Consider the following 56,477-nt stretch of genomic DNA (forward strand, 5'->3'; position numbering starts at 1 on the left):
GGCGGCTATGGCGGCTGGGGTGCGACGCAGCGCGAGGGCGCGCCGCTGCAGCGCGCGGCGGCCGCGGCGATGTGCGGGTGCGCGAGTGCCTGCGGCATGCACGGCCATGCGCATGCGAGCGCGTGGGGCCGTGAGCTGCCTACGTCGGACGCGAAGGGCTTCTGGGGCGCGTTCGGTTGTTCGTGCTGGGCCGTCTGACATGACGACCCTGACCGGCCGGTGCAGCCCCGGGTGGATTCGCGCGCTCCTGTCGCAGGGGTGGGTCGGCTCGCTGGTGCGGCTCGCGCTCGTTTCCGCGTTCCTCATCGGCGGGGTGAACAAGGCGATGCACTTCGGCGATGCGGTCGCGGAGCAGGCGCATTTCGGCCTGCACCCGCCGGCGCTGTGGGCGGCGCTGGCGATTGCGATCGAGATCGGCGGCTCGCTGTGCGTGGTGTTTCGCCGCTTCACGTGGCTCGGCGCGGGCAGCCTCGGCATGTTGACGCTCGTCGCGATGCTCGTGGCGAACGATTTCTGGAATCGCTCCGGCGCCGAACATTTCATGGCGCTGAACAGCTTTTTTGAACACCTGGGCTTGATTGCGGCACTCGTGCTCGCGACCATCGTCGACGATGCGCGGCAACCGGCCGACGACGGCCGCGTGTGACCGGGATTGCCCGAGCCGATCCATCCTCTGATCAAACAACAAGGACATCCGTTATGAAAACCCTTCGTTCCGCGCTGCTGGCGCTGACGATCGCCTGCGGTCTCGTCGCCGCGCCCGTCGCGTTCGCGAAACCGCCGGTGCAGCCTGCGGTTGCGCCGACGCTGGCCGTCGGTCCGCAGTACGACACCACGCACGTATGCGTCGCGCCGGAAGATTTCGACCGCTTTACCGACAGCTTCGTCGCGACGTTCGGCGGCACGAAGTCGAAGCAGGGCGTGTTCCAGGTCACGCCGACGCCGAGCCAGACGATGTCGCAACTCATGCTCACGCCGGTCGGCACGGTTTCGGTGTTCGGCTTCAAGACGCCGATCCCGTATCCGTTCTGCGCGGAGCGCACCGGCTATCTTGTGACCGACATGGACGTGGCCGTGAAGTCGGCGCGCGAGCACGGCGCCGACGTGATCGTCGACACGTTCCCCGACCCGATCGGCCGCGACGCGATCATTGCGTGGGCGGGCGGCGTGAACATGCAGCTCTACTGGCATACCCAGGCACCGCACTACGACGCGTTGCAGACCATCCCCGAGAATCGCGTCTACGTGTCGCCGCAAAGCGTACGCAAGTTCGTGCACGACTTCGTCAAGTTCTCGAAGGGCAAGGTGGTGTCCGACAACCTGAAGGCGCCGGGCGTCGAGATCGGTCGCCCGAACGACACGTACCGCCGCATCCGCATCGAATCGGGCTTCGGCAAGATGACCGTGCTCGTGACGGATGGCAGCCTGCCGTACCCGTTCGGGCGGGAGATGACCGGCTACGAAGTGCCCGATCTCGCCGCGACGCTGAAGCAGGCGCAGGCGGCCGGCGTGACCGTGCTCGTGCCGCCGTTCGCATCCGACGGCCGCGACGCGGCGCTCGTGCAGTTCCCGGGCGGCTACGTCGCCGAGATCCACGCGAGCGCGGCGCGATGAAGCACGAGGACACGATCCTTGCCGCGGTGGCCGGCTTCGTCGACACGCTGAGCTTCGTCGCGCTGTTCGGGCTGTTCACCGCACACGTGACGGGCAACTTCGTGCTGATCGGCGCGGGCATCGCGAGCTTCGGCCAGGGCGTGGTGCTGAAGCTCAGCGTGTTTCCCGCGTTCGTGTGCGGTGTCGTCGCGGCGAGCCTGATCGCGCGGTCGATGTCCGGGCGGCCCGACTGGCAACGCACACGCGCGCTGCACACGGTCCAGGGCGTGCTGCTGCTCGGCTTCTGCGCGGCTGGCCTGTGGGCGACGCCCGTCACGCAATCCGACAGCCTGCCAGTGCTCGTGGCCGGCATCGTCGGCACGTTCGCAATGGGTGTGCAGAACGCGCATCCGCGCGTGATTGCGCGCGCGGGCGGCGTGCCGAATACCGTGATGACGGGCAACGTCACGCAAGCGATTCTCGACGTCGTCGATCTGCTGTCGGCCGGCACCGCGGACAGCGTCCGAGCGGCGGCACGCGCGCGCTTCGGCAAGATGCTGCCGGCGATCGTCGCGTTCGCGCTCGGCGCGGCCGGCGGTGCGCTCGGGTTCCGTTACGTCGGCTTTGCGGCGCTGCTCGCGCCTGTCTGCGCGCTGGCGACGCTTGCGCTGGGTGCGGCCCAAGCGGCCAGCCCCGCCACGCCGGAGCGCGCATGATCGGGCCGGGGCCGGGCAGACAACGGACGCATCACGCCCGCCGCTTCGAGCGTGCCGCCCGCCTGTCGATCGTCGCGGGGCTGTTGTTCGCAGGCGCCGACGCGGTGTTCGCTGAGACAGCGGCGGCATCAACGTCGACGGCGGCGCAAGCACCGGTGCCGGCTTCGACTGCGTCATCGGTTTCCACATCGGCAACGACACCCGCGGCCACCACCGCGGCGACCTGCACGGCCAAGCGGCCGACGGTGCTGTTCAACCGCTGGCAGGAAGACTGGTCGGTGCTGGCGAATCCATGCGTGCCGCGCGCGCCGCTCGACGGGCTGAAATACATTCCGCTCGGCAATGATCCGGTCTCCTATCTGTCGCTCGGCGTGAACCTGCGCGAGCGGCTGGAGACCAACGACGCGCCGTTGTTCGGCATTGGCTCCGGGCAGTCGGACACGTACCTGATCCAGCGTGTCGAAGTCCATGCCGATGCGCACCTGGGCCAGCACTGGCAGTTCTTCGCGCAATTGCAGGACGCGCGCGCATTCGGCAAGAACACGGTGTCGCCGGTCGACCGGAACCCGCTCGATCTCGAGCAGGCGTTCGCGACCTACACGGGCGCGCTCGGCGGCGGCGCGCTCAAGGTCCGCGTCGGCCGGCAGGAGATGGCGTTCGACTTGCAGCGCTTCATCGCCGCGCGCGACGGCCCGAACGTGCGGCAGGCGTTCGATGCGGTCTGGGCCGATTACGAATACGGGAAGTGGCGCTTCATCGGCTATGCGACGCAGCCGGTACAGAACCGCAACGCATCCGATTTCGACGACGTGTCCAATCGCGATCTCACGTTCAGCGGCGTGCGCTTCGAGCGGCAGTCGGTCGGGCCGGGCGACCTGTCCGGCTACTGGTCGCGGTACAACCGCAAAAACGCGCGCTTTCTCGATGCGAGCGGCCCCGAGCATCGCGACGTGTGGGATGTGCGCTACACGGGCACGCAGGGCCGTTTCGACTGGGATCTCGAGACGATGCTGCAGACCGGCACGGTCGGCAATAACACGATCGGCGCGTGGGCCGTCGGCTCGATCGCCGGCTACCGGCTCGACGCGCCGTGGTCGCCGCGCATCGGGCTGCAGGTCGACGCGGCATCGGGCGACCGGCATCCGCACGACGGCCGCGTCGGCACCTTCAATCCGCTGTTTCCGAACGGCTATTACTTCACGCTGGCAGGCTTCACGGGCTACTCGAACCTGATCCACGTGAAGCCGTCCGTGACGCTGAAGCCGTCGGCGAACCTGTCGCTGCTCGGCGCGCTCGGCTTCCAGTGGCGCGAGACGACCGGCGACGCCGTCTATCAGCAGGCGAGCGTCGCGGTGCCTGGCACAGCGGGCAAGGGCGGCCTGTGGACGGGGATGTACGTGCAGCTGCGCGCGGACTGGACGATCGCGGCGAACCTGATCGGCGCGGTCGAGGCCGTGCACTTCCAGGTTGGCGACGCGATCCGGCAGGCGGGCGGGCACAATGCGGACTACGTCGGCGTCGAGCTGAAGTATGGGTGGTAGCGCGCACGGCGCATGAAAAAGGGCGACCCCGCGTGAGCAGGGTCGCCCTTCGTTCGTCCGGGCCGGCAGCGCGGCCGGCCCGTTCGCAGTGATGCGATTACAGGTTCGGCGACAGCGCGAGCGCGTTCGTCAGATCGCCCATCGGCTGTGCGCCGTTCGCCTTCAGCGCGTCGTCGCGCTGCTGCAGGCCCGCGAGGCGCGGCAGCGAGAAGCGGCGCGTGATGAAGCGCAGGATCGAACCCGTGTCGTACTGCGTATGATCGACGAAGCCCTTCTTCGCGAACGGCGACACGATCAGCGCCGGAATGCGGGTGCCCGGGCCCCAGCGGTCGGCATTCGGCGGCGTCGCATGATCCCAGAAGCCGCCGTTTTCGTCGTACGTCACGACCACGACCATGTTCTTCCATTGCGGGCTGGCCTGCAGGTGCGCGATCACGTCGGCGATGTGCTGGTCGCCGGACGTCACGTCCGTGTAGCCCGGGTGCTCGTTCAGGTTGCCTTGCGGCTTGTAGAACGCGACTTGCGGCAGTGCGCCCGCATCGATCGCCTTGATGAACTCGGCGCCGTTCGCGCCGCCGTCGAGCAGGTGCTGCGCGCGGCTCGCGGTGCCCGGCGCCTGGTTCGCGAAGTAGTTGAACGGCTGGTGGTGCGGCTGGAAGTTCGGCGTCGACAGATCGGCGCCGTAGATCACGTTCGACGTGCCGTTCTGGCTCGCCTGCAGCGCCTGACCCCACGCGCCGGAATACCACGCCCACGACACGCCCGCGCTGGTCATCAGGTCGCCGATGTTGGCCGCCGTCTGCGGCGGCATCGTCGACGGATTGGCGGGGTCGGCGAGCAGCGGGTCGCCGCCCGAGGCCGCCTTGTTGCCGCTCGGCTGATACGCCGGCTGCATCGTGTTGATGCCGTAGAAGTCAGGCGTGAGCGCGCCGTCGTTGACGAACTTCGGCGGCCCGCTCAGCGCGGAGGCAGGCGAGTTGGCCGCGACCGCCAGCGACTTGCCGTCGGCATTCAGCACGGCGATCTTGCCGGCCGCCGGGCTCTTGTCGGCGTTCGGGTAGTACGGCGCGCACGCGCAGACCAGATACTGGTGGTTCAGGAACGAACCGCCGAACGCGCCCATGAAGAAGTTGTCGGCGAGCACGTACTGCTGCGCGATCTTCCACAGCGGCAGCTTCGACGGGTCCGGCGTGTAGTGGCCCATCGTCAGGCCGCCCGCGTCGGTCCATGCGGCGTACATGTCGTTCTTGCCGCCGTTGATCTGCATCTGGTCCTGGTAGAAGCGGTGCACGATGTCGCGCGTCGCGATGCTCATCGACTGGTTGAAACCCTTCGGGTCGTCGATCGCGAACGGCGCGTTCGGCAGGTTCGCCGTCATGGCCTCGGTCACCGCCGGCGTGATGCCGGTCGCGGTCAGGCCGCCCCAGATCTTCGGCAGCGTCGCCATCGTCGAGCCGTCGCGATCCTTTTGCACCGAGTTCGCGGCCGTCGCGTTCTGCAGACCGTTCGCGCCCGGGAAGTTGCCGTACAGGTTGTCGAAGCTGCGGTTTTCGGCGTAGATCACGACGACGTTCTTGACGGCCGACAGGCCCTGCTGCGTGACGTCGTCGCCGCCGCAGGCGGTCAGGCTGAGCGCGGCCGCAAGGGCGATCGGCGCGTAGCGAATCCAGGCGTGCTTCTTCATGCGATGTTCTCTCTCATTCGTCGTTGGTCGCGTGTGGGAACCGGGTGGCGGAAGGGCCGGCGCACGAACCTCGCGGTACCGCCCGGCTGCGCGCATTATCTGGAACCGATTTGACAGACGGGTGTAGGGGCGCTTTCAATTGACTGTCGGTCTAACGTCATCCAAGCGTCACGGAACTGACATAAGCTCCGGCCGATTGCCCACCGCTACAAGAAGAACGACGATGCACAGCCTTCTGAAATCCTTCGCGTCCGCGCGAACGCTGATCCCCGCCGCGGCCACGCTGGCACTTGTGGGCGGACTCGCGGCGCTCGCCGGTTGCGATGCGCAGCCCGGCACGAATGCGTCGGCCGCGTCCGTCGTGCCGGCGGCACAGGCCGCTTCGGCCGCTCCGGCGGTCGCGCCGGCCGGCCAGCCGCAAACGCGCGCGCAGGTGTTCGAGGGCGTGAAGCAGATGACGGCGCTCGGCAAGCAGCTGTTCTTCGACCCGTCGCTGTCGGGGTCCGGCAAGCTCGCTTGCGCGTCGTGCCATAGCGCCGAGCATGCGTTCGGGCCGCCGAACGCGCTGTCGGTGCAGCTCGGCGGCGACGACATGCACCGTACCGGCTTTCGCGCGGTGCCGTCGCTGAAGTACCTGCGCGGCATCCCTCCGTTCAGCGAGCACTTCCACGATTCGCCGGACGAAGGCGATGAAAGCATCGACGCGGGTCCGACCGGCGGCCTGACCTGGGACGGTCGCGTCGACACACGGGATGCGCAGGCGCGCATCCCGCTCACGTCGCCGTTCGAGATGAGCAGCTCGCCCGCGCGGGTGGCGAAGGCGGTTCGCGCCGCACCGTATGTCGACGCGTTTCGCAACGCGTTCGGCGATCAGGTGCTCGGCGACGATCAGGCGACGTTCGGCGCTGTGCTGCGCGCGCTCGACGCGTTCCAGCAGCAGCCGGCGCTGTTCGATCCGTACACGAGCAAATACGACGCGTATCTGGCCGGCCGAGCGCAGCTCACGCCCGCGGAGCTGCACGGCCTGCAGCTGTTCAACGACGAGAAGAAGGGCAACTGCGCGAGCTGCCACGTGAGCCAGCGCACGCTCGAAGGCGGCCCGCCGCAGTTCAGCGATTTCGGGCTGATCGCGATCGCGGTGCCGCGCAACCGTGCGCTGCCCGTCAATCGCGACCCGCGTTTTTACGATCTCGGCGCGTGCGGCCCCGAGCGCACCGACCTGAAGGGCCGCGACGAATTCTGCGGGCTGTTCCGCACGCCGTCGCTGCGCAACGTCGCGCTGCGCAAGACGTTCTTCCACAACGGCGTGTATCACTCGCTCGAGGACGTGATGCGCTTCTACGTCGAGCGCGACATCCATCCGGAGAAGTTCTATCCGGTCGTGCACGGCAAGGTGCAGGTGTACGACGATTTGCCGAAGCGCTATTGGCCGAACATCAACCGCGAGCCGCCGTTCGACCGCAAGCGCGGCGACGCGCCCGCGCTGAACGCGGCCGAGATCAAGGACGTGATCGCGTTCCTGGGCACGCTGACTGACGGATATCAACCGGCGGCCGTGTCGGCCGCGCGCTAGAACGCGGACCTTACAGCATGCATGCTATGCTCGCTCGCTGACAGGCGTGGCGCGTGCCGGAGCGCCGGCCGCCGGATGGCCGGCCCCCGGTTCCCCGGCCGCGCGCCGCGCCGTTCGATCGAACATCCAAGGAGAACAACACATGTCGATGCGTGCATCCCTTTCCATCGTTACGCGCGTGCTGGCCGGCGCTGCGTGCGCAGCCGCGATGCTGCCCGCCCATGCGCAGAACAACCTGAACTTCCTGAACGACACGCCGATCAGCTATTTCAGCAAGACCGACCGCGCGTCGCTCTCGAAGGCCGTCGCGCAGGTGCGCGACGAAGGCAAGGACGGCGAGACCACGACGTGGCAGAGCAACGGCCGCGGCACGCAGATCGACGCGAAGCTCACGCCGTCGACGTCCGAAACCGACGGCAAGACCTGCCGCGAAATCGCGACCGAAATCACCGCGAAGGGCCAGACGATGACGCTCAAGCCGGTCTACTGCAAGACGGCCGCGGGCAAGTGGCAACTGCAGAAACGCTGAGCACGGTGCGATGAAGCGCAGCGGTGCGGCGCGCACGGTATCGTGCGGCGTCGTGATTCTCGACGGGGCCGGCCGCGTATTCCTCGCGCATGCGACGGATACCACGCACTGGGACATCCCGAAGGGGCAGGGCGAGCCCGGCGAGTCGCCGGCCGACGCGGCCCTGCGGGAACTACGCGAGGAAACCGGCATCGAGTTCGCGCCGGCGCGCCTGGTCGATCTCGGCCGCTTCGCGTACCGTCACGACAAGGACCTGCACCTGTTCGCGGTGCAGGTCGCCGACGACGAGATCGATCCCGCGCACTGCACGTGCACGTCGCTGTTCCCGAGCCGTCGCGACGGCTCGCTGATTCCCGAGATGGACGCGTATCGCTGGACGGCGCCCGGCGACGTCGATACGTATGCGAGCCGCAGCCTCGCGCGGCTGTTTCGCACGAAGCTGCTGCTCGCGGAGCTGCATCGGCGTTTGACGGGCGCGTGAGCGCCGCGGCTTCGATGTCGTCGATGGCACGAATGGCGCGCACGCAATAAAAAACCGACCGCGAGGGTCGGTTTTTTTCATCATCGCGCGACGTCGGCTCGAAGCCTCACGCCGCGCGCCCCGCAGACCGTCAGGCCGGCTTGCCCCAGCTGTCGCGCAGCCCGACGATCCGGTTGAACACGGGCTTGCCCGGTTTCGAATCGACCCGGTCGGCGACGAAATAGCCGTGACGCTCGAACTGCAGGCGCGTTTCCGGCGCGACGTCGCCGTTGCCCGGCTCGACGTAAGCCTGCACGACCTTCTTCGAATCGGGGTTCAGCGCCTCGAGGAAGTTCGCGCCGCCGGCGTCCGGGTGCGGCTCCTTGAACAGCCGGTCGTAGATCCGCACTTCGGCCGGCTGCGCATGCTTCGCGCTGACCCAGTGGATGTTGCCCTTGACCTTGTAGGTGTTCGCGCCTTCCGTGCCCGACTTGCTGTCCGGGAAGTAGTTGCAGTGCACGGCCGTCACGTTGCCGTCGGCGTCCTTGTCGAAGCCCGTGCACTCGATCACATAGCCGTAGCGCAGGCGCACCTTGTTGCCCGGGAACAGGCGGAAATAGCCCTTCGGCGGGTTCTCGACGAAGTCCTCGCGTTCGATCCACAGCTCGCGCGAAATCGGGAACGTGCGCACGCCGCGCTCCGGATGATGCGGATGCACGGGGGCCGTGCACGCTTCCTCGAGGTCTTCCGGATAGTTGTCGATCACGAGCTTCAGCGGATCGAGCACGGCGACCGTGCGCGGCGCCTTGTCGTCGAGATCGTCGCGCAGCGCGCCTTCGAACACGCTCATGTCGATCCACGAATCGACCTTCGTCACGCCGATCCGCTCGCAGAACAGGTGGATGCTCTCCGGCGTGAAGCCGCGGCGGCGGATCCCGACGATCGTCGGCATGCGCGGATCGTCCCAGCCTTCGACGTGACCTTCGGTGACGAGCTGCAGCAGCTTGCGCTTGCTGGTGATCGCGTACGTGAGGTTCAGGCGCGAGAATTCGATCTGTTGCGGCAGCGGACGCGTGAACATGCCGGCATCCGCGAGTTCGTTCAGCACCCAGTCGTACAGCGGGCGGTGATCCTCGAACTCGAGCGTGCACAGCGAGTGCGTGATGCCCTCGAGCGCATCCGAGATGCAGTGCGTGTAGTCGTACATCGGATACACGCACCATGCGTCGCCGGTGCGGTAGTGGTGCGCGTAGCGGATCCGGTAGATCACCGGGTCGCGCATGTTCATGTTCGGCGACGCCATGTCGATCTTCGCGCGCAGCACGTGCTCGCCTTCCTTGAACTCGCCGGCCTTCATCCGGCGGAACAGGTCGAGGTTTTCCTCGGGCGAACGGTCGCGGTACGGCGACGGCTTGCCGCCGTCGGTCAGCGAGCCGCGGTTCGCGCGCATTTCGTCGGCGCTCTGGCTATCGACGTACGCCTTGCCGCGCTGGATCAGCAGCTCGGCGAATTCGTACAGCTTGTCGTAGTAATCGCTCGCGAAATACTGGTGGTCGACCGCATCCTTGCGCCAGTCGAAGCCGAGCCAGCGCACCGCGTCGACGATCGAGTCGACGTACTCGACGCTTTCCTTTTCCGGGTTCGTGTCGTCGAAGCGCAGGTGGCACACGCCGCCGTAGTCGCGCGCGACGCTGAAGTTCAGGCAGATGCTCTTCGCATGGCCGATGTGCAGATAGCCGTTCGGCTCGGGCGGGAAGCGCGTTTCGACGCGGCCGCCCCATTTGCCGGTGCGGTTGTCGTCGTCGATGATGTTGCGGATGAAGTTGGAAGCCGCGGGGGCGTCGTTACGTTCGGTGCTCATGCGGTTGGCGTCAGGTTGTGTCGGCGCGTCGCGCCGGTTTAATCTGTAATTCTACCTGAGCGGGGTCCGTCCCGCGCGGGTTGCGGCGCTGCAAGGGCCGGTTGGCGCTGCGTCCCGCAATATCTCGATATTGTGTCCGCTGTAACACGACGTAAATCGCATTGCCCGGCGCGTTCGGCTTTTCCTATGATGGCTTCACCGATTCAATGCCGCCAGCGGCCTTTTGCGTGGCGGGAGGAAGCCAATAATCCATGATGAAGAAGACCACTTTTCTCGTTCGTACCGCGCTAATCGTCGCGGCCCTGTCGCAACTCGGCGCATGCGCGATGACGCATACGCAACGCAACGCCGGTATCGGCGCGGCCGCGGGCGGCGCGCTCGGCTACCTGATCACGGGCGGCCCGGTCGGCACGGTTGCCGGCGCCGCGGCAGGCGGCCTGGTCGGCGCCGGCGTGCGCTGATCGACGCCGGCGCGCATGCGCGCCGGCCGGTCGTGACGGCGTTCGCCATGCGTCACGACCTCGCACATCCCTTCCGCGATTCGACAGGCAACATCAGGGAGGAGCGGGTGTGCGACACTGCGTCGACGTCACATAACGACTTCATGCGTCGACGAATCCTCCATGAGCGATTTTCCCGTTTTCGTGCTGCCGGGCTACGGCAACTCCGGTCCGTCCCACTGGCAAAGCCGCTGGGAGCGCGCCGACGCGCGTTTCGTGCGCATCGCGATGCCCGACTGGGACCATGCGTTCCGCAACGGCTGGTGTCTCGCGCTCGATCGCGCGATCGAGGCCGCGCCGGGCCCGCTGATGATCGCCGCGCACAGCCTCGGCACGCTGACCACCGCGTGGTGGGCGACCCGCTACGCGCGGCCGGCCGCGCTCGCGAAGGTGCGCGGCGCGCTGCTCGTCGCGCTGCCCGATCCGGCCGGGCCCGGGTTTCCGGTCGACGCGCACGGCTTCGGGCCGGTGCCGCACGAACGGCTGCCGTTTCCGACCTGCGTGGCCGCGAGCAGCGACGATTCGTACGGCTCGCTCGCGTTCGCGCGCGGCTGCGCGCATGCGTGGGGCAGCGCGTTCCATGACCTCGGCCCGCGCGGCCACCTCAACGCGGACAGCGGGCTCGGCGACTGGCCCGACGCCCGCGGCTGGCTCGACGCGCTCGCGCGCTAGCCCCCGATTCACTGGCCATCGATGACCGGTCGCACGCCGCCGCGCCGCCGAAGGCGCCGCGACGCGCATTCCCGCGGGCTCAGATCGCCTGCTTCGCCTTCAACGCGGCAATCCGTTCGTCGTCGTAGCCGAGCATGTCGCGCAGCACCGCTTCGGTCTGCGCGCCGAGCAGCGGCGGGGCCGTGCGCGCATCCGGCGGCGTCGCGCTCATCCGGATCGGGTTGCGCACGAGCTTCACGTCCGCGCCGCACGGATGCGGCAGCGACACCTGCATCCCGCGTGCGACCACCTGTTCGTTGTCGAACACTTCGTCGAGTTCGTTGATCGGCCCGCACGGCACGCCGGCCGCTTCCAGCGTGCCGATCCAGTCGGCCTTGCCGCGTGTCTTCACCATCTGCGCGAGGATCGGCACCAGCGTGTCGCGATGGCGCACGCGCGACGGGTTGGTCGCGAACCGTTCGTCGTCGGCCAGCTCGGCGCGGCCGCCGGCCTCGACGAACTTGCGGAACTGCCCGTCGTTGCCGACCGCGACGATGATCCAGCCGTCGCTCGTCTGGAATGTTTGATACGGCACGATGTTCGGGTGTGCGTTGCCCCAGCGTACCGGCGGCTTGCCGCTCGCGAGGAAGTTGGTGTTCATGTTCGCGAGCAGCGCGACCTGCACGTCGAGCAGCGCCATGTCGATGTACTGGCCTTCGCCCGTGCGGTCGCGGTGCGCGAGCGCGGCGAGCACCGCGATCGTCGAATAGAGGCCCGTCGCGAGATCGGCGATCGCGACGCCGGCCTTCTGCGGGCCGCCGCCCGGCTCGCTGTCGCGCTCGCCGGTGATGCTCATGAAGCCGCCGATGCCCTGGACGATGAAGTCGTAGCCCGCGCGATGCGCGTACGGGCCGGTCTGGCCGAAGCCCGTGACCGAGCAGTAGACGAGATCGGGCTTCACCGCGCGCAGCGATTCGTAGTCGAGCCCGTATTTCGCGAGCTGCCCGACCTTGTAGTTCTCGAGCACGACGTCGCTTTGCGCGGCGAGCTCGCGCACGATCTGCTGGCCTTCCGGCGTCGCGATGTCGACCGTGACCGAGCGTTTGTTGCGGTTCGCCGCGAGGTAGTAGGCGGCCTCGGCGGTGTCGGCGCCGGCCGCGTCCTTCAGGTACGGCGGCCCCCAGTGGCGCGTGTCGTCGCCGGCGCCGGGGCGCTCGACCTTGATCACGTCCGCGCCGAAATCGGCAAGGGTTTGCGCGCACCATGGGCCCGCGAGCACGCGGGTGAGGTCCAGCACGCGGATATGGCTCAGGGCACCCATCGTCGAATCGTCTCCTTTCATGGCTCGCCTTCGGGCAAGGCGGATCGGCATGCCGACCATCTTAAGGCGAATCGGCCGCGCGGGTGGCCCGGGCCGGTCGTCCGGCACGGCGGGCCGCTGCGTCTTGGCGACCGATCGGTATCGTATAATCGATCGTTTACGATATTTGCCCGCCGTGCGTCCGCGAGGACGGCCGGCGTTTGAAGCCGTCTCAGCCAGACATTCCCCGCACGCCATGAAAGCTGCCGAAATCCGCGAGAAATTCCTCAAATTCTTCGAATCGAAGGGCCACACGATCGTCCGCTCGTCGAGCCTCGTGCCCGGTAACGACCCCACGCTGATGTTCACGAACTCGGGCATGGTCCAGTTCAAGGACGTGTTCCTCGGCACGGACCCGCGTCCGTACTCGCGCGCCACGACGGCGCAGCGCAGCGTGCGCGCGGGCGGCAAGCACAACGACCTCGAGAACGTCGGCTACACGGCGCGCCACCACACGTTCTTCGAGATGCTCGGCAACTTCTCGTTCGGCGACTACTTCAAGCACGACGCGATCCGCTTCGCATGGGAGCTGCTGACCACGGTCTACCAGCTGCCGAAGGAAAAGCTGTGGGTCACCGTCTACCAGGAAGACGACGAAGCCTACGACATCTGGGCGAAGGAAGTCGGCGTGCCGACCGAGCGGATCATCCGGATCGGCGACAACAAGGGCGCGCGCTACGCGTCGGACAACTTCTGGACGATGGGCGACACCGGCCCGTGCGGCCCGTGCACGGAAATCTTCTACGACCACGGCCCGGACGTGTGGGGCGGCCCGCCGGGGTCGCCTGAAGAAGACGGCGACCGCTACATCGAGATCTGGAACCTCGTGTTCATGCAGTTCAACCGCGACGCGCAGGGCAACATGACGCGCCTGCCGAAGCAGTCGGTCGACACCGGCATGGGCCTCGAGCGCCTCGCCGCGGTGCTGCAGCACGTGCACAGCAACTACGAGATCGACCTGTTCCAGAACCTGATCAAGGCCGCCGCGCGCGTGACCGAGATCAGCGACCTCACCAACAACTCGCTGAAGGTGATCGCCGATCACATCCGTGCGTGCTCGTTCCTGATCGTCGACGGCGTGATTCCCGGCAACGAAGGCCGCGGCTACGTGCTGCGCCGGATCGTGCGCCGCGCGATTCGCCACGGCTACAAGCTCGGCCGCAAGGGCTCGTTCTTCCACAAACTCGTGGCCGACCTCGTCGCCGAGATGGGCGCGGCCTATCCGGAGCTGAAGGAAGCCGAGCAGCGCGTGACCGACGTGCTGCGCCAGGAGGAGGAGCGCTTCTTCGAGACGATCGAGCACGGGATGTCGATCCTCGAGGCGGCACTCGCCGACGTCGAAGCGAAGGGCGGCAAGGTGCTCGACGGCGAACTCGCGTTCAAGCTGCACGACACCTACGGCTTCCCGCTCGACCTCACGGCCGACGTGTGCCGCGAGCGCGGGATGACGGTCGACGAGCCGGCATTCGACGACGCGATGGCGCGCCAGCGCGAGCAGGCCCGCGCGGCCGGCAAGTTCAAGGCCACGCAGGGCCTCGAATACACGGGCGCGAAAACCACCTTCCACGGTTACGAGGAAATCGCGTTCGACGACGCGAAGGTCGTCGCGCTGTACGTCGACGGTTCGGCCGTCAACGAGGTGAAGGCCGGCCAGGATGCGGTCGTCGTGCTCGACCACACGCCGTTCTATGCGGAATCGGGCGGCCAGGTTGGCGACCAGGGCGTGCTCGCGAACGCCGCGACGCGCTTCGCGGTGGCCGACACGCTGAAGGTGCAGGCCGACGTGGTCGGCCATCACGGCACGCTGGAGCAGGGCACGCTGAAGATCGGCGACGTGCTGCGCGCGGAAATCGACGCGCACCGCCGCGCCCGCACGCAGCGCAACCACTCGGCCACCCACCTGATGCACAAGGCGCTGCGTGAAGTGCTCGGCGCGCACGTGCAGCAGAAGGGTTCGCTCGTCGATGCGGAGAAAACCCGTTTCGACTTCGCGCACAACGCGCCGATGACCGACGACGAAATTCGTCGCGTCGAGCAGATCGTCAACAACGAAATCCTGGCCAACGCGCCGGGCATCGTGCGCGTGATGCCGTACGACGAAGCGGTGAAGGGCGGCGCGATGGCGCTGTTCGGCGAGAAGTACGGCGACGAAGTGCGCGTGCTCGACCTCGGCTTCTCGCGCGAACTGTGCGGCGGCACGCACGTGCATCGCACCGGCGACATCGGCTTCTTCAAGATCGTCGTCGAAGGCGGTGTCGCGGCCGGCATCCGCCGGGTCGAGGCGATCACCGGCGACAACGCGGTGCGCTTCGTGCAGGATCTCGACGCCCGCATGAACGAAGCGGCGGCCGCGCTGAAGGCGCAGCCGTCGGAACTCACGCAGCGCATCGCGCAGGTGCAGGACCAGGTGAAGTCGCTCGAGAAGGAATTGGGCGCGCTGAAGTCGAAGCTCGCGTCGAGCCAGGGCGACGAGCTCGCGCAGCAGGCCACCGAAGTCGGCGGCGTGTACGTGCTGGCCGCGACGCTCGACGGCGCGGACGCGAAGACGCTGCGCGAAACGGTCGACAAGCTGAAGGACAAGCTGAAGAGCGCGGCGATCGTGCTGGCGGCCGTCGAAGGCGGCAAGGTCAGCCTGATCGCGGGCGTCACGCCGGATGCGAGCAAGAAGGTCAAGGCCGGCGAGCTCGTGAACTTCGTTGCGCAGCAGGTCGGCGGCAAGGGCGGCGGCCGTCCGGACATGGCGCAGGCAGGCGGCACGGACCCGGCGAACCTGCCGGGCGCGCTCGCGGGCGTCAAGGGCTGGGTCGAAGCGCGTCTTTGATCGTCTCGGCCGATGCGATGCGGGCTTGCCGGCCCCATCGCATCGCATGAAAAAAACGACCCGATCGGCGTTGGCCGGTCGGGTCGTTTTGCTTTTGGCCGGCGCTGCCGATTAAGGCCGGGCTCAGACTGGCGCCACCAGCGGCGCCTTGGCTCCATCTCCAGGCTGCCGTGCGGCCGGTTCGCCGAGCGCATCGCGCAGCGCGGCGAGCGCCGCCGACGCATAACCCTGCCGCCATGCGAGCACCGTGTCGATCCCTTCGAGTTCGGCGATCGTATGGGCCGTGACGTTGCCGGTCTCGGGCTGCAGCTCGAGCACCGAGCGCGGCGCGACCGCGACACCCGCGCCGGCCGCCACGCACGCGACGATCGCATGATACGAACCGAGCTCGAGCACGCGCGCGGCTTTCACGCCGTGCGCCGCATACCATTGCTCGACGTATTTCCGGTACGTGCAGCCGCGTTCGAACGCGAGCAGCGTCGGCAGGATCACGTCGCGCGGCGTGCGCACCGGCGGATGGCCGCGCGGCGTCAGCAGCACGAGATCCTCGCGGTAGACCGGCACCGTCTCGAACGTGTCCGGCAGCGTATCCGGTGCGGGCGGACGCGCGAACAGCGCGGCGTCGACCTCGAAGTCGCGCACCCTGTCGATCAGCCAGCCGGTCGTGCCGGTCACGAGTTCCAGCGATACGTCGGGCCACGCATGGTGATAGCGCGCGAGCACGGTCGGCAGCCGGCTCGCGGCCGTGCTCTCCATCGTGCCGAGCCGCAGCCGCCCGCGCGGCGTGTCCTCGCGCACCGCGTCGCGCGCCTCGTCGGCCAGCGCGAGCAGCCGCTCCGCGTACGGCAGCAGCGTGTGCCCGGCCGGCGTCAGCACCAGCCGGCGGCCGTCACGCACGAACAGCGCCGCGCCGAGTTCCTCCTCGAGCTGCTTGATGCGCGTCGTCACGTTCGACTGCACGCGATTGAGCTTCGCTGCCGCGCGCGTCACGCCGTTCTCGCGCACGACGGCCCGGAAAATCGCCAGTGCCGCCAAGTCCATGATTCTCTCCGAGAGATATGTTGATTCTCAATTATTCATTTTTAGAGAACGTTTGGTCAAGCTACGATACAAGCGTTCCGATTTCCGTTCCGGCCGGCGCGCACCGCGCGCGGCCCATGCCGCCATGTCCCGTTCCGATGCGCCGAGTGCCGCTGCCGGCACCCACCCGTCCGATGACGCCGACCGCCGCGCCCGCGCGGCCGCGCTCGCCTGCATGATCGGGCTCGCGGTCGCGCTCGGCGTCGGCCGCTTCGCGTTCACGCCGCTGCTGCCGTTGATGCTCGCCGACGGCTCGATCGGCCTGAAGGCCGGCAGCTGGCTCGCGTCGGCGAATTACGCGGGCTATTTCGTCGGCGCGGTCAGCTGCGCGGCCGTGCGGGTCGCGCCCGCGCGGATGGTGCGCTTCGGGCTCGCGGCCACCGTGCTGCTGACCGCCGCGATGGGCGTCGGCCATCTGCTTTCGGCATGGCTCGTCGTGCGCTTCGTCGCGGGTGTCGTCAGCGCGTGGACGTTCGTGTTCGTGTCGCAATGGGGGCTGCGGCGGCTCACCGAGCTGCACGCGCCCGAGTGGAGCGGGGTGATCTACGCGGGGCCCGGTGTCGGTATCGTGCTGACGGGGCTGATCGGCGGCGCGCTCGCCGGCCATCGCGCGGCGCCCGGCTGGCTCGGCTTCGCGGTGCTGTCCGCGATGCTGTCGGTCGCGATCTGGCGCATCTTCGGCACCACGCCGGCAGTTGCGCCGCCCGCCGCGCCCGCCCGGCCGGCGGCGACGGCCGCCGCACCGCACGACGTCCGACGCCATCGGGCCGACGCCGCGTGGCTCGTCGTGCTGTACGGGATGCCGGGCTTCGGCTACATCATCACCGCGACGTTCCTGCCGGTGATCGCGCGCGCCGCGCTGCCGGCCGGCTCGCCGTGGCCGGACCTGTTCTGGCCGATGTTCGGCGCGGCGCTGATCGTCGGCGCGATCGCCGCCGCGCGGCTGCCCGGCCACTGGGACAATCGGCTGCTGCTCGCCGCCGGCTGCACGACGCAGGCGCTCGGGATCGCGGCGGGCATCGTGTGGCCGAACGCGGCCGGTTTCTCGGTCGGCAGCGCGCTGCTCGGCCTGCCGTTCACGGCGATCACGCTGTTCGCGATGCGCGAGGCGCGGCGGCTGCACGGCGAGCGCGCGGCCGGGCTGATGGGCTATGCGACCGCGTCGTACGGGGTCGGCCAGATTCTCGGTCCGCTCGTCGCCGCGCCGCTGACCGCGCGTTTCGGGTCGTTCTCGCCGGCGCTGTGGGTCGCGGCGGGCGCGTTGCTCGTCGGTGCCGCCGGCTTCGGCGCGATTGCGTCATCGCGTCCGGCGCGCTGACGCCCGGCGCCGATGCACCTGACGACGTCGCATCCCGCAACGCACGGGCAATCGATCGAACGCGCTCTTTGTCGTGACGGGACCGGATTGCGCGACGGCGGTCGGCCATGTGCGGTCCGCTCACTGATAGTCCAGCAGGACCACGGCGTCCGAGCGGACCGACCCGCCCCGGATGACCGGATCGGTCTGCACGTACGAGGCCGTGAACGGCAGCGTGTAGGAGCCAGCCTGTCCGTTGTACGGCGTGGGGCGCGACTGCCCGAGCGGCGCATATTCGGACTGTTGCACGTTGAAGAGTTGAATGCCGACGCCCGATGCAGTCGAATCCGGACGCAATGCGAGGGTTCCGGGCAGACCTGGAATCCGGCCGTTCAACGGCATGAACTGATAGCCGATCTTGTTGAATCCGGCCGGGCAATCGAGGAACTGGAGCATGAACGGCTTCGTTCCCGCGGTGCTGCCGATACCGTTGAAATTGGCCGGAGATACCGTCGGCAATACCACGGTTTGGGACGGAACCATGCAGGTGCCGGCGATGAAGACGGTGTTTGCAGCGAGGTAGACGCTCGTCGGCTCGCTCAGCAAACCGGCTTTGTAGTTGACGATAAAGTACATGTTGAAGATGAACGGCTTCAGGCTGCCGTTCTTCGGCGTGCGGCTGTCGCGAAACAACTGGACTTCGACGCTGTTGCGCACCGTCGTCTTGGTGCTTGCGGTGGCTGGTACGCCATCGTACAGAATGCGCGTCGACAGGCCTGCCACGCGTGTCTCGATGTCCGGCCCGTCACTCATGCCGAGCAGGCTGCCTTTCGGATAGAAAATCGTACTCGTGATTTCGCAGGTATCGCTGCCGCACAGGTCCCGCGGCGTGTAGTAATCGCGCGAGACAACCGTCCCGACGGGCGTCGTCGACGGCACGGCGATGCGTTGGTTGCCGAAGGCGGTAATGGTTGCGGCCCGGGCGTGGCTCGGGGCGAGCGTCATCAGTAAGACGATGGCCGACAGCAGCACAGCGATGCCTGACGGCATTCGCCGCCGCCGTGCCGGTCTGGTGTTTCGAGGCGGCATGATGGAAGTCGTAATGACAAAACGTCTATCGCGGCGGGCGCGCCGCTCAGAGCGAATCGGTATTGTTTGGGCGCTTGCGCGCGGGGGAAATAGGTCAAGTACTAAAATAAGGCGAAATATTTGGGACTAGACCGCTGAATCAACATGCCGGCCGGACCGCGCATTTCGGCCGGCTCCTGCCTGCGGTACGGCGATGGCGCGATGCTGCCGCGCCGCAAGCATGGCTCGGGCCTCGCCCGGATGCGCCGTCTATCGACTCGGACCGAAAGGCGGCCCGACGCGCGGACGAACGTCCGCGCCGATCGATCCGGTCGCTCGCAAACTCGCTAGAATGAGGCCTTTTCCGCGCCGTGCGGGCGGCCGAGGGCGGCCGCCGGGTGCCTGCCAGATCCCCATCGATGACCACCGCCGACTACCGTTTCTGCCCGCGCTGCGCGAGCCCGCTGACCGAGCGCGCCGATCCCGAACACGAGGGCGGCCGCGTCCGCCGTGCGTGCCCGGACGACGCGTGCGGCTACGTGCACTGGAACAACCCGCTGCCGGTGGTGGCCGCGATCGTCGAACTCGACGGCAAGATCCTGCTCGCGCGCAACGCGGCCTGGCCGGACGGGATGTTCGCGCTGATCACCGGCTTCCTCGAGAACGGCGAGACGCCCGAGGACGGCATCGCGCGCGAGGTGTTCGAGGAAACCGCGCTGAAGGCCGAGCAGGTCACGCTCGTCGGCGTCTATGAATTCATCCGCAAGAACGAGCTGATCATCGCGTACCACGTGCGCGCATCGGGCACCGTCGCGCTGTCGCCGGAACTGCTCGAATACCGGCTCGTCGATCCGCCGCGGCTGCGCCCGTGGCGGGCCGGCACCGGCTACGCGCTGGCCGACTGGATGCGCGCGCGCGGCCTCGATTTCGAATTCGTCGATCGAGCGGAGCAGTGACGGCCCGCGCCGCACCCGGCATTTCATCCGCCGCGCCGCGCAGGGTCGCGTCGCGGCACCTCGCCGCTCGCCGGCGTGCCGTTCCGCGCGGCCGCCGCGCGGCGTCCCACTCGTCCTGACCGCCATCGCCATGTCCGACAAGCCGCAACCGCGTCCGCGCGACGCCTATCGCCACTTCCTGCCGATCACGACCCGCTGGATGGACAACGACGTCTACGGGCACGTGAACAACGTCGTCTATTACAGCTACTTCGACACCGTCGTGAACGAATACCTGATCCGCGCGGGCGTGCTCGACGTCGAGCACGGGCAGACGATCGGGCTCGTGGTCGACACGCAATGCAACTACTTCGCGCCGCTCGTGTTTCCGCAGTCGGTCGATGCGGGGCTGCGCGTCGCGAAGCTCGGTACGTCGAGCGTGCGCTACGAGATCGGGCTGTTCGCGGCCGGGGAGCGCTCGCCGGCGGCGCAGGGGCATTTCGTGCACGTGTACGTCGATCGCGGCACGCGCCGCCCGGTGCCGCTGCCGGACGCGCTGCGCGCGGCGCTCGAACCGCTCGCCGGCTGACAGGCGCGCGGTGGTGCACGCGTTCGCGCTCCAGGCGTTCAACGGCCTCAGCTACGGGTTGCTGCTGTTCATGCTGTCGGCCGGCCTGACGCTGATCTTCAGCGTGCAGGGCGTGCTCAACTTCGCGCATGCGAGCTTCTACATGCTCGGCGCGTACGTCGGCTACAGCATCGCGGCCGCTGCGGGTTTCTGGCCCGCGTTCGTGCTCGCGCCGCTCGCCGTCGGGCTGATCGGCGCCGGCTGCGAGCGCTGGCTGCTGCGCCGCGTGCAGGCGCGCGGCGGCCACACGAGCGAACTGCTGCTGACCTTCGGCCTCGCGTACCTGATCGGCGAGGGCGCGAAACTCGTATGGGGCCTCACGCCGCTGCCGGCGCCCGTGCCGGCGCTGTTCGACGGCGCGCCCGTGACCGTATTCGGCCTCGCGCTGCCGCGCTACCGGCTCTTCATGATGGCGATGTCCGCGGCGATGCTGGTCGCGCTCGGCGCGCTGCTGCGCGCGTCGCGCATCGGGCTCGTCGTGCGTGCCGCGCTCACGCACCGCGCGGCCGTCGAAGCGCTCGGCTACGACGTGCCGCGCGTGATGACGGGCCTGTTCGGCGCGGGCACCGCGCTCGCGGCGCTGGCCGGCGTGATCGGCGCGCCGCTCGCGGTGATCGAACCGGCGCTGGCCGAGACGGTCGGGTCGGTGGTGTTCGCAGTCGTCGTGATCGGCGGGCTCGGTTCGCTCGGTGGCGCGTTCGTCGCGTCGCTCGCGGTCGGCTTCGCGCAGACCTTCGCGGCGTCCAGCGACACGTCGCTGCGTGACTTCGCGCACTGGGCGGGCGTCGCGCTGCCCGACAGCGTCGCGGCCGTATCGATCGCGCAGCTCGCACCGCTGGTTCCGTACCTGCTGCTCGTCGCGGTGCTGGTCGCCCGCCCGCGCGGATTGTTCGGCGAGCGTGTCGATGGATAGCCGCGCGCGGGCCGGCGCGCTGCGCTGGGTGCTGTTCGCCGCGTGCGTCGCGCTGCCCGCGTGGCTGTGGCCGCATGGCGCGGTGCTCGGCTATCTCGCGCAGACGGCCGCGCTCGTCGTGCTCGCGCTGTCGTACAACCTGCAGCTCGGCACGACCGGGCTGCTGTCGTTCGGTCACGCCGCGTTCGCGGGCCTCGGCGCGTTCGCCGCCGCGCACTGGTTCAATCGTGTCGGCGGTCCGCTGCCGCTGCTGCCGCTCGTCGGCGGCGTGGCGGGCGCCGGTTTCGGGTTCATCGCCGGGCTGCTCGCGACACGCCGCGCGGGCACCGTGTTCGCGATGATCACGCTCGGTCTCGCCGAATGCGTCGCGGCCGCCGCGTGGAGCGTGCCGGCGTGGTTCGGCGGTCTCGGCGGTGTGCCGATCGACCGCGCGAGCGGCACGCCATGGGGCGGCTGGCAGTTCGGCGCGCCGGCGCAGGCCTACGCGGTGATCGCCGCGTGGTGCATCGTGTCGGCGCTGGCGATGCGCGCGCTGACGCGCACGCCGCTCGCGCGGCTCGCGAACGCGGTGCGCGACAACCCCGCGCGCGTGGCGGCGCTCGGCACCGAGCCGCGCCGCGTGCGGCTCGCGATGGTCACCTGCGCGTCGTTCTTCGCGGGTATCGCCGGCACGCTGACGCTGATCGACGTCGAGATCGCGACGCCCGACAGCCTGTCGATGGCGCGCTCGGCGACCGTGCTGATCGCCGCGGTGATCGGCGGCACCGGCACGTTCTTCGGGCCGGCGGCCGGTGCCGTGGTGCTGACCGCGCTGAGCGTGGTCGTCGCGGGCGTGTCGCGTGCATGGGCGTTGTATCTCGGCGTGCTGTTCGTCGCGGTCGTCGTCGCGGCGCCCGGCGGGATCGCGGGCCTCGCGCAGACGCTCGTGCATGCGTTGCGCCGCGACGCGCCGGCCGCCGAGCGCTGGCGCGTGCTGTGCGGCGTCGGCGCCTGCGTGTTCTGGGGCGTCGCGATCGTCTGCGCGGCCGAGCTCGGCTATGCGTGGCGCTTCGCGCAGGACGACGGCGCCGGCATCGCGTTCGGCGCGTGGGGCATCGATGCCGATGCGCCGGCCGGCTGGGTCGTCGCGTGCTCGGCGGCCGGCATCGGCACGCTGCTGTGGGGCTGGCGCGCGCGGCTGATGCACCCCGGGCACGGCAAGCGGGAGGGCGGGCGATGAACGGCAACGCGATCGCGCTGCACGGTATCGTGCAGCGCTTCGGCGCGCAGACGGTGCTCGACGGTATCGATCTGAGCGTCTGCGCCGGCGAGCGTCACGCGCTGATCGGGCCGAACGGCGCGGGCAAGTCGACGCTGTTCGGCGTGATTGCGGGCGCGACGCGGCCGACGCGCGGGCGCGTCGTGCTGCACGGCGTCGAGCTGCGCGGACGCGGGCCGGTCGTCGCGAGCCGGCTCGGCATCGGCCGCAGTTTCCAGCAGACGAGTGCGTTCGCGCGGCTCTCCGTGTTCGACAACCTGCGCTGCGCGGCGCTGCATGCGCCGGACGAGCGGCGGCGCTGGTGGAACCGGCTGCGCGAATCGGCGTCGGTCGATCGTGCGGCCGCGCGCGTGCTGCACGACGTCGGCCTCGCTGCGCGGCGCGACGCGCCGGCCGGCGAACTCGGCTACGCGGAACAGCGCGCGCTCGACCTCGGCATCGCGCTCGCGAGCGGCGCGCGCACGCTGCTGCTCGACGAACCGACGGCAGGCATGAACCGCGACCAGGCGGCGCGGATGATCGCGCTGATCCGCGCGACGACGCAGGGCCGCACGGTGCTGATGATCGAGCACGACATGGATGCGGTGTTCGGCTTCGCCGAGCGCGTGACGGTGCTGGTGCGCGGCGCGGTGGTCGCGACCGGCGCGCCCGACGCGATCCGCGCGGACCCGGCCGTGCGCGCCGCCTATCTCGGCGACGGCGCATGAGCGCGCTGCTCGACATTCGCGGCCTGCGCGCGTGGTACGGGATGCAGCCCGTGCTCGACGGCGTCGATCTCGCGCTCGCGCCGGGCGAGACGCTCGCGCTGCTCGGCCGCAACGGCTCGGGCCGCTCGACGCTCGCGAAGGCCGTGATGGGGCTCGTGCGCACCGCGGGCTCGGTGCGCATCGCCGGCGCCGAATGCGCGGGCGCCCGCGCGTTCGAGATCGCGCGGCGCGGCGTCGCTTACGTCGCCGAAAGCCGCGACGTGTTTCCGCTGCTGAGCGTGCGCGAGAACCTGCGGCTCGGGCTGCGCGGTGTGCGCGGCGCGGCCGAACGCGCGGCGCTCGACCGGCTGCTCGCGCGCTTTCCGCTGCTGGCCGCACGGATCGACGTGAAGGCCGGGCGGCTGTCGGGCGGCGAGCAGCAGGTGCTCGCGCTGGTGCGTGCGCTTGCCGGCCGCCCGCGCGTGCTGATCGTCGACGAACCGGCCGGAGGGCTCGCACCGCTCGCGGTCGACGAGGTCGGTGCCTGCCTCGCCGCCCTGCGGGCCGACGGCGTCGCGATCCTGCTGATCGAGCAGCGACTGCAGCTCGCGCCGCGGCTCGCGCAGCGCGTCGCGGTGATGGGGCGGGGACGGATCGTCTACGACGGCGCGCTCGACGGGCTCGGCGGCGACGTCGTCAGTGCGTGGCTGAGTGCCGGCTGAGGGCCAAGCGCGCCGATTGTTCGGCAAACCCCGCCAGTCAATTCGTGTCGAGACGCTTTATCGCCGTCGCGCGAACCGCGAATATTGCCAGCAAGGCCGGAGCGCCGCGCACGCGGCAATCGGCTCCCATCCATCGAAAGTCTTCCGACTGAGGAATGAAATCATGAGCAAGCTGACAGGCAAGGTTGCGGTCGTCACGGGCGGGTCCAAGGGAATCGGCGCCGCGATCGCGAAGGCGCTGGCCGCCGAAGGTGCGTCGGTCGTTGTCAATTATGCGAGCAGCAAGGCTGGGGCCGACGCCGTCGTGAGCGCGATCGTCGAGGCGGGCGGCCGCGCGGTCGCGGTGGGCGGCGACGTGTCGAAGGCAGCTGACGCGCAGCGCATCGTCGATGCCGCGATCGAGAACTATGGCCGTCTGGACGTGCTGGTCAACAACTCCGGCGTCTACGAATTCGCGCCGATCGAGACGATCACCGAAGAGCACTATCGCCGGCAGTTCGATACGAACGTGTTCGGCGTGCTGCTGACGACGCAGGCCGCCGTCAAGCATCTCGGCGAAGGCGCGAGCATCATCAACATCAGCTCGGTCGTGACGAGCATCACGCCGCCCGCGAGCGCCGTGTACAGCGGTACCAAGGGCGCCGTCGACGCGATCACCGGCGTGCTCGCGCTCGAGCTCGGCCCGCGCAAGATTCGCGTGAACGCGATCAACCCGGGGATGATCGTGACCGAAGGCACGCACAGCGCGGGCATCATCGGTTCGGATCTCGACAAGCAGGTGCGCAGCGAGACGCCGCTCGGCCGCCTCGGCGAACCGGACGACATCGCGTCGGTCGCCGTGTTCCTCGCGTCGGACGATGCGCGCTGGCTGACCGGCGAGCGCCTCGTCGCGAGCGGCGGGCTGCACTGACGCGCCAGGTCGGCGCGCGCCGCTACGCGATCATCGCGAGCGCGTTCGCGCCGACATGCCAGTGCAGGCTCTCGACGACGAGCGCGTGATCGTGTTCGTCGTCGAGCCCAGCGACCGCCATCGCGCCGACGATTCCACCACCCGCAAGCAGTAACGGCACGCCGCCGCCGTCGAGCGCATAGTCGGCGTCCGACAATCCCTGCGACTGCAACGACCGGCCGGCACGGCGAAAGCGCGCGCCGACCTCGAGCGAGCTGACGCCGAAACGCAATACCGTGTTCTGCCGGCGGCGGATCGCGTCGCTGTCGTGCGCGCGGCTGCCGTCGAGCGCGCAATAGAACAGCGGTGCGGCTTCACCGACGATGCCGACCGCGATCGGCAGCCCGCGCCGCGACGCGAGATTGATCGCGATGTCGCCGAGCCGGCGCGCGGCGTCGGCATCGAAGTGCGTCAGCATCGGCGCCGACGCGGCGTCGCCGAAGGGCGCGGGTGCGAAGCGCGGGAAGGGGATTGCCATGGCAGCTCCGTGTCGTCGCAAGTCCGGCTCGTCCGCGCGCGTGCCGCGTCGCGCGCCGGCCGTCGATCGTTCAGCGCATCAGCGGCATCAGCGAGTCAGCGCTTGGGCGCCGCGTCGAGCATCCATTCGTGCGCGGGATCGTTCCTGAACGCCCATGCGCGGCTCGGCCCGGCCATCACGTTCAGGTAGTACAGGTTGTAGCCGTGCGGCGCGACCACCGGGTGATAGCCGCGCGGCACCATCACCACGTCGTGGTTCTCGACCGCGCACGCTTCGTCGAGGCTGCGATCGTCCGTGTACACGCGCTGGAACGCGAAACCCTGCGGCGGATCGATCCGGTGGTAATAGGTTTCCTCGAGCGACGTTTCGTCGGGCGCCGCGTCGCGATCGTGCTTGTGCGGCGGATAGCTGCTCGAATGGCTCGCGGGCGTGATCACTTCGACGACCAAGAGCCGGTCGGCGGCCGGGTTGTCGCCCATCAGGATGTCGCACACGTAGCGCGTGTTGGTGCCTTGCCCGCGCACCGCGCGACGCATCCGTTCGCCGTCCAGGCGCTGCACGCGCTTGTCGCCGCTCGCATAAGGCGCGGTGCATAGCGCAACCTCCGCGTCGCGCGTCGCGACCAGCGTGACGGTCTTGCCGCCTGGCACGTACAGCGCGTCCGGCGACACTTCTTCGAACACGCTGTCGCGCTTGCCGAGCGCATCGTAGGTTTCACCGTCGACTTGCGCGCGCAGCGTGCCCGTGAGCACGACGACGCACAGTTCGCGCGTGCCGGTGTCGAGCGTTTCGGTGTCGCCGGCCTTCAGGCGCAGCGCGCGAAAGCCGACGTGTTTCCAGCCGGCCGACTCGGGCGTCACGTTGCAGATTTCGCGGCCGGCGGATGCCTTGACCAGCAGGGGAGAAATCGTCATGGAACGGGGCTCCACAATGGGGGGAATAGCGGGGATCACAGCGCTCACGCGCTCAACCGGTCGACGATCGCGCGCAGCGACGCGTAGCCCTTCTTCGCATACTGGTAGCTCGGCGCGACGGCCGGATCCTGCTCGGCCTCGACGACGAGCCAGCCTTCGTAGCCGGCATCCTTCAGCGTGCGCAGCGTCGCTTCGTAGTCGAGCGCGCCGTCGCCCGGCACCGTGAAGGTGCCGTTGATCACGCCGTTCAGGAAGCTCCAGCCGCCGTTGCGCGCCTGCGTGACGACCTGCGGCCGCACGTCCTTGCAGTGCACGTGGACGACGCGCGACACGTGCTTCCTCAGCAGTGCGACTGGATCGGCCGCGCCGCCGAAATACGCGTGACCCGTGTCGAACAGCAGGAACACCTTCGCGGGATCGGTCAGCGCCATCAGGCGGTCGACGTCGTCCGGCGATTCGACGTAGGCGCCCATGTGGTGATGGTAGGCGAGCTTGATCCCGTAGGTATCGAGCAGGTGCGCGCCGAATGCGTCGAGGCGCGCCGCGTAGCGCCGCCAGCTTTCATCGTCGACGAAGCGCGGCCGCTTCGCGACCGGCGTGTCGATGCTGCCCTGGATCGTCCCCGCGCATTCGCCGTACACCACGACCTTCACGTCGTTCACCTGCAGCTTCGTCATGTGCGCGCGGCAGCGCTCGATCTCGGCGGCGACCGCGTCGGCATCGCTCATGCCCCGCTCGACTTCCGCGAGGAAGCCCGAATACCAGCCCGACACGCACACGAGCCCGAATTCGGCGAGCTTCGCCTTCAGCTCGGGGCCCGTCTTCGGAAACTTGTTGCCGAGCTCGAAGCCCGCATAGCCGATCTCGGCGCCTTCCTTCAGCGCCGTCTCGAGCGGCGTCTCGCCGCCGAGCGACGGCAGGTCGTCGTTCATCCACGACAGGGGATTGATACCGATGCGAACGTTCCAGCTCATGACGCGGTTCCTTGGTTCGGTTGTTGTTTTCGCGGGGCGGCCCATGGGAAGAGAAAACGGTTCAGCGCCGCTGCCGGGTTTTTTCGTCGAGATACGCGTGGTGCGCGCGTTCGACACCGGCGCGCGCGGACACCTGCGGCACCGCGACTTCCCACCACGCGCCGCCGTCCGCGGTCGTGCGCTCGTGCGTCGTGTCGATCACGAGCACCTGGCTCGTCGTGGCCGCGCGCGCACGCTTCATCTCGCGGCGCAATTCGCCGACGTCGCGCACGTGCACGGCTTCGGCGCCCATCGCGCGCGCATGCATCGCGAAGTCGATCGTCGAGCGCTCGCCGCCTTCCGGCACGCAGTCGTCGAGCATGTTGTTGAAGCTCGCGCCGCCGCAATTCAGTTGCAGCCGCTCGATGCAGCCGTAGCCGCGGTTGTCGAGGATCACGACGATGAGCTTGCGGCCGAGCATCACGGAGGTCGCGAGTTCCGCGTTGAGCATCATGTACGAGCCGTCGCCGACGATCACGATCACTTCGCGCTCGGGCCGCGCGAGCTTCGCGCCGAGGCCGCCTGCGATCTCGTAGCCCATGCACGAGTACGCATAGTCCATGTGGTAGTTGCCCGGCACGCCGCTGCGCCACAGCTTGTGCAGCTCGGCCGGCAGCGTGCCGGCCGCGCACACGACGAGATCGTCGCGCGCGCTGTCGCGCCCCGCGTCGGCCGCGGAGTCGCGCACCGCGCCGATCACTTCCGCGTCGTACGGCAGCGTGTCGTTCGGCACGCGCGTGGTCAGCTCGGTCACGCGCGCATTCCACGCGGCGGCCTGGTCGCGGTTCGCGGCGGTCCATGCCGCCTCCGCGCGCCAGCCCGCGAGCGCGGCGGACAACTGGCCGAGGCCGGTGCGCGCATCGGCGATCAATTGCCGGCCGCGCTTCTTGCCCGCGTCGAACGGCTGCACGTTCAGGCTCAGCAGCGTGGCATGGCCGAACAGCGCGTGCGAGCCGGTCGTGAAGTCCTGCAGGCGCGTGCCGATCGCGAACACCACGTCGGCCTGCGCGGCCGCGCGGTTCGCGGCGGGCGAGCCCGTCACGCCGATGGCCCCGAGGTTCAGCGGGTGGTCCCACGCGAGGCTGCCCTTGCCGGCCTGCGATTCGGCGACCGGCACGCCGTGCGTGTCGGCGAACGTGCGCAGCGCGTCCCACGCCTGGCTGTACAGCACGCCGCCGCCGGCGACGATCAGCGGCTTCTTCGCGGCCTTCAGCACGTCGAGCGCATCCGCGAGTTCGAGCGCGTCGGCCGGCGGCCGGCGCATCCGGATCACCGGCGGCGCGAAGAAATCCTCCGGCCAGTCGTACGCGAAGGTCTGCACGTCCTGCGGCAGCGCGAGACACACGGGGCCGCACTGCGCGGGATCGGTCATCACCTGGATCGCGCGCGGCAGCGCGACGAGCAGCTGCTCGGGCGACGTGATCCGGTCGAAGTAGCGCGTCACCGGCCGGAAGCAGTCGTTCGCGCTGACGTCGCCCTGTTCGAAATCCTCGACCTGCTGCAGCACCGGGTCGGGCAGCCGCGACACGAACACGTCGCCGGGCAGCAGCAACAGCGGCAGGCGGCCGACGTGCGCGAGCGCGGCGGAGGTCAGCATGTTGGTCGCGCCGGGGCCGATGCTCGACGTCGCGGCCATCATCCGCTGGCGGAAATTCGCCTTCGCGAACGCGACGGCCGCATTCGCCATCCCTTGCTCGTTATGCGCGCGCAACGTCGGCAGCCGGTCCCGTTCGGCGTGGAGCGCCTCGCCGAGCCCGGCGACGTTGCCGTGGCCGAAGATCGCGAACACGCCGCCGCAGTACGGCAGGATCTCGGTACGGCCGTCCGGCTGGACGACTTCGGCGCGCAGGGCGGCCAGGTAGCGCACGAGCGCCTGGCTGACGGTCAGTCTCACGGTGGTGGTCATCGTCTGTCGATAGGAAAGAGTCGGGTGGTCGTCACAGGCGCCGGCATCAGGCCGCGGCGGCGGCGCGCGCGGCGGCACGGCGGCCGAGCCACGCGTCGACCAGCTGCGTGAAATTGCCGGCCACTTCGTCGATCAGCGCCTGGTCGTCGCTGTGGCCGGCGAGCCAGCGCAGCGACGCATCGGCCCACAGCGTGCGCCCGACCATGAAGCCCTTGACGATCGGGTTGGTCGCCGAGCGGAAGCTGTCGACCAGGTACTGCAGCGGCTGGTTCAGCCCGAGGATCACCGCGCCGCGGCAGTGGTGGTCGCGCTCGGCCACGAGCGTCTCGAGCCGCGCCCAGCCGTCGGCACTCAGCGGCGGGAGCTTCCACCATTCGGGCATCACGCCGAGGTTGTAGAAACGCGCGACCGTGCGCAGCACCGCGTCGTCCTCGGTGCCGGCCGGCGTGACCGCGCGTGGCGGAATCATTTCGAGCAGCAGCTCGTTGCCGCTTTCGCGCGTGGCTTCCCACAATTCCAGTACGCGCTGCTCCTGCTCGACGCGCAGGTCGACGTCGTCGTCGGGGTGGTAGTGGACAAGGCACTTCACGACCTGTTCGGTCGGCCAGTGCGTGAGCGACGAGCCGACCGAGCGCGTGTCGTCGAAACGCAGCGGCCGCGAGCCGGGCAGCTCGACCGGGCGGCCGACCCACCAGCCGCGCCCGGTGGCCTGCGCGAGCGCGTCGCGGCCGTATGCGCCGCCGTCGATCAGCACGCCGACGTGGCCTTCGAGATGACGATCGCGCTCGACCTGTTCGACCGCGCGCACGAGCAGGCGCTTGAGCGTCTTGATCCGCGCTTCGTCCGCGCCGGCCTGCACCGCGAGTTCGTAGAACTGGCTGCGATGGTCGAACGCCATCACACACAGTTCGTCCCATTCGCGGCGCGGCACCGTCACGCGATGCAGGTGCGCGAGCGTGCGATCGGCGTCGACCTGCGGGTTGCGGCTGCCGCCGAACCAGTGAGCGAGCTCGGCCGGCGTCGGCATCGCGGCCGAGCACGCGTGGCGCGACACGACGATCGCGCCGCACGCATTCGCGATGCGTGTCGCTTCCGCCCAGTCGCGCCCGCGCAGCAGGCCCGACAGCAGGCCCGACAGGAACGCGTCGCCTGCGCCGAGCACGTTCAGGACGTCGACGCGTTCGCCGTGGAAAGTCGGTGCATCGTCGATGCGCGCGGGGATGTCGCCTTCGATCACGCAGCAGCCGAGCGCGCCGCGCTTGACCACCAGCACCGCGCTACTCGCACGGCGCACGGCCTGAAGCGACGCGATCAGATCGTGCGGCACGCCGCCCGCGATCAGGAATTCCTCCTCGGTGCCGACCAGCAGGTCGAACTCGCCGAGCACCTGCTGCAACTGCCGCGTGACCTGCGCATCCGGCACGTAGCGGTTCTCGCCCGCGCCGCGCGCGGTCAGCCCCCACAGCACCGGCCGGTAATCGATGTCGAGGACGCGCACGACGCCGTGGCGGCGCGCGTAGCCGAGCGCGGTCAGCGACGCTTCGCGGGTGGCCGGCGTCGAAAGATGGGTGCCGGTGATCGCGAGCGCGCGGCAGCCGGCGATGAAGTCCTCGCGGATCTCGTCGGCGCGCACGGCCATGTCCGCGCAGTTCTCGCGCACGAACAGCAGCGGGAACGTGTCGCGGTCCTTCAGCCCGAGCAGCACGAGCGCGGTCAGGCGTTCCGGATCGGTCTGCAGCTGGCTCGTATCGCAACCTTCGCGCTCGAGCGTCTCGCGCACGAAGCGGCCCATCTGCTCGTCGCCGACGCGCGAGATCATCGCGGTCTTCAGCCCGAGCCGGGCGACGCCGAACGCGACGTTGCCCGACGAGCCGCCGAGATACATCTGGAAGCTGCGCGCGTCCTCCAGGCGGCTGCCGTACTGCTGCGCGTAAAGATCCACGGCGACGCGGCCGAGGCAGGCGAGATCGATGGGGCGGTCAGTCGGAAAGTTCAACGGGCTCATATCACGTATCACGCTCGCGGCCGGCGTTCGACCTTGCCGGCAAATTGAGGGGACCGATCCCGCGACGGCTCTGCGTCACGTATGCCGCACGGCACGAGAATGCCTGCCGCAAGGAATCGGGCTACGGAACGGAGTCTAGACTTTTTGGAAATCCAGTTCCCTAGGTGAAATCACGTAGAAATAAATTTCCAAATTGCCGAGGAAGTGATCTACAGTTTCATCCGGATGCTTCGGTCCGTATCGGACGCGATGCCGACGGCGCGCAACGCGCCGCTTTCCGCCCCCGGAGATGAGGAGACAGAGTGATCATGAAGACCAAGCTGATGGCCGCCGCGGCCGCCGCGATCCTGACCATGCCGCTCGCGCATGCCGAGAAGATCGGCGTGACGATGGCATCGTTCGACGACACGTTCCTGACGATCCTGCGCAACAGCATCGGCGACGCGGCGAAGAAGGACGGCGCGACCGTGCAGATCGAGGACGGCGGCAGCGACGTCGGCAAGCAGTTGAGCCAGGTCCAGAACATGATCGCGCAGAAGGTCGACGCGATCATCGTGAATGCGGTCGACACCGACGCGACGCCGAAGATCACGAAGATGGTGAGCGCCGCGAAGATTCCGCTCGTCTACGTGAATCGCAAGCCGGTCGACTTCGACAAGCTGCCGGCCGGCGTCGCGGTGGTCGCGTCCGACGAGAAGCAGTCGGGCACGCTGCAGGCGCGCCAGGTGTGCAAGCTGCTCGGCGGCAAGGGCGACATCCTGGTGCTGATGGGCGAGTTGTCCAACGAGTCGGCACGCGCGCGCACCAAGGACATCGAGGACGTGATCGCGACCAAGGACTGCTCCGGCATGAAGATCGTCGACAAGCGCGAAGGCAAGTGGAGCCGCACGCAAGGCCAGGACATCACGATGAACTGGCTGAGCGCCGGGACGAAGTTCGACGCGATCGTGTCGAACAACGACGAAATGGCGATCGGCGCGATCAACGCGCTGAAGGCCGCGCGCAAGCTGACGCCGAAGACGGTCGTCGCGGGCATCGACGCGACGCCGGACGGGCTCGCGGCGATGAAGAGCGGCGAGCTGAAGGTGTCCGTGTACCAGAACGCGGCCGGGCAGGGCGCGCAGGCCGTCGCGACCGCGCTGAAGCTCGCGAGGAAGCAGCCGGTCGAGCGCTACGTGAACGTGCCGTTCGAGCTCGTGACGCCGGAGAACATGAACCAGTACGCGAAGCACTGACCGGTTTTTCCGCTGAACTGCGCGGGCCCGGCGCGTCCGGGTTCGCGTGTGACTTTCGAGGAACGTCCATGTTTACAGCCAGGATGGCGCGCTCGATGGCCAACGAAAGCGCGCCGGCCGCGTCGTTCGCCGCGCCGGGTTCGTCCGGTGCGCCCGCCGCCGATTGCCTGCTCGAGGTGCGCGGCGTCGGCAAGTCGTTTCCGGGCGTCGTCGCGCTCGACGGCGTGCAGTTCCGCGTGCGCCGCGGCACCGTGCATGCGCTGATGGGCGAGAACGGCGCCGGCAAGTCGACGCTGATGAAGATCATTGCCGGCGTCTACACGCCCGACCAGGGCGAGATCCTGATCAACGGCGAGCCCGTCGTGCTGAGCGGCCCGCTCGACGCGCTCGATCGCGGGATCGCGATGATTCACCAGGAACTCAACCTGATGCCGTACATGACGGTCGCGGAGAACATCTGGATCCGCCGCGAACCGAAGAACCGCTTCGGCCTGATCGATCACGCCGCGCTGCGCCGCCGCACCGCCGCACTGTTCGAGCGGCTGTCGATCGACATCGACCCGGAAGCCGACGTGCGCACGCTGACCGTCGCGAGCCGCCAGATGGTCGAGATCGCGAAGGCCGTGTCGTTCGACTCCGACGTGCTGATCATGGACGAGCCGACCTCCGCGCTGACCGACAAGGAGGTCTCGCACCTGTTCCGGATCATTCGCCAGCTGCGCGAGCAGGGCAAGGGCATCGTCTACATCACGCACAAGATGAACGAGCTGTTCGAGATCGCCGACGAGTTCTCGGTGTTCCGCGACGGCAAGTACATCGGCACGCACGCGTCGACCGACGTCACGCGCGACGACATCATCCGGATGATGGTCGGCCGCGAGATCACGCAGATGTTCCCGAAGGAGGAAGTGCCGATCGGCGATGTCGTGCTGGCCGTGAAGAACCTCGGCGTCGACGGCGTGTTCCGCGACGTCAGCTTCGAACTGCGCGCGGGCGAGATCCTCGGCGTCGCGGGCCTGGTCGGCTCGGGGCGCTCGAACGTCGCGGAGGCGCTGTTCGGCGTCGTGCCGGCGACCTCCGGCGAGATCCGCATCGACGGCAAGCCGGTGCGCATCGCCACGCCCGCGCAGGCGATGAAGCACGGGATGGCGTTTCTCACCGAGGACCGCAAGGACACCGGCTGCTTCCTGAATCTCGACCTGCTCGCGAACATGGAAGCGGCCGTGCTCAGCAACCGCTACGTGAAGTTCAATTTCGTGCGGCAGGCGCAGTTGAAACGCGATTGCGAGGCAATGAGCCGGATGCTGCGCGTGAAGACGCCCGGGCTGCACGAGGAAATCCAGAACCTGTCGGGCGGCAACCAGCAGAAGGTGCTGATCGGCCGCTGGCTGCTGACGCAGCCGCGCATCCTGATCCTCGACGAACCGACGCGCGGGATCGACGTCGGCGCGAAGGCCGAGATCCACCGCCTCGTCAGCGCGCTCGCCGGCAAGGGCGTCGCGGTACTGATGATCTCGTCGGAGATGCCGGAGGTGCTCGGCATGAGCGACCGCGTGATGGTGATGCACGAAGGCCGGATGACCGGCATCGTCGAACGCAAGGACGCCGACCAGGTCCGCATCATGGATCTGGCCTCGCGCTGAGCCGAAACAAGATTGGAGACAAAGCAATGGGCAACCTGAACCCCGTCGCGGACGCGCAGTCCCTGACGATCAAGACGCGGCACGCGAAGTGGCCGCCCGAACTGAGCATTTTCCTGGTGCTGGTGGGCATCAGCCTGTTCTTCGAGGTGATCGGCTGGCTCGTCGTCGGCCAGAGCTTCCTGTTCAACGCGGAGCGGCTCGAGATCATCGTGCTGCAGATGGCCGTGATCGGCATCATCGCGGTCGGCGTGAACCTCGTGATCATCACCAGCGGGATCGACCTGTCGTCGGGCTCGGTCGTCGCCGCGGCGGCCGTCGTGTCGGCCAGCCTCGCGCAGGTGTCCGATTTTCCGCGCGCGGTGTTCCCGCACCTGACCGACCTGCCGGTCATCTGGCCGGTGCTGGCCGGCGTGTGCGTCGGGCTGCTGGTCGGCCTGCTGAACGGCTCGCTGATCGCGCTGACGGGCATCCCGCCGTTCATCGCGACGCTCGGCACGATGGTCGCCGCGCGCGGCTTCGCGAAGTGGTTCACCAACGGAATGCCGGTGTCGATGCTGACCGACCAGTTCGCGGCGATCGGCGCGGGGGCGAACCCGGTGATCATCTTTCTCGTGGTGGCCGCGATCTTCCACGTCGTACTGCGCTACACGCGCTTCGGCAAGTACACGTATGCGATCGGCGCGAACCGCCACGCGGCCGTCGTGTCGGGCATCAACGTGACGCGCCACCTGGTGTTCGTCTATGCGATCGCGGGCCTGTTGAGCGGGATCGCCGGCACCGTGACGGCCGCGCGTGCGATCTCCGGCCAGTCGGGCATGGGTGTGATGTACGAGCTCGACGCGATCGCGGCCGTCGTGATCGGCGGTACGTCGCTGTCGGGCGGCCTCGGGCGCGTGACGGGCACCGTGATCGGTGTGCTGATTCTCGGCGTGATGACGTCGGGCTTCACGTTCATCCGGATCGACGCGTACTACCAGGAGATGGTCAAGGGCGCGATCATCGTCGCGGCCGTGATCGCCGATCAGTACCGCAACAAGAAGTCGCGCCGCTGAGCGGCCGAAACCGATGCCCGGGTCGCCCGTCGCCGGTGGCCCGTCGCCGGTGCCCGTCGCCCGGAATGAAGATGAAGATCGCTCTGGATCCCTACATGATTCGCCACCTGCCGCTCGACCGGTTGCCGCGCGCACGCGCAAGCATCGTCGCGCTACCTGCGCGACACGATCCGGCGCGACGTCGATCGCCATTTCGATCGCGCGGCGGCGCGCTGACTCACGACTGACCGGCGCGGCACCGGCCGCGCCATTGATGAACGACAGACTGGAGATATCCGGATGACCTTGCAAATCGGCGTGATCGGCTGCGGCGCGATCGGCCAGGACCATATCCGCAGGCTGACGCGCACGCTGTCCGGCGCGCGCGTGGTGGCCGTCAACGACATCGATCCGCAGCAGGCGCGCGACGCGGTGACGAAGTACGGGCTCGACGCGGAAATCTACGTCGGCGGCCACGAGGTGGTCGCGGCCGCCGACGTGCAGGCCGTGCTCGTCACGTCGTGGGGGCCGACCCACGAAGCGTTCGTGCTCGACGCGATCGCGCACGGCAAGCCGGTGTTCTGCGAGAAGCCGCTCGCGGTGACGGCGCAAGGCTGCATGCGAATCGTCGAGGCCGAGGTCGCGCACGGCCGCCGGCTCGTGCAGGTCGGCTTCATGCGGCCGTACGACGAAGGGTATCGCGCGCTCAAGCGCGTGATCGACAGCGGCGGGATCGGCGCGCCGCTGATGCTGCATTGCGCGCACCGCAACCAGTCGGTCGGCGAGCGCTACACGACCGACATGGCGATCACCGACACGCTGATCCACGAGCTCGACGTGCTGCGCTGGCTGCTCGGCGAGGACTACACGAGCGCGCAGGTCGTCTACCCGAAGAAGACGCGCCACGCGAGCGCGCATCTCGCCGATCCGCAGATCGTGCTGCTCGAAACCGCGAGCGGCGTGCGCATCGACGTCGAGATCTTCGTCAACTGCCAGTACGGCTACGACATCCAGTGCGAGGTCGTCGGCGAGAACGGCATCGCGAAGCTGCCCGATCCGCCGGCCGTCGGCCTCAAGCATGCGGCGCGGCAATCGGTCGAGATCATGACCGACTGGAAGGAGCGTTTCATCGCGTCGTACGACGTCGAGCTGCAGGCATTCATCGACGGCGTGCGGCAGGGGGCGCTGACCGGCCCGTCCGCGTGGGACGGCTACGCGGCGGCGGTCGCGGCCGACGCGTGCGTGCGCGCGCAGCAGAGCGGGGCGGTCGAGCCGATCGCGATGGCCGAACGCCCGGCGTTCTATCGCGGCTGAGCCGGACAGGAACACGACAATCATGATCGACGGACAGATGCTGCTCGGACATTCGATTCCCTGGGGCATGGTCGGCGGCGGGCTCGGCAGCCAGATCGGCTACAGCCACCGGTCGGCCGCGTTGCGCGACGGCAGCTTCCGGCTGGTCGCCAGCGCGTTCGATATCGATGCCGAGCGCGGCCGGCAGTTCGGCGTGAGGCTCGGCGTCGACGCCGGGCGCTGCTATCCCGACTACCGGACGATGTTCGATGCCGAGGCGCGCCGCGCCGACGGCATCCGCGCGGTGTCGATCGCGACGCCGAACAACACGCACTTCGAGATCTGCCGCGCGGCGCTGAACGCGGGGCTGCATGTGGTCTGCGAGAAGCCGCTGTGCTTCACGACCGCGGAGGCCGAGGCGCTGCAGCGGCTGTCGGTCGAGAAGAACCGCATCGTCGGCGTCGCGTACGGCTATTCGGGCCACCAGATGATCGAGCAGGCGCGCGAGATGATCGCGCGCGGCGATCTCGGCGAGATTCGCATCGTGCAGATGCAGTTCGCGCACGGCTTTCACAGCGACGGCGTCGAGGCCGCCAGCGCGGCCGCGCGCTGGCGCGTCGATCCGACGTTCGCGGGCCCGAGCTACGTGCTCGGCGACATCGGCACGCACCCGCTGTACATCTCGGAGCTGATGGCGCCCGAGCTGAAGATCCGCCGGCTGATGTGCTCGCGGCAGAGCTTCGTGAAGAGCCGCGCGCCGCTCGAGGACAACGCGTTCACGATCATGGAATACGACACGGGCGCGATCGGCTACGTATGGTCGAGCGCGGTGAACGCCGGCTCGATGCACGGGCAGAAGGTGCGTGTGATCGGCGCGAAGGCGAGCGTCGAATGGTGGGACGAGCATCCGAACCAGTTGCGCTACGAAATCCAGGGGCAGCCCGCGCAGGTGCTCGATCGCGGGATGGGCTATCTGCATCCGCACGCATTGAGCGAGGATCGCATCGGCGCCGGGCATCCGGAAGGGCTGTTCGACGCGTGGTCGAACCTGTATGCGCGTTTCGCGTTCGCGATGGACGCCGCCGATCGCGGCGACACGCAAGCATTGAAGAACATCCGCTTTCCGGACGTTCACGCAGGCGTCGAAGGCGTGCGCTGGGTCGAGAACTGCGTGCGCTCCGCCGATGCGGGCGGCATGTGGGTCGACTATCGTTGAGCGATGGCGGCCGATGCGCGGCATCGGCCAGCGGCCAGCGGCCGCCGCCGACGTCGGTAAACGCCTGATCTTTACGGCGCGGCAAGCGCATTGGAAAATGGGTTCCAGTATCGTCGTGGAGCGTGTGCAGGTGATGATCGAGCGCGTGGGAGCGAGCATGCGGCACGGGCCGTGCCGCAAACGTGATTAAATTCGCCCTTCATGCATGTATTCAGGAGAGTCCCGGGCCGCGCCCACAGGCCGCGCGCGCATCGGGGCCGTCAACTTCGCGCCATCCGATGAGCTCATCCGAGAAACCTCCCGCCACCGTCGAGCAGTTCCTGCAGCATCTGACGCAGGAGTACGACGGCCTCAGCAATCGCCTGAAGGTGATTGCGCGTCACGTGGAAACCCATCGCGACCAGCTTGGCCTGGAGGGCATCCAGTCGCTCGCGGAGGCCTGCGGCGTCCAGCCGTCGGCCGTCGTGCGATTCGCGAAGCATTTCGGCTTCTCCGGCTTCTCCGAGATGCAGCGGCTGTTCCGCGAGGGGCTGGCGCAGCAGATCGCGCCGGGCCGCGCGTACAACCTGCGGTTGCGCGACGTGATCGAATCAGGCTCGTCGAGCCTGCAGCCCGAGCAGATCGCCGACGAATTCATCAAGGGCAGCATCGCCGGGATGCAGCAGTTGCGGCAGACGCTCGATCCGCAGGCGCTCGCGCAGGCCGTCGACCTGCTCGCCGACACGCAGGCCATCTGGATCGCCGGCTCGCGCCGCGCGTTTCCGATCGCCGTGTATCTCGACTATGCACTCCAGCACACCGACAAGCGCATCGGCCTGTTCAGCGCGCTCGGCAGCATGCATCTCGGCCAGATCCGCTCGGTGCGCGAGGGCGACGTGATGATCGTGATCTCGTTCATGCCCTATGCGGACGAGACGGTGCAGGTCGCGCAGCAGGCCGTGCAGCGCGGCGCGCGCCTGATCGCGATCACCGACAGCCGGATGAGCCCGCTCGCGCGGGAGGCCGAGGTGACGCTGATGGTGCAGGACAGCGCGACGTTCGGGTTCCGTGCGCTGACCGCGACGATGGGCCTCGCGCAGAGCCTGTTCGTTGCGCTCGCGTACCGCCTGGAACTGTCGTACCTGCCGACCGCCGACGGCGCGCACGGCACGAAGGCCGGCTGACCATGTGCTTGCCCGCCGCCCGCGGGAATGCCCGGCGGGCGGCGCATCCGTCCGCTTACTTCGCGGTCGGCATCGCGAACTCGGCGCCCTTGCCGATGCTCGACGACCAGCGCTGCATCACCGACTTCTGGCGCGTGTAGAAGCGCACGCCTTCCTCGCCGTACGCATGCATGTCGCCGAACAGGCTCTTCTTCCAGCCGCCGAAGCCGTGCCATGCCATCGGCACCGGAATCGGCACGTTGATGCCGACCATGCCGACCTGGATGCGCCGCGCGAATTCGCGGGCGATTCCGCCGTCGCTCGTGTAGCAGGCGACGCCGTTGCCGAACTCGTGCGCGTTGATCAGGTCGACGGCTGCGCCGAAGTCCTTCACGCGCACGCAGCCGAGCACCGGCCCGAAGATTTCTTCCCGGTAGATCCGCATGTCGGGCGTCACGTGATCGAACAGCGTGCCGCCGGTGAAGAAGCCTGCCTCGCGGCCCGGCACGCGCAGCCCGCGGCCGTCGACCACCAGTTGCGCGCCTTCGCTGACGCCTTGCTCGATATAGCCTTCGATCCGCTTGAGCGCTTCGCCGGTGACGATCGGGCCCATCTCGACTTCCGGCTGCATCCCGTCGCCGATCACCAGCTTGCGCGCGCGCTCGGCGACTGCCGGCACGATCCGGTCGGCCACGTCGCCGACCAGCACCGCGATGCTGATCGCCATGCAGCGTTCGCCGGCCGAGCCGTACGCGGCGCCGATCAGCGCATCGACCGCCTGCTCGAGGTTCGCGTCCGGCATCACGACGAGGTGGTTCTTCGCGCCGCCGAGCGCCTGCACGCGCTTGCCCGACTGCACCGCGCGCTGCTGCACGTAGGCCGCGATCGGCGTCGAGCCGACGAAGCTGACGGCCTGCACGTCCGGATGGTCGAGCAGCGCGTCGACCGCGCCCTTGTCGCCCTGCACGACGTTGAACACGCCGGCGGGGAGGCCGGCCTGCGTGAGCAGGTCGGCGATGAACAGCGCCGCCGACGGGTCGCGCTCGCTCGGCTTCAGCACGAACGTGTTGCCCGTCGCGAGCGCGACCGGGAACATCCAGCACGGCACCATGCACGGGAAGTTGAACGGCGTGATGCCCGCGACGACGCCGAGTGGCTGACGCATCGTCCAGTTGTCGATGCCGGTGCTGACCTGGTCGGTGAAGTCGCCCTTCAGCAACTGCGGCACGCCGCACGCGAATTCGATGATGTCGATGCCGCGCGCGACTTCGCCCTGCGCGTCGGAGAACACCTTGCCGTGTTCGGCCGTGATGATCGCCGCGAGTGTGTCGCGATGCTCGTTCATCAGTTGCAGGAAGCGGTGCAGCACGCGTGCGCGGCGGATCGGCGGCGTCTCGGCCCAGGCCGGGAACGCGGCATGGGCCGACGCGACGGCGCGCTGCACTTCGTCGCCGTCGGCGAGCGCGACGCGGCGCACCGCGCGGCCCAACGCCGGGTTGAGGACGTCCTGGAAGCGGCCGCTGCGGCCGGCAACGGGCGCGCCGTCGATGTAATGGCCGACGTCGGCGTCGGACGTGTAGGCGGGAACCGGGTTCATCGTGTCTCCTGGGGATGGGGCGAACGGAGCCTAGTCTAGGCAAAGCGGCGGGGCGGGAGAAGGCCGCGCAGCTTGATTCACTGTTCAGAATTCTGAATAATCAGTGGATGAATCAGCAAAATGTCCAGGCGCTCTGGCCGCATATCCATTCGCTGACGGTGCTCGCCGCGGCCGGCAGTTTCACGGCCGCCGCGCAGCGGCTCGGCATCAGCAAGGCCGCGATGAGCCAGCGCATCGCCGATCTCGAGAAGGCGGCCGGCGTGCCGCTCGTGCGGCGCACCACCCGCAGCGTGCGGCTCACCGACGCGGGGCAGACGCTGGTCGACAGCACGCGCGACGCGTTCGAGTCGATCGGCCAGCATTTCGCGCGCGTGAAGGATCTGGCCGGCGAACCGCGCGGGCTGCTGCGCGTGACGACGCCCGTCGCGCTCGGGCGCCAGCAGGTGGTGCCGCACCTGCCCGAGTTCCTGCGACAGCATCCGGGTGTGCACATCGAGCTCGACCTGTCCGACCGGCTGCATTCGCTGACGCAGGAGGGCTTCGATCTCGCGATCCGCCATACGACGACCGCGCCGCAGACCCACGTCGCGTGGAAGCTGTGCGACACGCGCTCGCTGCTGGTCGCGAGCCGCGACTACCTCGATGCGCGCGGCGCGCCGCGTCACCCGAGCGAACTCGTCGATCACAGCTGCCTGTGCTACCTGCGCGACAACGAGCCGGCCGCCTGGAGCTTCGAGCCGGACGGCCGGCGCCGCCAGCGCGTGAGCGTGCCGGTGCGCGGCAGCTTCGCGGCCAACAACAGCGAGGCGATGCGCGAGGCCGCGCTCGGCGGGCTCGGCATTGCGCTGCTGCCGGATTTCAGCGCGCAGCGCGATCTCGACGCGGGCCGGCTCGTCGCGCTGCTCGACGGCTGGCGGCCGTCGGGCGCGTTCGGCGACCATATCTTCGCGATCCGGCCGTACAGCCCGGTCGTGCCGAGCGCGGTGCGCGCGCTGGTGCGGCACCTGCGCGAGCGGCTCGCTGGCGGTTTTTCGGGCGCCTGAGCGGAGAGCGGCGAGCGGCGAGCGGCGGGCGCGGGCGCGTCGCTGCGCAGCGCAGGCCAGCGCAGGCCTGCGCAGGACCGGATCGGGGCGGACCGGGGCGCACGGGCAGGCCCGGCCGCGCTGCGGTAAAATCGCCGCTTCCTCCCGCGCCCGTGTGGCGCGTCATTCGAAGGTCGACAGCCGATGCAGATTCACAAGGAAGTGGACGCGCGCGGGCTTAATTGCCCGTTGCCGATCCTGCGCGCCAAGAAAGCGCTCGCCGATATGGAGAGCGGGCAGATCCTCAAGGTGCTCGCGACCGATCCCGGCTCGCAGCGCGATTTCGCCGCGTTCGCGAAGCAGACGGGCAACGAGATCGTCGAAGTGACGAACCAGGACAAGACCTTCGTATTCCTGATGCGCCGCCGCTGACGGCCCGCATCACGCGCCTCTCGCGGCACCGGCCGGGCAGCGCCCGTTGGGCCAAAAACCGCCACCGCCTCTGACAATTCTTAAACCTCGTCGCACGACCGGCTGCGTATACTGACCCGGCCGGTCGTCCGTCTCGGATGGATGCGCCGGTCACGGTACGTCATACGAGGCGCGGGGGCCATGCCTGACGCTACCGTCGTACAAACGGGGAGAGGACATGTCCTTCAGACCAGGGACCATTCGAAGTCCGTCCGCGGCGGAATGCATCGTGCCCGCACGCGTGGCGGGGTTGAGCCGGATCGAGCTCGACCCGCAACAGGATCGCCACGCGCGTGCCGCGCTGGAGGCCTATGCCGATTCGGCGGCGGCCGAGATGCCGTGGCTGGCCGAGTCGCTCGACGGACGGCTGCGCGACGCCGCGCAGGACGACGGCGCGGGCCTCACGTATTGCGGTGCGACGGTCGAACGCGTGTTCGATCTCGCGCACGCGTGGGCGGCGAGCCAGCCCGACTATGCGGCGCCGGCGTGGGAGCGCGTGCGCGGCCAGCTGGAGCGATTGTTGCGGCAGCCGCAGCAGCCGTCGCTCGCGCGGCGGCGTGTGCGGACCGACGATTTCGCCGAGCCGATGGCCGGCCTGGCGGGCGCCGACTAGGCGCGCGATTGCGCGACCGGGAAGGATTATTCGAATAAAGGACCGTAGTCCGCGCAATTTCTTGGCGAATTTCATACTACTATGATGAAATCGCCGGTTCGTCCGTGCCCCGTTTTTGAGATAGTTGGCCGGGGCGCCGTGTCACGCAGGGTGCGCGAGCGGCAAACGACGGCTCGCCGGCCGGTGTCGGAAGCCGCGCCCGTGTGCGGCGCGGCGGGGTGAGCGCGGGAGCTGAACTGGACGAATCGATTTCGATTTGCGGGGTGCTATGAGAATTGCTGTACTGGATGACGATCCGGCCCAGACGGATTTCGTCAGTCAAACGCTGACGGCCGCGGGCCACACGTGCTATGCGTTCAAGGAAGGCAAGGCCCTGAAGAAGCGTCTGCAGCGCGAGACGTTCGATCTGCTCGTGCTCGACTGGAATGTGCCCGACATGTCCGGCGAGGAAGTGCTGAAGTGGGTCCGTGCGAACCAGTCCGAGCACAGCCTGCCGATCATCTTCATGACGAGCCGCGACGACGAGGCGGGGATCACCCAGATCCTCAACGCAGGCGCCGACGATTACGTGGTCAAGCCCGTGTCGGGCCCGATCCTGCGCGCGCGCATCGGCTCGCTGCTGCGCCGCGCGTATCCGGTCAATCCGGAGGCGACCGTTCGCGAGTTCGACCAGTTCCGCTTCGACGTGAACCTGAAGCAGGCCTATGTCGGCGACAAGGCCGTGAGCCTCACGCAGAAGGAATTCGAGCTCGCGCTGCTGCTGTTCCAGCATCTCGACCGGCCGCTGTCGCGCGCGCACATTCTCGATCTCGTGTGGAAGCAGGCGACCGACATTCCGTCGCGCACGATGGACACGCACATCTCGATGCTGCGCTCGAAGCTCGGCCTGCGGCCCGAAAACGGCTATCGCCTCGCGCCGATCTACGGGTACGGCTACCGGCTCGAGCGGGTCGGCCAGGGAGAACCGGAGTGATCGCGCGAATCACGCAGCGCCCGCCGAGCCTGCGCGCGGCGGCACTGCGCGCGGCGTGCGCAGTCGCGCTTGCGTGCGCGGCACAGCAGGCCGCCGCGCGGCCGCCGGCTGCCGCGGGCAAGACGATCGTCTACCGCACGCAAGCCGGCGACACGCTGTACGACGTCGCCGCGCGCTACCTGCAGGGCCCGGACGACTGGCAGCTGCTGCAGCAGATCAACGGCGTGCCCGCCCCGAAGCGCCTGCAGCCCGGCATCGCGCTGAAGCTGCCGGTCGCGCGGCTGCGCAAGGAAAAGCTGACCGCGCGCGTCGTCGCGGTGCAGGGTGCGGCCGAGCGTACGTCCGGCGACGCCTACGCGCCGCTCGCGAACGATGCGACGCTCAACGAGGGCGACCGCGTGCGCACCGGCGCGAACGGTTTCGTGACGATCGAGCTCACTGACGGCACGCACATGAGCCTGCCGCCCGACAGCCAGCTCGACCTGAAGACGCTGCGCCGCACCGTGCTGACCGGCACGCTCGATCGCGAGTTCGCGCTCACGCGCGGCTCGGTCGACAGCGAAGTCACGCATCTGAAGAAACGCGACGACCGCTTCCAGATCCGCTCGCCGTCGGTCGTGGCCGGCGTGCGCGGCACGCGCTTTCGCGTGAACTACGACGCCGCCGGCAACGCGGCGACGCGCATCGAAGTGCTCGACGGCACCGTCGGCGTCGCGGGCAAGCGGCGACCGGCCGCCCCGACGCTCGTGCATGCGAACTTCGGCAGCGTCGCGACGTCGTCCGGCGGGATCGGCGCACCCGTCCAGCTGCTGCCCGCACCGGCGCTCACGCATCCGGACAAGGTACAGGACGAGCCCGACGTCGCGTTCGTCATCGCGCCGCTCGCCGACGCGCACGCATACCACCTGCAACTCGCGCACGACGCGGGAATGCTCGACCTGTTCCGCGAAACCCGCACCGGTACGCCGAGTGCGGTGTTTCGCGACGTGCCGAACGGCACCTATTTCGTGCGGGTCGCCGCGATCGGCACCAACGGCCTCGAAGGCATGCCGCGCACCTATGCGTTCGAGCGCCGCCAGATGGGGCTCGACGCGAGCGCGTCGCCCGGCGCCGGCGGCTACGAGTTCCGCTGGTCGCCGAACGGCTCGGGCAAGGATGCACGCTACCGGTTCGTGCTGTCGCGCTCGAAGGACCTGAGCGCGCCGGTCGTCGACCAGGTCGGCCTGCACGCGCGCAACATCACCGTCGCGCACCTGCCGCCCGGCGACTACTACTGGGCGGTGACCGTCGAGGAGTTCGAAGGCGGCAAGTTCTACCAGAAGACGAGTCCGGTCAGCGCGTTCACGTTGTCGCGCTGATCCGCGGCAGATGAAAACCGACTCCGTTTCCCCACGGCGGCGCCTCGGTCGCCGCTTCCTGATCGAGTGGATCGCGATCGGCTGCCTCGGGATCGCGGTGATCCTCGCGTGCGCGCTCGGCCGGCTGTCGTCGAGCGTCGACGGGCTGATCTACGACCGGCTGCTGATGCTGCGCAGCCTGCCGCTGTCGCCCGACATCGTCGTCGTCGACATCGACAACCAGAGCGTGTCCGCGCTCGGCCGCTGGCCGTGGCCGCGCAGCGTGCATGCGCGGCTGCTCGACACGCTGGCGCGTGCGCAGCCGGCCGCCGTCGTCTACGACGTGCTGTTTACCGAGCAGTCGCCCGAGGATCGCGCGTTCGCGGACGCGATGGCCCATGTGCCGACCTTCCTCGCCGTGCTGCTGAGCCCCGAGCAGGCGGACGGCACGCGCATCGTCGATCCGCCGGTGGCCGAGTTGGCAGCCCGCGCGACGGGGCTCGGCCACATCAATCTCGAAGTCGATCCCGACGGCATCGTGCGCAGCGTCGCGCTGTTCCAAAGCGACGGACGCGTGCGCTGGCCGCAACTGATGGTGCCCGTCTACCGCGCGATCGAGGGCGGCCGGCTGCATCCGGTCGGCGGGGCGCCCGGCGCGCATGCGCACGACCTGTCGCGCGACGTGACAGGCGAGGGCCGCTATCTGATCCCGTTCAGCCGCAGCACACCCGCGTATCCGACGCTGTCGTTCGACGACGTGCTCGAAGGGCGCGTGAAACCCGATGCGCTGCGCGGCAAGATCGTCGTCGTCGGCGTGACCGCTTCGGGCCTCTACGACCGCTTCGCGACACCGGTGTCGGGCGAGTTCGGCCCGCTTGCCGGCGTATACATCCATGCGAACGTGCTCGACATGCTGGCGACCGGCAGCGCGATCCTGCCCGTGTCTCGCGCTGGCCTGTTCGCCGCGTCGCTGCTGCCGCTCGCGGTGCTGCTGGCCGGTTTCCTGATGCTGTCGCCGTGGCGCGGCCTGCTGCTGACGCTGAGCCTGGCCGCGGCGGCCGTCGTCGCGAGCGTGGCATTGCTGTTCGAGGCGCGCGTGTGGCTGTCGCCCGCGCCCGCGATCTTCGGGCTGATCGCCGTGTACCCGATCTGGAACTGGCGGCGCCTCGAAATGACGATGTCGTACCTGCGCCGCGAGCTGCAGCGGCTGGCCGACGAGCCGCACCTGCTGCCCGAGGCGCCGCGTACGCGCAGCGTCGGCGGCGACGTGCTCGAACGTCAGATGGCGCTGATGGCGCAGGCCGCGCAGCGCGTGCAGGACATGAAGCGCTTCGTGTGGGACAGCCTCGACAGCATGCCGGAGCCGATCTTCGTCACCGACCTGGCCGGCACCGTGCTGATCGCGAACCATGCGGCGAAGCGCTACGGGTCGCGGCTCGCGCTGCCGTTGCCGGAAGGGCGGCCGCTGCGCGCCGCGCTCGGCGAGCTGACCTTCATGAAGACCGTCGACGGCAACGTCGAACACGACGTCGCGATCCGCGAACACTGGCCGGCCGCGCTCGACCCGACGCTCGAGGCCGAACACGACGCGATAGCGCGCGGCATCGAGGTGCGCGACCGCGACGGGCTCGACCATCTGTTGCGCTACGCGGCCTGTACGAACGCGCAGGGCCGCGTGACGGGCTGGATCGCCGGCCTCGTCGACGTGACCGAGCTGCATGCGGCCGAACGGCAGCGCGAGGAGGCGCTGCACCTGCTGTCGCACGACATGCGCTCGCCGCAGTCGTCGATCCTCGCGCTCGTCGAGATCGAGCGCGAACGCGTCGAGACCGACGCGACGCGCAGGCTGCTCGCGCGGATCGAGCGGTATGCGCATCGCGCGCTGTCGCTCGCCGACGAGTTCGTGCAACTGGCGCGCGCGGAGTCGCAGGCGTACCAGCTCGAGCCGACGAGCCTCGTCGACGTGCTGATCGACGCGAGCGACGAAGTCTGGCCGCAGGCGCAGGCGAAGCGCATCCGCATCGATACCGATGTCGGCACCGACATGTGCTGGACGCGCGCCGACCGCTCGCTGATCACGCGCGCGTTCGTCAACGTGCTGAACAACGCGGTCAAATACAGTCCGTCCGACACGGTGATCACGTGTACGCTGACGATCGAGCACGCATCGAAGCGGATGTTCTGTACGATTCGCGATCAGGGGTACGGCATCGCGCCGGAAGATCAGCGGCATCTGTTCGAGCGTTTCAAGCGGTTCCATGCCGGCGAGCGGCCCGAAATCTCGGGTTCCGGGCTCGGCATGGCATTCGTGAAGACGGTCGTCACGCGCCACGGCGGCAGCGTGACGGTCGACAGCGAAGTGGGTGTCGGCACCGCGGTGACGGTGTCGCTGCCCGCGATCGACGAGCCGTCCGCCTGACAGGGCCGGGCACGACGGCAGGCATTTGGGGGAAGTCATGAGAAAGGAATGGGCAGCGGCCGCATTGGCGGCGTCGCTGTTGACGGGTTGCGCCGGCGTCACGACCGGCGTGAGCGCGCTCGGGCAGCCGAATGTGTTCGCGTCCGGTGCGCACGGCTACGATATCGTCCGCACGGCCGCTCAGGCCGACGATGCCGAATACCGGCGGATCGAGACGCTGGTGCGCGACGAGCTCGCGCATCGCGGCTTCGACGCGCAAGCCGGCAAGGATGCGCGCTACCGGCTGTCGATCGCGTATGCGACGCAGCCGGCGTCGGTCGCGGCGACGGCCGACCAGTGCGGCGCCGCGAGCAGCGCGTGCGTGACCGTCGACGGGCCGGCGCCGTTCGCGCTGCCGTTCGCGGGCACGGTGTACCGCCACGTGCTGACGTTGCGTTTCGTCGACGCGACCTCGGGCGCGGACGTCTATCGCGTGTCGGCGTCGCTGCGCGATCGCGATGCGGGCACGCAGCAGGCCGCGCCCACGCTCGTGAGGAGCGCGCTCGCGAAGCTGCCGTTCGAGCAGGGTGACGGCTGGCTCGTGAAGACGAAAAAAGACGACGCGGGCGCAATGCCGGGCGTCGTCTCGGTGAAGCCGGCCGCGACGCGCTGACGCGCCGGCCGTGAGGTGAGGAAGGCGGGCCCGCCGGGAAGGCGAGGCCGGCCCGGGTCGCGTTCAGGCGGCCGGTTGCCCGTTGCCGCGCGTGCGCAGGTACGCGTCGAACTCGGTGCCGACTTCCGGGTGGCGCAGCGCGAATTCGACCGTCGCCTTCAGGTAGCCGAGCTTGCTGCCGCAGTCGTAGCGCGTGCCCTGGTACTTGTAGGCCAGCACTTGTTCGTCGGCGAGCAGCGCCTGGATCGCGTCGGTGAGCTGCAGCTCGCCGCCCGCGCCCGGCTTCAGCGCGCGCAGGTGTTCGAAGATGCGCGGCTTCAGGATGTAGCGGCCGACCACGCCGAGGTTCGACGGCGCGACTTCCGGCGCCGGCTTCTCGATGATCGCCGACATCTTGACAATCGACTCTTCCCATTCCTTGCCGTCGACGATCCCGTACGACTTCGTCTCCGACGGCGGAATCTCTTCCACGCCGATCACCGAGCTGTGATAGTGGTCGAACACGTCGACCATCTGCTTCATCACGGGCGGGTTGCCGTCGAGCAGGTCGTCGGCGAGGATCACCGCGAACGGGTTGTCCGCCACGAGCTTTTCCGCGCACAGCACCGCATGGCCGAGGCCGAGCGCTTCCGGCTGGCGCACGTAGAAGCAGTCGACGTGGCTCGGCTTGATGCTGCGCACGAGTTCGAGCAGCTTTTCCTTGCCGCGCGCCTCGAGTTCGGCCTCGACCTCGTACGACTTGTCGAAGTGGTCCTCGATCGCGCGCTTGCTGCGCCCGGTCACGAAGATCATCTCGGTGATGCCCGCGGCGATCGCTTCCTCGACCGCGTACTGGATCAGCGGCTTGTCGACGACCGGCAGCATTTCCTTCGGGCTCGCCTTCGTTGCAGGGAGGAACCGCGTGCCGAGACCGGCAACGGGGAATACCGCCTTGTTGACTTTCAACATGATCGAACCTTTATTCCTGTAATCGTCTTGTCAGACGGTCTATGTTCACGTTCCGATTATAGTGAACGCAAACGACCTTACCGTTTGTTACGCAGGCAACCGATCGAGCTGTGCACGCAGTTTTTCCAGCGTACTACCGAACTCCGCGACGCGCTTCTGCTCCTGTTCGACCACGGCCGGCGGCGCTTTCGCGACGAATGCCTCGTTGCCGAGCTTCGCGTTGCACTTCGCGATCTCGCCCGTCAGGCGCGCGATTTCCTTCGACAGGCGCTCGCGCTCGGCCGCGACGTCGATCTCCACCTTCAGTACCAGCTTGTTCGGGCCCACGATCGCGATCGGCGCACCGTGTGCTTGCCGGTCGAGTGTCGCTTCGTCGGCGAGGATCTGCACGTCCGACAGGCGCGCGAGGGCCTGGACGTACGGCGCGAACGAGCGCAGGCGCTCGGCGTCGCCGGCCGCGAGCAGCGGCACCTTGGTCGCCGGCGACAGGCTCATCTCGCCGCGCAGGTTGCGGCACGCGTCGACGATCGCCTTCAGGTCGGCCGCCCATTGCTCGGACGCCTCGTCGATCTTCTGCAGGTTCGCGACCGGATACGCCTGCGTCATCAGCGATGCCTCGCCCTCGGCCTTGCCTTGCGGATAACGGCCGGCGAGCGGCGCGACCTTCTGCCAGAGCGCTTCGGTGATGAACGGGATGATCGGGTGTGCGAGGCGCAGCACCGTCTCGAGCACGCGCAGCAGCGTGCGGCGCGTCGCGCGCTGCTGTTCCGGCGTGCCGTTCTGGATCTGCACCTTCGCGAGTTCGAGGTACCAGTCGCAGTACTCGTCCCACACGAACTTGTAGATGCTGGTCGCGATGTTGTCGAAGCGGTAATCGGCGAAGCCCTTCGCGATGTCGGCCTCGGTGCGCTGCAGCAGCGACACGATCCAGCGGTCGGCCGCCGAGAAGTCGAGGTAGCCGCCGGGGCCGCAGTCGCCCGCGCCGCACACTTCCTGCTTGTCGCTGCCGCAGTCGTGGCCTTCGCAGTTCATCAGCACGAAGCGCGTCGCGTTCCACAGCTTGTTGCAGAAGTTGCGATAGCCTTCGCAGCGCGCGAGATCGAAGTTCACGTTGCGGCCGAGCGTCGCCATCGACGCCATCGTGAAGCGCAGCGCGTCGGTGCCGAACGCGGCGATGCCGTCCGGGAATTCCTTGCGCGTCTTCTTCTCGATGGTCGCAGCCTGCTTCGGGTTCATCAGGCCCGTCGTGCGCTTCGCGACCAGCGTTTCGAGGTCGATGCCGTCGACGATGTCGATCGGGTCGAGCGTGTTGCCCTTGCTCTTCGACATCTTCTGGCCTTCCGCGTCGCGCACGAGGCCGTGCACGTACACGGTGTGGAACGGCACCTTGCCGGTGAAGTGCGTGGTCATCATCACCATCCGGGCGACCCAGAAGAAGATGATGTCGAAGCCCGTGACGAGCACCGACGACGGCAGGAAGTGCTGCAGTTCAGGCGTTTCGTTCGGCCAGCCGAGCGACGAGAACGGCACGAGCGCCGACGAGAACCACGTGTCGAGTACGTCCTCGTCGCGCTTGAGCGCGCCGGCATAGCCCTTCGCGGCGGCCTGCGCGCGCGCTTCTTCCTCGTTGCGCGCGACGAACACCTCGCCGTTCTCGCCGTACCACGCGGGAATCTGGTGACCCCACCACAGCTGGCGCGAGATGCACCAGTCCTGGATGTTCTCGAGCCACTGGTAGTAGGTGGTCGTCCAGTTTTCCGGCACGAACTTGATCTGGCCGTTGCGCACGACGTCGAGCGACGTTTCGGTGATCGACTTGCCCGGGTTGAACGTGCCTTCCGGCGCCGCCTTCGTCATCGCGACGAACCACTGGTCGGTCAGCATCGGCTCGATCACGACGCCCGTGCGGTCGCCGCGCGGCACCATCAGCTTGTGCGGCTTCACGGAGTCGAGGAAGCCCTGCGCGTCGAGGTCGGCGACGATCGCCTTGCGTGCGTCGAAGCGGTCGAGGCCGCGATACTGCTCGGGGCCGTTGTCGTTGATCTTCGCGTCGAGCGTCAGGATCTCGATCGGCGCGAGGTTGTGGCGCAGGCCGACCTGGTAGTCGTTGAAGTCGTGCGCGGGCGTGACCTTCACGACGCCCGTGCCGAACTCGCGGTCGACGTAGTCGTCGGCGATCACCGGGATCTCGCGGCCCGTCAGCGGCAGCGTGACCAGCTGGCCGATCAGGTGCGCGTAGCGCTCGTCTTCCGGGTGGACCATCAGCGCGACGTCGCCGAGCATCGTCTCGGGACGCGTCGTCGCGACGGTCAGCGAGCCCGAACCGTCGACGAGCGGGTAGCGGATGTGCCACAGGTGGCCGTTTTCCTCTTCGCTCGCGACTTCGAGATCCGACACCGCGGTGAGCAGCACCGGATCCCAGTTGACGAGGCGCTTGCCGCGGTAGATCAGGCCCTGTTCGAAGAGCGTGACGAACACGTCGCGCACGGCGGCCGACATCTTGTCATCCATCGTGAAATATTCACGCGACCAGTCGGTCGACGCGCCGAGGCGGCGCACTTGGCCGGTGATCGTCGAGCCGGACTGCTGCTTCCACTCCCACACGCGCTCGACGAACTTCTCGCGGCCGAGGTCATGGCGCGACACGCCCTGCGCATCGAGCTGGCGCTCGACGACGATCTGGGTCGCGATCCCGGCGTGGTCGGTGCCGGGCACCCACAGCGTGTTCTCGCCGAGCATCCGGTGGTAGCGCGCGAGGCCGTCCATGATCGTCTGGTTGAACGCGTGGCCCATGTGCAGCGTGCCGGTGACGTTCGGCGGCGGCAGCTGGATCGCGAAATCGGGGCGCGCCGGGTCGAAGGCCGGGGCGGCATAGCCGCGTTTTTCCCACTCCGGCCCCCATTGGGACTCGATGGTGTGGGGTTCGAAACTCTTCGCAAGCGTGCTGTCGCTCATGGTTGGAAATCTGCCGAAAAATGCGTGAATTGGATGCCGAATCCGGCAATTATAAATGGATGCACATCGGCCAGCCATTGCAGGGCCGCGCCGGCCCGTCGCGACGCGCTCGCGGCGCGGCGGCAGCGCGAGGCCGAACGGATCGGAAACAGCATCGCGCGGCCGACTTATAATGGCGGGTCCGCATTTTTCTCGCACGCCCGCTGCCGCTCCATGCCCGATCTGCTCGCCAATCTGAACCCTGAACAATACGCCGCCGTCACGTTGCCGAACGAACCGGCGCTGATCCTCGCGGGGGCGGGCAGCGGCAAGACCCGCGTGCTGATCACCCGCATCGCGTGGCTGATCCAGCAGGGCTATGCGTCCCCGCCCACCGTGCTGGCCGTCACCTTCACGAACAAGGCCGCGCGCGAGATGATGGCGCGCTTGTCCGCGATGATGCCGATCGACACGCGCGGGATGTGGATCGGCACGTTCCACGGGCTGTGCAACCGGATGCTGCGCACCCACTGGCGCGACGCGGGCCTGCCGCAGACTTTCCAGATCCTCGACACGGCCGATCAATTGTCCGCGATCAAGCGGCTGATGAAGGCGGCGAACGTCGACGACGAGAAGTACCCGCCGAAGAATGTCCAGTACTTCATCAACAACGCGAAGGAGCAGGGGCTGCGTCCCGACAAGGTCGACGCGACCGACAACTTCAACCGCAAGTTCGTCGAGCTGTACCAGGCGTACGACCAGCAGTGCCAGCGCGAGGGCGTCGTCGACTTCCCCGAGCTGCTGCTGCGCTGCTACGAGCTGCTCGCGTACAACGCGCCGCTGCGCGCGCACTACCAGACACGCTTCAGGCACATCCTCGTCGACGAGTTCCAGGACACCAACAAGCTGCAGTACGCATGGCTCAAGATGCTCGCGGGCGGCGAGAACGCGATTTTCGCGGTCGGCGACGACGACCAGTCGATCTACGCGTTCCGCGGCGCGAACGTCGGCAACATGCGCGACTTCGAAGACGAATTCCGCGTGCGCAACCTGATCAAGCTCGAGCAGAACTATCGGTCGCACGGCAACATCCTCGACGCGGCGAACCAGCTGATCTCGAACAACGCGCACCGCCTCGGCAAGAACCTGCGCACCGACGCCGGCCACGGCGAGCCCGTGCGCGTGTACGAGGCGAGCACCGATGCGCAGGAAGCCGGGTGGATCGTCGAGGAGATCCGCTCGCTGATCAACACCGGGATGTCGCGCAGCGAAGTCGCGGTCCTGTATCGCAGCAACGCGCAATCGCGCGCGATCGAGCACACGCTGATGACCTCGGGCATCCCGTATCGCGTGTACGGCGGCCTGCGCTTCTTCGAGCGCCAGGAAGTGAAGCATGCGCTTGCGTACCTGCGCCTGATCGACAACCCGAACGACGACACCGCGTTCGTACGCGTCGTGAACTTCCCGACGCGCGGGATCGGCGCGCGCTCCATCGAGCAGCTCGCGGATGCCGCGCGCCTGTACGACTGCTCGATGGCCGCCGCGATTCCGTACGTGACCGGCAAGGCCGGCACGAGCCTCGGCGGGTTCGCGACGCTGATCGCGAAGATGCGCGCCGAGACGCAGCAGATGAGCCTGCCCGAGACGGTCGAGTACGTCGTGCGCGCGAGCGGCCTCGCCGATTTCTACCAGGGCGAGCGCGAAGGCCAGGATCGCCTCGAGAACTTGCAGGAACTCGTGAACGCGGCCACGGCGTTCGTCAGCGAGGAAGGCTACGGGCTCGACGCGCCGGCCCGCTCGATCCCGCTGCGCGCGGGTGCGATCGCGGCGCCGGAGCTCGGCGTGGACGCGAACGATCCGTCGGTCGACGTGCTGGATCCGGCGCCGCTCGACGACCCCGCCCAGAACCCCGACACGATGACGCCGCTCGCGGGCTTCCTGTCGCACGCATCGCTCGAAGCCGGCGATAACCAGGCGCAGGCCGGCCAGGACGCCGTGCAGCTGATGACGGTGCACGCGGCGAAGGGTCTCGAATTCTCGGCCGTGTTCATCACCGGCCTCGAGGAAGGGCTGTTCCCGCACGAGAACAGCGTGCTCGAATCGGACGGCCTCGAGGAAGAGCGCCGGCTGATGTATGTCGCGATCACGCGCGCGAAGGAGCGGCTCTACCTGTCGTTCGCGCAGAGCCGGATGCTGCACGGCCAGACGCGCTACAACGTGCGCTCGCGCTTCTTCGACGAATTGCCGGAGCACGTGCTGAAGTGGCTGACGCCGAAGGTCGAGGCGGGCTCGCGCTGGGGCGGGCGCTCGGACAACGCCGGCTGGGGGCGCGACTGGTTCTCGCGGCCGGGCGGCGGCAATCGCGAGCAGGTCGTCGACGCGGCGGTTTCCGCGCCGCTGCCGGCGTTCGCGAACAAGCAGCGCGCGGCCGACACCGGCTTTCGCGTCGGCCAGCAGGTGTTTCATACCAAGTTCGGCGAGGGCACCGTCACCGCGCTCGAAGGCAACGGCGCCGATGCGAAGGCGCAGGTGAAGTTCAAGCGGCACGGCGAGAAGTGGCTCGCGCTGACGGTCGCGAAACTGCAGGCGGTGGAATGATGAGCATCGACATCGTTGAAACGGTTTCGACGCGCCCGCTCGGCATTCTGGCCGCGCTGCCCGAGGAGCTCGGCGGCCTGATCGCCGCGATGCGCGCCGAGGGCGTGATGAAGACGATCACGCTCGGCCGCCGCGATTACCACCTCGGCACCGTGCACGGCGCGGCCTGCGTCGTCACGCTCGCGCGGGTCGGCAAGGTCGCGGCCGCCGCGACGGTCAGTGCGCTGATCCATGTGTTCGGCGTGTCCGGCGTCGTGTTCACTGGTGTCGCCGGCGGCGTGTCGCGCACGGTGCGCGTCGGCGACGTCGTCGTCGCCGATACGCTGCTGCAGCACGACCTCGATGCGTCGCCGCTGTTTCCGCGCTACGAGGTGCCGCTGCTCGGCATCACGCGGTTCGCGACCGACCTGGAACTGACGGCCCGCCTGAAGGCCGCATGCACGCTGTTCGTCGCCGAGGAGGGCGCGCAGTTCGCCGAGCGTTTCGGGCTGGCCGGCGCGTCGTTGCACGGCGGGCTGATCATCAGCGGCGACCGCTTCGTGTCGAGCGAGCGCGAGGTCGTCGCGCTGCGCGACGCGCTGCCCGACGCGCTTGCGGTCGAGATGGAAGGCGCGGCGATCGCGCAGGTGTGCGCCGAACACGACGTGCCGTTCGCCCTCGTGCGCACGATCTCCGATACGGCCGACGACCACGCGACGCAGTCGTTCTCGCACTTCCTGTCGGCGATCGCGAGCAGTTATTCGTCCGGCATCCTCAAGCGTTTCCTGACGCTGCATGCGACGACGGCGGCCTGAAGCCGCCGTCGTCGTTTCCGTTCAAACCGGTCGACCGGCCGCGGCACGCATGCCGCGGCCGGCTCGTCACGCCTTCTTGCGGCGAGCGCTTTCGAGGTTCGGCAGGAACACCGTCAGCACGCCGATCAATGGCAGGAACGAACACACCTTGTAGACGAACGTGATGCTCGTCGCGTCCGCGAGCTGGCCGAGCACGGCGGCGCCCACGCCGCCCAGGCCGAACGCGAAGCCGAAGAACAGGCCCGCGACCATCCCGACCTTGCCGGGCATCAATTCCGTCGCATAGACGAGGATCGCGGCGAACGCCGACGCCAGCACGATGCCGATGATCACGCTCAGCACGCTCGTCCAGAACAGGTTCGCGTACGGCAGCAGCAGCGTGAACGGCGCGACACCGAGGATCGACACCCAGATCACGTACTTGCGGCCGATCCGGTCGCCGACCGGCCCGCCGATCAGCGTGCCGGCCGCGACGGCCGCGAGGAACACGAACAGGTGGATCTGCGCGGCCTGCACCGACAGGTGGAACTTGTCGATCAGATAGAACGTGAAATAGCTGTTGATGCTCGCGAGGTAGAAGTACTTCGAGAACACCAGCAGCACCAGCACGCCGATCGCGGCGAGCACGCGACGCGGCGACAGCGTCGGATGGCCGGCAGCCGCGGCCTTCTTCTTCATCGACGGATGCTTCTTGTACCAGTGGCCGATCTGCGTGAGCACGACCATCGCGACGAGCGCAGCCGCCGAGAACCACGCGATGCTGTGCTGGCCGTGCGGGATGATCACCAGCGCGGCGAGCAGCGGCCCGAGCGCCGAGCCGGCGTTGCCGCCGACCTGGAACAGCGACTGCGCGAGCCCGTGCTGGCCCCCCGACGCCATCCGCGCGACCCGCGACGATTCCGGATGGAACACCGACGAGCCGCAGCCGACCAGGGCCGCCGCCACCAGCAGCGTCGGGAAGTTCTGCGCGGCCGACATCAGCAGCAGCCCCGCGAGCGTGAAGCCCATCCCGACCGGCAGCGAATAGGGCTTCGGCCGCTTGTCCGTATAGAGCCCGATGAGCGGCTGCAGCAGCGACGCGGTGATCTGGTAGGTCAGCGTGATCAGGCCGATCTGCGCGAACGACAGCGCGAACTGGCTCTTGAGCATCGGATAGATCGCGAGGATCAACGACTGGATCATGTCGTTGAGCATGTGCGAGAAGCTGATCGCGCCGAGCACCGGGTAGACGGTGCGCGGGGCGGGTGGAGCAGACGGCTGGGCTGCGGCGGCGTTGCCGGCACCCGTATCGAGGCTGGTTTCCATGTGAGCTGAGCGAGTTGAGGTGACGGGACGCGCTCTGATGGGGATCGGCGCGTTCGAATCGTTGTTGCGTCAAAGAAGTGTAATGTGGCGTATCGAGAATGTCCGGCCAACTT

Annotated in this window: 50 protein-coding genes and 1 pseudogene; 36 read left to right on the forward strand and 15 right to left on the reverse strand. The window is 68.6% G+C overall.

The genetic code is table 11. From position 1 onward, the window contains the following. The 5 genes and pseudogenes from SB786_RS29350 to SB786_RS29370 all read left to right on the forward strand — a co-directional run. Positions 1-198: pseudogene (locus SB786_RS29350) on the forward strand (amidohydrolase); the annotation flags it as partial. Between the two features lies 1 nt (position 199). Then, positions 200-646: a DoxX family protein gene (locus SB786_RS29355; protein WP_410730512.1), complete on the forward strand. Its 447-nt coding sequence runs from the start codon at positions 200-202 to the stop codon at positions 644-646. 53 nt (positions 647-699) lie between these two features. After that, the gene (locus SB786_RS29360; protein WP_410730513.1) at positions 700-1,614 is read left to right on the forward strand and encodes a glyoxalase; all 915 of its coding nucleotides are present in this window, start codon (positions 700-702) and stop codon (positions 1,612-1,614) included. Then, positions 1,611-2,309, forward strand: coding sequence for a YoaK family protein (locus tag SB786_RS29365; protein ID WP_410730514.1), 699 nt, complete (start codon positions 1,611-1,613; stop codon positions 2,307-2,309). Before SB786_RS29360 ends, SB786_RS29365 begins: the two co-directional genes overlap by 4 nt. Then, positions 2,306-3,850 (forward strand): alginate export family protein, encoded by a 1,545-nt coding sequence (locus SB786_RS29370; RefSeq protein WP_410730515.1) that lies wholly within the window; start codon positions 2,306-2,308, stop codon positions 3,848-3,850. The genes SB786_RS29365 and SB786_RS29370 overlap by 4 nt, the downstream gene beginning before the upstream one ends. 97 nt (positions 3,851-3,947) lie before the next feature. Here the strand turns inward: SB786_RS29370 and SB786_RS29375 are convergent, their stop codons facing one another. Then, complete coding sequence (locus SB786_RS29375) at positions 3,948-5,534, reverse strand: acid phosphatase (protein WP_410730516.1); 1,587 nt, start codon at positions 5,532-5,534, stop codon at positions 3,948-3,950. 223 nt (positions 5,535-5,757) lie between these two features. Here SB786_RS29375 and SB786_RS29380 point away from each other — a divergent pair, with 223 nt between their 5' ends. The 3 genes from SB786_RS29380 to SB786_RS29390 all read left to right on the forward strand — a co-directional run bounded on the left by SB786_RS29380 (position 5,758) and on the right by SB786_RS29390 (position 8,117). Then, positions 5,758-7,107: a cytochrome-c peroxidase gene (locus SB786_RS29380; RefSeq protein WP_410730517.1), complete on the forward strand. Its 1,350-nt coding sequence runs from the start codon at positions 5,758-5,760 to the stop codon at positions 7,105-7,107. Between the two features lie 142 nt (positions 7,108-7,249). Beyond that, positions 7,250-7,636: a hypothetical protein gene (locus SB786_RS29385; RefSeq protein WP_410730518.1), complete on the forward strand. Its 387-nt coding sequence runs from the start codon at positions 7,250-7,252 to the stop codon at positions 7,634-7,636. A 10-nt stretch (positions 7,637-7,646) separates the two neighbouring features. After that, a complete protein-coding gene (locus SB786_RS29390; protein ID WP_410730519.1) occupies positions 7,647-8,117 on the forward strand; it encodes an NUDIX hydrolase in 471 nt (156 codons plus the stop codon). Between the two features lie 130 nt (positions 8,118-8,247). On the opposite strand, the gene SB786_RS29395 is transcribed toward SB786_RS29390, so the two are convergent. Continuing rightward, entirely contained in the window at positions 8,248-9,957 is a 1,710-nt protein-coding gene (locus tag SB786_RS29395) for a glutamine--tRNA ligase/YqeY domain fusion protein (RefSeq protein WP_410730520.1), read from the reverse strand. Positions 9,958-10,208: 251 nt separating this feature from the next. On the opposite strand from SB786_RS29395, the gene SB786_RS29400 reads away from it, so the two are divergent. Both SB786_RS29400 and SB786_RS29405 read left to right on the forward strand, forming a co-directional pair. Continuing rightward, on the forward strand, positions 10,209-10,418 hold the full coding sequence (locus tag SB786_RS29400; RefSeq protein ID WP_410730521.1) for an ornithine acetyltransferase: 210 nt from the start codon (positions 10,209-10,211) through the stop codon (positions 10,416-10,418). A gap of 162 nt (positions 10,419-10,580) precedes the next feature. Further along, positions 10,581-11,129 (forward strand): RBBP9/YdeN family alpha/beta hydrolase, encoded by a 549-nt coding sequence (locus SB786_RS29405; protein ID WP_410730522.1) that lies wholly within the window; start codon positions 10,581-10,583, stop codon positions 11,127-11,129. Between the two features lie 79 nt (positions 11,130-11,208). Here the strand turns inward: SB786_RS29405 and SB786_RS29410 are convergent, their stop codons facing one another. Beyond that, positions 11,209-12,429: a CaiB/BaiF CoA transferase family protein gene (locus tag SB786_RS29410; RefSeq protein WP_410730523.1), complete on the reverse strand. Its 1,221-nt coding sequence runs from the start codon at positions 12,427-12,429 to the stop codon at positions 11,209-11,211. A 235-nt stretch (positions 12,430-12,664) separates the two neighbouring features. Here SB786_RS29410 and alaS point away from each other — a divergent pair, with 235 nt between their 5' ends. Further along, positions 12,665-15,289, forward strand: a complete 2,625-nt coding sequence (gene alaS, locus SB786_RS29415) for an alanine--tRNA ligase (protein ID WP_410730524.1) — start codon at positions 12,665-12,667, stop codon at positions 15,287-15,289. A 123-nt stretch (positions 15,290-15,412) separates the two neighbouring features. Here the strand turns inward: alaS and SB786_RS29420 are convergent, their stop codons facing one another. Beyond that, complete coding sequence (locus SB786_RS29420) at positions 15,413-16,330, reverse strand: LysR family transcriptional regulator (protein ID WP_410730525.1); 918 nt, start codon at positions 16,328-16,330, stop codon at positions 15,413-15,415. 124 nt (positions 16,331-16,454) lie between these two features. Between SB786_RS29420 and SB786_RS29425 the strand changes: the two genes are divergently transcribed. Next, positions 16,455-17,687 (forward strand): YbfB/YjiJ family MFS transporter, encoded by a 1,233-nt coding sequence (locus SB786_RS29425; RefSeq protein ID WP_410730526.1) that lies wholly within the window; start codon positions 16,455-16,457, stop codon positions 17,685-17,687. A 120-nt stretch (positions 17,688-17,807) separates the two neighbouring features. Here SB786_RS29425 and SB786_RS29430 read toward each other — a convergent pair whose 3' ends face one another. After that, the gene (locus SB786_RS29430; RefSeq protein WP_410730527.1) at positions 17,808-18,716 is read right to left on the reverse strand and encodes a fimbrial protein; all 909 of its coding nucleotides are present in this window, start codon (positions 18,714-18,716) and stop codon (positions 17,808-17,810) included. Positions 18,717-19,153: 437 nt separating this feature from the next. On the opposite strand from SB786_RS29430, the gene SB786_RS29435 reads away from it, so the two are divergent. From SB786_RS29435 to SB786_RS29465, 7 genes are all read left to right on the forward strand, one after another. Next, complete coding sequence (locus SB786_RS29435) at positions 19,154-19,690, forward strand: NUDIX domain-containing protein (protein ID WP_410730528.1); 537 nt, start codon at positions 19,154-19,156, stop codon at positions 19,688-19,690. A gap of 130 nt (positions 19,691-19,820) precedes the next feature. After that, on the forward strand, positions 19,821-20,258 hold the full coding sequence (locus SB786_RS29440; RefSeq protein ID WP_006762458.1) for an acyl-CoA thioesterase: 438 nt from the start codon (positions 19,821-19,823) through the stop codon (positions 20,256-20,258). A 13-nt stretch (positions 20,259-20,271) separates the two neighbouring features. Beyond that, positions 20,272-21,210 (forward strand): branched-chain amino acid ABC transporter permease, encoded by a 939-nt coding sequence (locus SB786_RS29445; RefSeq protein ID WP_410730565.1) that lies wholly within the window; start codon positions 20,272-20,274, stop codon positions 21,208-21,210. Further along, a complete protein-coding gene (locus SB786_RS29450; RefSeq protein WP_410730529.1) occupies positions 21,203-22,429 on the forward strand; it encodes a branched-chain amino acid ABC transporter permease in 1,227 nt (408 codons plus the stop codon). The genes SB786_RS29445 and SB786_RS29450 overlap by 8 nt, the downstream gene beginning before the upstream one ends. Next, the gene (locus SB786_RS29455; protein ID WP_410730530.1) at positions 22,426-23,175 is read left to right on the forward strand and encodes an ABC transporter ATP-binding protein; all 750 of its coding nucleotides are present in this window, start codon (positions 22,426-22,428) and stop codon (positions 23,173-23,175) included. The genes SB786_RS29450 and SB786_RS29455 overlap by 4 nt, the downstream gene beginning before the upstream one ends. Continuing rightward, the gene (locus tag SB786_RS29460) at positions 23,172-23,876 is read left to right on the forward strand and encodes an ABC transporter ATP-binding protein (protein WP_410730531.1); all 705 of its coding nucleotides are present in this window, start codon (positions 23,172-23,174) and stop codon (positions 23,874-23,876) included. Before SB786_RS29455 ends, SB786_RS29460 begins: the two co-directional genes overlap by 4 nt. A gap of 163 nt (positions 23,877-24,039) precedes the next feature. Continuing rightward, positions 24,040-24,786: a glucose 1-dehydrogenase gene (locus SB786_RS29465; protein WP_410730532.1), complete on the forward strand. Its 747-nt coding sequence runs from the start codon at positions 24,040-24,042 to the stop codon at positions 24,784-24,786. Positions 24,787-24,808: 22 nt separating this feature from the next. Here the strand turns inward: SB786_RS29465 and SB786_RS29470 are convergent, their stop codons facing one another. From SB786_RS29470 to SB786_RS29490, 5 genes are all read right to left on the reverse strand, one after another. After that, entirely contained in the window at positions 24,809-25,303 is a 495-nt protein-coding gene (locus SB786_RS29470; RefSeq protein ID WP_410730533.1) for a heme-degrading domain-containing protein, read from the reverse strand. Between the two features lie 95 nt (positions 25,304-25,398). Continuing rightward, positions 25,399-26,217: a 5-deoxy-glucuronate isomerase gene (gene iolB / locus SB786_RS29475; protein ID WP_175655867.1), complete on the reverse strand. Its 819-nt coding sequence runs from the start codon at positions 26,215-26,217 to the stop codon at positions 25,399-25,401. 44 nt (positions 26,218-26,261) lie between these two features. Next, the gene (gene iolE / locus SB786_RS29480; protein WP_410730534.1) at positions 26,262-27,191 is read right to left on the reverse strand and encodes a myo-inosose-2 dehydratase; all 930 of its coding nucleotides are present in this window, start codon (positions 27,189-27,191) and stop codon (positions 26,262-26,264) included. Positions 27,192-27,252: 61 nt separating this feature from the next. Next, a complete protein-coding gene (gene iolD, locus SB786_RS29485) occupies positions 27,253-29,136 on the reverse strand; it encodes a 3D-(3,5/4)-trihydroxycyclohexane-1,2-dione acylhydrolase (decyclizing) (RefSeq protein WP_410730535.1) in 1,884 nt (627 codons plus the stop codon). A gap of 46 nt (positions 29,137-29,182) precedes the next feature. Beyond that, positions 29,183-31,141, reverse strand: a complete 1,959-nt coding sequence (locus SB786_RS29490) for a bifunctional 5-dehydro-2-deoxygluconokinase/5-dehydro-2-deoxyphosphogluconate aldolase (protein WP_410730536.1) — start codon at positions 31,139-31,141, stop codon at positions 29,183-29,185. A gap of 308 nt (positions 31,142-31,449) precedes the next feature. Between SB786_RS29490 and SB786_RS29495 the strand changes: the two genes are divergently transcribed. From SB786_RS29495 to SB786_RS29530, 8 genes are all read left to right on the forward strand, one after another. Beyond that, positions 31,450-32,376 (forward strand): sugar ABC transporter substrate-binding protein, encoded by a 927-nt coding sequence (locus tag SB786_RS29495; protein ID WP_410730537.1) that lies wholly within the window; start codon positions 31,450-31,452, stop codon positions 32,374-32,376. 68 nt (positions 32,377-32,444) lie between these two features. Next, entirely contained in the window at positions 32,445-34,019 is a 1,575-nt protein-coding gene (locus SB786_RS29500; protein ID WP_410730538.1) for a sugar ABC transporter ATP-binding protein, read from the forward strand. A 26-nt stretch (positions 34,020-34,045) separates the two neighbouring features. Then, the gene (locus tag SB786_RS29505) at positions 34,046-35,071 is read left to right on the forward strand and encodes an ABC transporter permease (protein ID WP_012363687.1); all 1,026 of its coding nucleotides are present in this window, start codon (positions 34,046-34,048) and stop codon (positions 35,069-35,071) included. A 65-nt stretch (positions 35,072-35,136) separates the two neighbouring features. Further along, positions 35,137-35,298: a hypothetical protein gene (locus SB786_RS29510; RefSeq protein WP_410730567.1), complete on the forward strand. Its 162-nt coding sequence runs from the start codon at positions 35,137-35,139 to the stop codon at positions 35,296-35,298. 52 nt (positions 35,299-35,350) lie between these two features. Further along, complete coding sequence (locus SB786_RS29515; protein WP_410730539.1) at positions 35,351-36,364, forward strand: Gfo/Idh/MocA family protein; 1,014 nt, start codon at positions 35,351-35,353, stop codon at positions 36,362-36,364. A 22-nt stretch (positions 36,365-36,386) separates the two neighbouring features. After that, positions 36,387-37,559: a Gfo/Idh/MocA family protein gene (locus tag SB786_RS29520; protein WP_410730540.1), complete on the forward strand. Its 1,173-nt coding sequence runs from the start codon at positions 36,387-36,389 to the stop codon at positions 37,557-37,559. Between the two features lie 13 nt (positions 37,560-37,572). Next, the gene (locus SB786_RS29525) at positions 37,573-37,749 is read left to right on the forward strand and encodes a hypothetical protein (RefSeq protein WP_410730541.1); all 177 of its coding nucleotides are present in this window, start codon (positions 37,573-37,575) and stop codon (positions 37,747-37,749) included. An 88-nt stretch (positions 37,750-37,837) separates the two neighbouring features. Beyond that, on the forward strand, positions 37,838-38,722 hold the full coding sequence (locus SB786_RS29530; protein WP_410730542.1) for a MurR/RpiR family transcriptional regulator: 885 nt from the start codon (positions 37,838-37,840) through the stop codon (positions 38,720-38,722). 55 nt (positions 38,723-38,777) lie between these two features. On the opposite strand, the gene SB786_RS29535 is transcribed toward SB786_RS29530, so the two are convergent. Next, the gene (locus SB786_RS29535) at positions 38,778-40,298 is read right to left on the reverse strand and encodes a CoA-acylating methylmalonate-semialdehyde dehydrogenase (protein WP_410730543.1); all 1,521 of its coding nucleotides are present in this window, start codon (positions 40,296-40,298) and stop codon (positions 38,778-38,780) included. 107 nt (positions 40,299-40,405) lie between these two features. On the opposite strand from SB786_RS29535, the gene SB786_RS29540 reads away from it, so the two are divergent. The 7 genes from SB786_RS29540 to SB786_RS29570 all read left to right on the forward strand — a co-directional run bounded on the left by SB786_RS29540 (position 40,406) and on the right by SB786_RS29570 (position 47,785). Then, positions 40,406-41,341 carry a LysR substrate-binding domain-containing protein gene (locus SB786_RS29540; protein WP_410730544.1) on the forward strand — a complete coding sequence of 312 codons (936 nt, stop codon included), beginning with the start codon at positions 40,406-40,408 and terminating at the stop codon, positions 41,339-41,341. 183 nt (positions 41,342-41,524) lie between these two features. Next, complete coding sequence (locus tag SB786_RS29545) at positions 41,525-41,752, forward strand: sulfurtransferase TusA family protein (protein WP_410730545.1); 228 nt, start codon at positions 41,525-41,527, stop codon at positions 41,750-41,752. A gap of 217 nt (positions 41,753-41,969) precedes the next feature. After that, complete coding sequence (locus SB786_RS29550) at positions 41,970-42,404, forward strand: peptidase (RefSeq protein ID WP_410730546.1); 435 nt, start codon at positions 41,970-41,972, stop codon at positions 42,402-42,404. A 268-nt stretch (positions 42,405-42,672) separates the two neighbouring features. Further along, on the forward strand, positions 42,673-43,377 hold the full coding sequence (locus SB786_RS29555) for a response regulator transcription factor (protein WP_006762736.1): 705 nt from the start codon (positions 42,673-42,675) through the stop codon (positions 43,375-43,377). Next, positions 43,374-44,735: a FecR domain-containing protein gene (locus SB786_RS29560; RefSeq protein WP_410730547.1), complete on the forward strand. Its 1,362-nt coding sequence runs from the start codon at positions 43,374-43,376 to the stop codon at positions 44,733-44,735. Before SB786_RS29555 ends, SB786_RS29560 begins: the two co-directional genes overlap by 4 nt. Before the next feature lie 10 nt (positions 44,736-44,745). Then, complete coding sequence (locus tag SB786_RS29565) at positions 44,746-47,133, forward strand: CHASE2 domain-containing protein (RefSeq protein WP_410730548.1); 2,388 nt, start codon at positions 44,746-44,748, stop codon at positions 47,131-47,133. Positions 47,134-47,170: 37 nt separating this feature from the next. Continuing rightward, positions 47,171-47,785: a DUF4136 domain-containing protein gene (locus tag SB786_RS29570; protein ID WP_410730549.1), complete on the forward strand. Its 615-nt coding sequence runs from the start codon at positions 47,171-47,173 to the stop codon at positions 47,783-47,785. A 63-nt stretch (positions 47,786-47,848) separates the two neighbouring features. On the opposite strand, the gene galU is transcribed toward SB786_RS29570, so the two are convergent. From galU to SB786_RS29585, 3 genes are all read right to left on the reverse strand, one after another. Next, on the reverse strand, positions 47,849-48,733 hold the full coding sequence (galU, locus tag SB786_RS29575) for a UTP--glucose-1-phosphate uridylyltransferase GalU (protein WP_410730550.1): 885 nt from the start codon (positions 48,731-48,733) through the stop codon (positions 47,849-47,851). Positions 48,734-48,820: 87 nt separating this feature from the next. After that, positions 48,821-51,688 (reverse strand): valine--tRNA ligase, encoded by a 2,868-nt coding sequence (locus SB786_RS29580; protein ID WP_410730551.1) that lies wholly within the window; start codon positions 51,686-51,688, stop codon positions 48,821-48,823. After that, positions 51,685-51,843: a hypothetical protein gene (locus tag SB786_RS29585; RefSeq protein ID WP_410730552.1), complete on the reverse strand. Its 159-nt coding sequence runs from the start codon at positions 51,841-51,843 to the stop codon at positions 51,685-51,687. The genes SB786_RS29580 and SB786_RS29585 overlap by 4 nt, the downstream gene beginning before the upstream one ends. Before the next feature lie 58 nt (positions 51,844-51,901). On the opposite strand from SB786_RS29585, the gene SB786_RS29590 reads away from it, so the two are divergent. Together SB786_RS29590 and SB786_RS29595 are read left to right on the forward strand one after the other, a co-directional pair. Then, positions 51,902-54,265 (forward strand): UvrD-helicase domain-containing protein, encoded by a 2,364-nt coding sequence (locus SB786_RS29590; protein ID WP_410730553.1) that lies wholly within the window; start codon positions 51,902-51,904, stop codon positions 54,263-54,265. Continuing rightward, complete coding sequence (locus SB786_RS29595; RefSeq protein WP_006759817.1) at positions 54,262-55,059, forward strand: 5'-methylthioadenosine/adenosylhomocysteine nucleosidase; 798 nt, start codon at positions 54,262-54,264, stop codon at positions 55,057-55,059. The genes SB786_RS29590 and SB786_RS29595 overlap by 4 nt, the downstream gene beginning before the upstream one ends. A gap of 66 nt (positions 55,060-55,125) precedes the next feature. On the opposite strand, the gene SB786_RS29600 is transcribed toward SB786_RS29595, so the two are convergent. Further along, positions 55,126-56,364 carry an MFS transporter gene (locus SB786_RS29600; RefSeq protein WP_410730554.1) on the reverse strand — a complete coding sequence of 413 codons (1,239 nt, stop codon included), beginning with the start codon at positions 56,362-56,364 and terminating at the stop codon, positions 55,126-55,128. Positions 56,365-56,477: the final 113 nt, after the last annotated feature.

Source organism: Burkholderia sp. SIMBA_062, from assembly GCF_046534765.1.
GTDB classification, from domain to species: Bacteria; Pseudomonadota; Gammaproteobacteria; order Burkholderiales; family Burkholderiaceae; genus Burkholderia; species Burkholderia ambifaria.

Bases quoted from the DNA above. Each gene is read 5' to 3' on its own strand.
- SB786_RS29355 (WP_410730512.1), top strand. From the start codon at position 200: ATGACGACCCTGACCGGCCGGTGCAGCCCCGGGTGGATTCGCGCGCTC.
- SB786_RS29360 (WP_410730513.1), top strand. From the start codon at position 700: ATGAAAACCCTTCGTTCCGCGCTGCTGGCGCTGACGATCGCCTGCGGT.
- SB786_RS29365 (WP_410730514.1), top strand. From the start codon at position 1,611: ATGAAGCACGAGGACACGATCCTTGCCGCGGTGGCCGGCTTCGTCGAC.
- SB786_RS29370 (WP_410730515.1), top strand. From the start codon at position 2,306: ATGATCGGGCCGGGGCCGGGCAGACAACGGACGCATCACGCCCGCCGC.
- SB786_RS29375 (WP_410730516.1), bottom strand. From the start codon at position 5,534: ATGAAGAAGCACGCCTGGATTCGCTACGCGCCGATCGCCCTTGCGGCC.
- SB786_RS29380 (WP_410730517.1), top strand. From the start codon at position 5,758: ATGCACAGCCTTCTGAAATCCTTCGCGTCCGCGCGAACGCTGATCCCC.
- SB786_RS29385 (WP_410730518.1), top strand. From the start codon at position 7,250: ATGTCGATGCGTGCATCCCTTTCCATCGTTACGCGCGTGCTGGCCGGC.
- SB786_RS29390 (WP_410730519.1), top strand. From the start codon at position 7,647: ATGAAGCGCAGCGGTGCGGCGCGCACGGTATCGTGCGGCGTCGTGATT.
- SB786_RS29395 (WP_410730520.1), bottom strand. From the start codon at position 9,957: ATGAGCACCGAACGTAACGACGCCCCCGCGGCTTCCAACTTCATCCGC.
- SB786_RS29400 (WP_410730521.1), top strand. From the start codon at position 10,209: ATGATGAAGAAGACCACTTTTCTCGTTCGTACCGCGCTAATCGTCGCG.
- SB786_RS29405 (WP_410730522.1), top strand. From the start codon at position 10,581: ATGAGCGATTTTCCCGTTTTCGTGCTGCCGGGCTACGGCAACTCCGGT.
- SB786_RS29410 (WP_410730523.1), bottom strand. From the start codon at position 12,429: ATGGGTGCCCTGAGCCATATCCGCGTGCTGGACCTCACCCGCGTGCTC.
- alaS (WP_410730524.1), top strand. From the start codon at position 12,665: ATGAAAGCTGCCGAAATCCGCGAGAAATTCCTCAAATTCTTCGAATCG.
- SB786_RS29420 (WP_410730525.1), bottom strand. From the start codon at position 16,330: ATGGACTTGGCGGCACTGGCGATTTTCCGGGCCGTCGTGCGCGAGAAC.
- SB786_RS29425 (WP_410730526.1), top strand. From the start codon at position 16,455: ATGTCCCGTTCCGATGCGCCGAGTGCCGCTGCCGGCACCCACCCGTCC.
- SB786_RS29430 (WP_410730527.1), bottom strand. From the start codon at position 18,716: ATGCCGTCAGGCATCGCTGTGCTGCTGTCGGCCATCGTCTTACTGATG.
- SB786_RS29435 (WP_410730528.1), top strand. From the start codon at position 19,154: ATGACCACCGCCGACTACCGTTTCTGCCCGCGCTGCGCGAGCCCGCTG.
- SB786_RS29440 (WP_006762458.1), top strand. From the start codon at position 19,821: ATGTCCGACAAGCCGCAACCGCGTCCGCGCGACGCCTATCGCCACTTC.
- SB786_RS29450 (WP_410730529.1), top strand. From the start codon at position 21,203: ATGGATAGCCGCGCGCGGGCCGGCGCGCTGCGCTGGGTGCTGTTCGCC.
- SB786_RS29455 (WP_410730530.1), top strand. From the start codon at position 22,426: ATGAACGGCAACGCGATCGCGCTGCACGGTATCGTGCAGCGCTTCGGC.
- SB786_RS29460 (WP_410730531.1), top strand. From the start codon at position 23,172: ATGAGCGCGCTGCTCGACATTCGCGGCCTGCGCGCGTGGTACGGGATG.
- SB786_RS29465 (WP_410730532.1), top strand. From the start codon at position 24,040: ATGAGCAAGCTGACAGGCAAGGTTGCGGTCGTCACGGGCGGGTCCAAG.
- SB786_RS29470 (WP_410730533.1), bottom strand. From the start codon at position 25,303: ATGGCAATCCCCTTCCCGCGCTTCGCACCCGCGCCCTTCGGCGACGCC.
- iolB (WP_175655867.1), bottom strand. From the start codon at position 26,217: ATGACGATTTCTCCCCTGCTGGTCAAGGCATCCGCCGGCCGCGAAATC.
- iolE (WP_410730534.1), bottom strand. From the start codon at position 27,191: ATGAGCTGGAACGTTCGCATCGGTATCAATCCCCTGTCGTGGATGAAC.
- iolD (WP_410730535.1), bottom strand. From the start codon at position 29,136: ATGACCACCACCGTGAGACTGACCGTCAGCCAGGCGCTCGTGCGCTAC.
- SB786_RS29490 (WP_410730536.1), bottom strand. From the start codon at position 31,141: ATGAGCCCGTTGAACTTTCCGACTGACCGCCCCATCGATCTCGCCTGC.
- SB786_RS29495 (WP_410730537.1), top strand. From the start codon at position 31,450: ATGAAGACCAAGCTGATGGCCGCCGCGGCCGCCGCGATCCTGACCATG.
- SB786_RS29500 (WP_410730538.1), top strand. From the start codon at position 32,445: ATGTTTACAGCCAGGATGGCGCGCTCGATGGCCAACGAAAGCGCGCCG.
- SB786_RS29505 (WP_012363687.1), top strand. From the start codon at position 34,046: ATGGGCAACCTGAACCCCGTCGCGGACGCGCAGTCCCTGACGATCAAG.
- SB786_RS29510 (WP_410730567.1), top strand. From the start codon at position 35,137: ATGAAGATGAAGATCGCTCTGGATCCCTACATGATTCGCCACCTGCCG.
- SB786_RS29515 (WP_410730539.1), top strand. From the start codon at position 35,351: ATGACCTTGCAAATCGGCGTGATCGGCTGCGGCGCGATCGGCCAGGAC.
- SB786_RS29520 (WP_410730540.1), top strand. From the start codon at position 36,387: ATGATCGACGGACAGATGCTGCTCGGACATTCGATTCCCTGGGGCATG.
- SB786_RS29525 (WP_410730541.1), top strand. From the start codon at position 37,573: ATGCGCGGCATCGGCCAGCGGCCAGCGGCCGCCGCCGACGTCGGTAAA.
- SB786_RS29530 (WP_410730542.1), top strand. From the start codon at position 37,838: ATGAGCTCATCCGAGAAACCTCCCGCCACCGTCGAGCAGTTCCTGCAG.
- SB786_RS29535 (WP_410730543.1), bottom strand. From the start codon at position 40,298: ATGAACCCGGTTCCCGCCTACACGTCCGACGCCGACGTCGGCCATTAC.
- SB786_RS29540 (WP_410730544.1), top strand. From the start codon at position 40,406: ATGAATCAGCAAAATGTCCAGGCGCTCTGGCCGCATATCCATTCGCTG.
- SB786_RS29545 (WP_410730545.1), top strand. From the start codon at position 41,525: ATGCAGATTCACAAGGAAGTGGACGCGCGCGGGCTTAATTGCCCGTTG.
- SB786_RS29550 (WP_410730546.1), top strand. From the start codon at position 41,970: ATGTCCTTCAGACCAGGGACCATTCGAAGTCCGTCCGCGGCGGAATGC.
- SB786_RS29555 (WP_006762736.1), top strand. From the start codon at position 42,673: ATGAGAATTGCTGTACTGGATGACGATCCGGCCCAGACGGATTTCGTC.
- SB786_RS29565 (WP_410730548.1), top strand. From the start codon at position 44,746: ATGAAAACCGACTCCGTTTCCCCACGGCGGCGCCTCGGTCGCCGCTTC.
- SB786_RS29570 (WP_410730549.1), top strand. From the start codon at position 47,171: ATGAGAAAGGAATGGGCAGCGGCCGCATTGGCGGCGTCGCTGTTGACG.
- galU (WP_410730550.1), bottom strand. From the start codon at position 48,733: ATGTTGAAAGTCAACAAGGCGGTATTCCCCGTTGCCGGTCTCGGCACG.
- SB786_RS29580 (WP_410730551.1), bottom strand. From the start codon at position 51,688: ATGAGCGACAGCACGCTTGCGAAGAGTTTCGAACCCCACACCATCGAG.
- SB786_RS29585 (WP_410730552.1), bottom strand. From the start codon at position 51,843: ATGCTGTTTCCGATCCGTTCGGCCTCGCGCTGCCGCCGCGCCGCGAGC.
- SB786_RS29590 (WP_410730553.1), top strand. From the start codon at position 51,902: ATGCCCGATCTGCTCGCCAATCTGAACCCTGAACAATACGCCGCCGTC.
- SB786_RS29595 (WP_006759817.1), top strand. From the start codon at position 54,262: ATGATGAGCATCGACATCGTTGAAACGGTTTCGACGCGCCCGCTCGGC.
- SB786_RS29600 (WP_410730554.1), bottom strand. From the start codon at position 56,364: ATGGAAACCAGCCTCGATACGGGTGCCGGCAACGCCGCCGCAGCCCAG.